Origin of the sequence: Streptomyces cylindrosporus, assembly GCF_022698165.1 — a bacterium.
Taxonomy (GTDB): Bacteria; Actinomycetota; Actinomycetes; order Streptomycetales; family Streptomycetaceae; genus Streptomyces; species Streptomyces cylindrosporus.
The window spans coordinates 1-54,146 of record NZ_JALDAY010000026.1 but is presented as its reverse complement, the minus strand read 5'-3'; the positions used below and the strand labels follow the sequence as shown (position 1 = coordinate 54,146).

Annotated in this window: 57 protein-coding genes; 29 read left to right on the top strand and 28 right to left on the bottom strand. The window is 72.4% G+C overall.

All coding sequences use genetic code 11. The features are described from left to right. Positions 1–528: ricin-type beta-trefoil lectin domain protein (locus MQP27_RS50520; protein WP_242779380.1), on the bottom strand; the 528-nt coding region annotated here is incomplete at its 3' end. Between the two features lie 158 nt (positions 529–686). On the opposite strand from MQP27_RS50520, the gene MQP27_RS50515 reads away from it, so the two are divergent. The 8 genes from MQP27_RS50515 (at position 687) to MQP27_RS50485 (ending at position 6,895) form a co-directional block, all read left to right on the top strand. Continuing rightward, positions 687–1,187, top strand: coding sequence for a winged helix-turn-helix transcriptional regulator (locus MQP27_RS50515; RefSeq protein WP_242779377.1), 501 nt, complete (start codon positions 687–689; stop codon positions 1,185–1,187). 94 nt (positions 1,188–1,281) lie between these two features. After that, positions 1,282–1,788: an SRPBCC family protein gene (locus tag MQP27_RS50510; RefSeq protein ID WP_242779374.1), complete on the top strand. Its 507-nt coding sequence runs from the start codon at positions 1,282–1,284 to the stop codon at positions 1,786–1,788. Continuing rightward, positions 1,788–2,846: an LLM class flavin-dependent oxidoreductase gene (locus tag MQP27_RS50505; protein WP_242779371.1), complete on the top strand. Its 1,059-nt coding sequence runs from the start codon at positions 1,788–1,790 to the stop codon at positions 2,844–2,846. Before MQP27_RS50510 ends, MQP27_RS50505 begins: the two co-directional genes overlap by 1 nt. Positions 2,847–2,938: 92 nt before the next feature. After that, positions 2,939–3,673, top strand: coding sequence for a YciI family protein (locus MQP27_RS50500; protein ID WP_242779368.1), 735 nt, complete (start codon positions 2,939–2,941; stop codon positions 3,671–3,673). Continuing rightward, positions 3,673–4,005, top strand: a complete 333-nt coding sequence (locus tag MQP27_RS50495; protein WP_242779366.1) for a YciI family protein — start codon at positions 3,673–3,675, stop codon at positions 4,003–4,005. Before MQP27_RS50500 ends, MQP27_RS50495 begins: the two co-directional genes overlap by 1 nt. Next, positions 4,002–5,261, top strand: coding sequence for an RNA polymerase sigma factor (locus tag MQP27_RS50490; protein ID WP_242779364.1), 1,260 nt, complete (start codon positions 4,002–4,004; stop codon positions 5,259–5,261). The genes MQP27_RS50495 and MQP27_RS50490 overlap by 4 nt, the downstream gene beginning before the upstream one ends. A gap of 48 nt (positions 5,262–5,309) precedes the next feature. After that, complete coding sequence (locus MQP27_RS51315; protein WP_278197477.1) at positions 5,310–5,438, top strand: hypothetical protein; 129 nt, start codon at positions 5,310–5,312, stop codon at positions 5,436–5,438. 2 nt (positions 5,439–5,440) lie between these two features. Beyond that, positions 5,441–6,895: an MFS transporter gene (locus MQP27_RS50485; RefSeq protein ID WP_242779361.1), complete on the top strand. Its 1,455-nt coding sequence runs from the start codon at positions 5,441–5,443 to the stop codon at positions 6,893–6,895. A gap of 167 nt (positions 6,896–7,062) precedes the next feature. Here MQP27_RS50485 and MQP27_RS50480 read toward each other — a convergent pair whose 3' ends face one another. From MQP27_RS50480 to MQP27_RS50445, 8 genes are all read right to left on the bottom strand, one after another. Continuing rightward, positions 7,063–7,833: an SDR family NAD(P)-dependent oxidoreductase gene (locus tag MQP27_RS50480; protein ID WP_242779358.1), complete on the bottom strand. Its 771-nt coding sequence runs from the start codon at positions 7,831–7,833 to the stop codon at positions 7,063–7,065. A gap of 36 nt (positions 7,834–7,869) precedes the next feature. After that, on the bottom strand, positions 7,870–8,850 hold the full coding sequence (locus MQP27_RS50475) for a LysR family transcriptional regulator (RefSeq protein WP_242779355.1): 981 nt from the start codon (positions 8,848–8,850) through the stop codon (positions 7,870–7,872). Between the two features lie 155 nt (positions 8,851–9,005). Beyond that, positions 9,006–9,962: a fumarylacetoacetate hydrolase family protein gene (locus MQP27_RS50470; protein WP_242779352.1), complete on the bottom strand. Its 957-nt coding sequence runs from the start codon at positions 9,960–9,962 to the stop codon at positions 9,006–9,008. Between the two features lie 3 nt (positions 9,963–9,965). Beyond that, complete coding sequence (locus MQP27_RS50465; RefSeq protein WP_242779349.1) at positions 9,966–11,330, bottom strand: FAD-binding oxidoreductase; 1,365 nt, start codon at positions 11,328–11,330, stop codon at positions 9,966–9,968. Between the two features lie 8 nt (positions 11,331–11,338). After that, positions 11,339–12,319, bottom strand: a complete 981-nt coding sequence (locus MQP27_RS50460; RefSeq protein ID WP_242779346.1) for a cyclase family protein — start codon at positions 12,317–12,319, stop codon at positions 11,339–11,341. Then, entirely contained in the window at positions 12,316–13,320 is a 1,005-nt protein-coding gene (locus tag MQP27_RS50455) for an amidohydrolase family protein (protein WP_242779344.1), read from the bottom strand. Before MQP27_RS50455 ends, MQP27_RS50460 begins: the two co-directional genes overlap by 4 nt. Then, complete coding sequence (locus tag MQP27_RS50450; protein ID WP_242779341.1) at positions 13,317–14,441, bottom strand: FAD-dependent monooxygenase; 1,125 nt, start codon at positions 14,439–14,441, stop codon at positions 13,317–13,319. Before MQP27_RS50450 ends, MQP27_RS50455 begins: the two co-directional genes overlap by 4 nt. A 39-nt stretch (positions 14,442–14,480) precedes the next feature. Beyond that, positions 14,481–14,786: an antibiotic biosynthesis monooxygenase family protein gene (locus MQP27_RS50445; protein ID WP_242779338.1), complete on the bottom strand. Its 306-nt coding sequence runs from the start codon at positions 14,784–14,786 to the stop codon at positions 14,481–14,483. A 255-nt stretch (positions 14,787–15,041) separates the two neighbouring features. Between MQP27_RS50445 and MQP27_RS50440 the strand changes: the two genes are divergently transcribed. The 5 genes from MQP27_RS50440 (at position 15,042) to MQP27_RS50420 (ending at position 21,229) form a co-directional block, all read left to right on the top strand. Beyond that, positions 15,042–16,007, top strand: coding sequence for a fumarylacetoacetate hydrolase family protein (locus MQP27_RS50440; RefSeq protein ID WP_242779335.1), 966 nt, complete (start codon positions 15,042–15,044; stop codon positions 16,005–16,007). Continuing rightward, on the top strand, positions 16,004–16,939 hold the full coding sequence (locus MQP27_RS50435; protein WP_242779332.1) for a VOC family protein: 936 nt from the start codon (positions 16,004–16,006) through the stop codon (positions 16,937–16,939). Before MQP27_RS50440 ends, MQP27_RS50435 begins: the two co-directional genes overlap by 4 nt. Positions 16,940–16,966: 27 nt before the next feature. After that, the gene (gene hisD / locus MQP27_RS50430; RefSeq protein ID WP_242779329.1) at positions 16,967–18,268 is read left to right on the top strand and encodes a histidinol dehydrogenase; all 1,302 of its coding nucleotides are present in this window, start codon (positions 16,967–16,969) and stop codon (positions 18,266–18,268) included. Next, positions 18,265–19,026, top strand: coding sequence for an SDR family NAD(P)-dependent oxidoreductase (locus MQP27_RS50425; protein WP_242779326.1), 762 nt, complete (start codon positions 18,265–18,267; stop codon positions 19,024–19,026). Before hisD ends, MQP27_RS50425 begins: the two co-directional genes overlap by 4 nt. Positions 19,027–19,324: 298 nt before the next feature. Next, positions 19,325–21,229: a hypothetical protein gene (locus tag MQP27_RS50420; RefSeq protein WP_242779323.1), complete on the top strand. Its 1,905-nt coding sequence runs from the start codon at positions 19,325–19,327 to the stop codon at positions 21,227–21,229. Positions 21,230–21,253: 24 nt separating this feature from the next. Here the strand turns inward: MQP27_RS50420 and MQP27_RS50415 are convergent, their stop codons facing one another. Then, positions 21,254–21,661: a nuclear transport factor 2 family protein gene (locus tag MQP27_RS50415; protein ID WP_242779320.1), complete on the bottom strand. Its 408-nt coding sequence runs from the start codon at positions 21,659–21,661 to the stop codon at positions 21,254–21,256. 83 nt (positions 21,662–21,744) lie between these two features. On the opposite strand from MQP27_RS50415, the gene MQP27_RS50410 reads away from it, so the two are divergent. Further along, entirely contained in the window at positions 21,745–22,467 is a 723-nt protein-coding gene (locus tag MQP27_RS50410; RefSeq protein WP_242779317.1) for a class I SAM-dependent methyltransferase, read from the top strand. A gap of 12 nt (positions 22,468–22,479) precedes the next feature. On the opposite strand, the gene MQP27_RS50405 is transcribed toward MQP27_RS50410, so the two are convergent. Then, on the bottom strand, positions 22,480–24,555 hold the full coding sequence (locus MQP27_RS50405) for an ATP-binding protein (RefSeq protein ID WP_242779314.1): 2,076 nt from the start codon (positions 24,553–24,555) through the stop codon (positions 22,480–22,482). Positions 24,556–24,696: 141 nt separating this feature from the next. Between MQP27_RS50405 and MQP27_RS50400 the strand changes: the two genes are divergently transcribed. Further along, entirely contained in the window at positions 24,697–25,554 is an 858-nt protein-coding gene (locus MQP27_RS50400) for an MEDS domain-containing protein (RefSeq protein WP_242779311.1), read from the top strand. A gap of 48 nt (positions 25,555–25,602) precedes the next feature. On the opposite strand, the gene MQP27_RS50395 is transcribed toward MQP27_RS50400, so the two are convergent. The 3 genes from MQP27_RS50395 to MQP27_RS50385 all read right to left on the bottom strand — a co-directional run bounded on the left by MQP27_RS50395 (position 25,603) and on the right by MQP27_RS50385 (position 28,705). Next, a complete protein-coding gene (locus MQP27_RS50395; RefSeq protein WP_242779309.1) occupies positions 25,603–26,346 on the bottom strand; it encodes a GntR family transcriptional regulator in 744 nt (247 codons plus the stop codon). Positions 26,347–26,476: 130 nt separating this feature from the next. Next, complete coding sequence (locus MQP27_RS50390; protein ID WP_242779305.1) at positions 26,477–27,643, bottom strand: serine hydrolase domain-containing protein; 1,167 nt, start codon at positions 27,641–27,643, stop codon at positions 26,477–26,479. Positions 27,644–27,736: 93 nt separating this feature from the next. Further along, complete coding sequence (locus MQP27_RS50385) at positions 27,737–28,705, bottom strand: acetylxylan esterase (protein WP_242779302.1); 969 nt, start codon at positions 28,703–28,705, stop codon at positions 27,737–27,739. A 103-nt stretch (positions 28,706–28,808) separates the two neighbouring features. On the opposite strand from MQP27_RS50385, the gene MQP27_RS50380 reads away from it, so the two are divergent. After that, positions 28,809–30,167 (top strand): 8-oxoguanine deaminase, encoded by a 1,359-nt coding sequence (locus MQP27_RS50380; protein ID WP_242779299.1) that lies wholly within the window; start codon positions 28,809–28,811, stop codon positions 30,165–30,167. A 186-nt stretch (positions 30,168–30,353) separates the two neighbouring features. On the opposite strand, the gene MQP27_RS50375 is transcribed toward MQP27_RS50380, so the two are convergent. The 3 genes from MQP27_RS50375 to MQP27_RS50365 form a co-directional block, all read right to left on the bottom strand. Further along, a complete protein-coding gene (locus MQP27_RS50375; protein WP_242779296.1) occupies positions 30,354–30,971 on the bottom strand; it encodes an Rv1733c family protein in 618 nt (205 codons plus the stop codon). A 154-nt stretch (positions 30,972–31,125) separates the two neighbouring features. Then, positions 31,126–31,881, bottom strand: coding sequence for a ferredoxin reductase (locus MQP27_RS50370; protein WP_242779293.1), 756 nt, complete (start codon positions 31,879–31,881; stop codon positions 31,126–31,128). Further along, on the bottom strand, positions 31,874–32,479 hold the full coding sequence (locus MQP27_RS50365; RefSeq protein WP_242779290.1) for a sulfite oxidase-like oxidoreductase: 606 nt from the start codon (positions 32,477–32,479) through the stop codon (positions 31,874–31,876). Before MQP27_RS50365 ends, MQP27_RS50370 begins: the two co-directional genes overlap by 8 nt. Before the next feature lie 152 nt (positions 32,480–32,631). On the opposite strand from MQP27_RS50365, the gene MQP27_RS50360 reads away from it, so the two are divergent. Together MQP27_RS50360 and MQP27_RS50355 are read left to right on the top strand one after the other, a co-directional pair. Continuing rightward, positions 32,632–33,558 (top strand): NADP-dependent oxidoreductase, encoded by a 927-nt coding sequence (locus MQP27_RS50360; protein ID WP_242779287.1) that lies wholly within the window; start codon positions 32,632–32,634, stop codon positions 33,556–33,558. Next, entirely contained in the window at positions 33,555–34,265 is a 711-nt protein-coding gene (locus MQP27_RS50355) for a GNAT family N-acetyltransferase (protein ID WP_242779284.1), read from the top strand. The genes MQP27_RS50360 and MQP27_RS50355 overlap by 4 nt, the downstream gene beginning before the upstream one ends. Here the strand turns inward: MQP27_RS50355 and MQP27_RS50350 are convergent. Next, the gene (locus tag MQP27_RS50350; RefSeq protein WP_242779281.1) at positions 34,262–34,699 is read right to left on the bottom strand and encodes a MarR family winged helix-turn-helix transcriptional regulator; all 438 of its coding nucleotides are present in this window, start codon (positions 34,697–34,699) and stop codon (positions 34,262–34,264) included. The two genes, MQP27_RS50355 and MQP27_RS50350, sit on opposite strands and share 4 nt — an antisense overlap. A 118-nt stretch (positions 34,700–34,817) precedes the next feature. Here MQP27_RS50350 and MQP27_RS50345 point away from each other — a divergent pair, with 118 nt between their 5' ends. Together MQP27_RS50345 and MQP27_RS50340 are read left to right on the top strand one after the other, a co-directional pair. Continuing rightward, on the top strand, positions 34,818–34,973 hold the full coding sequence (locus MQP27_RS50345) for a hypothetical protein (RefSeq protein ID WP_242779278.1): 156 nt from the start codon (positions 34,818–34,820) through the stop codon (positions 34,971–34,973). A 174-nt stretch (positions 34,974–35,147) separates the two neighbouring features. Continuing rightward, positions 35,148–35,945 (top strand): putative protein N(5)-glutamine methyltransferase, encoded by a 798-nt coding sequence (locus MQP27_RS50340; RefSeq protein ID WP_242779275.1) that lies wholly within the window; start codon positions 35,148–35,150, stop codon positions 35,943–35,945. A gap of 12 nt (positions 35,946–35,957) precedes the next feature. Here the strand turns inward: MQP27_RS50340 and MQP27_RS50335 are convergent, their stop codons facing one another. Together MQP27_RS50335 and MQP27_RS50330 are read right to left on the bottom strand one after the other, a co-directional pair. Further along, the gene (locus tag MQP27_RS50335; RefSeq protein ID WP_242779272.1) at positions 35,958–36,683 is read right to left on the bottom strand and encodes a hypothetical protein; all 726 of its coding nucleotides are present in this window, start codon (positions 36,681–36,683) and stop codon (positions 35,958–35,960) included. A gap of 157 nt (positions 36,684–36,840) precedes the next feature. Beyond that, positions 36,841–38,907 (bottom strand): SpoIIE family protein phosphatase, encoded by a 2,067-nt coding sequence (locus MQP27_RS50330; protein ID WP_242779269.1) that lies wholly within the window; start codon positions 38,905–38,907, stop codon positions 36,841–36,843. Positions 38,908–39,190: 283 nt separating this feature from the next. On the opposite strand from MQP27_RS50330, the gene MQP27_RS50325 reads away from it, so the two are divergent. The 4 genes from MQP27_RS50325 (at position 39,191) to MQP27_RS50310 (ending at position 43,215) form a co-directional block, all read left to right on the top strand. Continuing rightward, entirely contained in the window at positions 39,191–40,063 is an 873-nt protein-coding gene (locus MQP27_RS50325) for a hypothetical protein (protein ID WP_242779266.1), read from the top strand. A 103-nt stretch (positions 40,064–40,166) separates the two neighbouring features. Further along, entirely contained in the window at positions 40,167–40,535 is a 369-nt protein-coding gene (locus MQP27_RS50320; protein WP_242779263.1) for a hypothetical protein, read from the top strand. Positions 40,536–40,625: 90 nt separating this feature from the next. Then, a complete protein-coding gene (locus tag MQP27_RS50315; protein ID WP_242779260.1) occupies positions 40,626–42,641 on the top strand; it encodes an NADPH-dependent 2,4-dienoyl-CoA reductase in 2,016 nt (671 codons plus the stop codon). 22 nt (positions 42,642–42,663) lie between these two features. Next, positions 42,664–43,215, top strand: a complete 552-nt coding sequence (locus MQP27_RS50310) for a PadR family transcriptional regulator (RefSeq protein ID WP_242779257.1) — start codon at positions 42,664–42,666, stop codon at positions 43,213–43,215. A gap of 12 nt (positions 43,216–43,227) precedes the next feature. Here MQP27_RS50310 and MQP27_RS50305 read toward each other — a convergent pair whose 3' ends face one another. Both MQP27_RS50305 and MQP27_RS50300 read right to left on the bottom strand, forming a co-directional pair. Further along, a complete protein-coding gene (locus MQP27_RS50305) occupies positions 43,228–43,773 on the bottom strand; it encodes a hypothetical protein (RefSeq protein WP_242779254.1) in 546 nt (181 codons plus the stop codon). A 166-nt stretch (positions 43,774–43,939) separates the two neighbouring features. After that, positions 43,940–44,911 carry a fibronectin type III domain-containing protein gene (locus tag MQP27_RS50300; protein ID WP_242779251.1) on the bottom strand — a complete coding sequence of 324 codons (972 nt, stop codon included), beginning with the start codon at positions 44,909–44,911 and terminating at the stop codon, positions 43,940–43,942. 398 nt (positions 44,912–45,309) lie between these two features. On the opposite strand from MQP27_RS50300, the gene MQP27_RS50295 reads away from it, so the two are divergent. Continuing rightward, positions 45,310–46,005: a glycoside hydrolase family 75 protein gene (locus tag MQP27_RS50295; RefSeq protein ID WP_242779248.1), complete on the top strand. Its 696-nt coding sequence runs from the start codon at positions 45,310–45,312 to the stop codon at positions 46,003–46,005. 6 nt (positions 46,006–46,011) lie between these two features. Here the strand turns inward: MQP27_RS50295 and MQP27_RS50290 are convergent, their stop codons facing one another. Then, entirely contained in the window at positions 46,012–46,773 is a 762-nt protein-coding gene (locus MQP27_RS50290; RefSeq protein ID WP_242779245.1) for an SDR family NAD(P)-dependent oxidoreductase, read from the bottom strand. Between the two features lie 119 nt (positions 46,774–46,892). Here MQP27_RS50290 and MQP27_RS50285 point away from each other — a divergent pair, with 119 nt between their 5' ends. Continuing rightward, positions 46,893–47,531 (top strand): TetR/AcrR family transcriptional regulator, encoded by a 639-nt coding sequence (locus tag MQP27_RS50285; protein ID WP_242779242.1) that lies wholly within the window; start codon positions 46,893–46,895, stop codon positions 47,529–47,531. A 9-nt stretch (positions 47,532–47,540) separates the two neighbouring features. Here the strand turns inward: MQP27_RS50285 and MQP27_RS50280 are convergent, their stop codons facing one another. From MQP27_RS50280 to MQP27_RS50265, 4 genes are all read right to left on the bottom strand, one after another. Beyond that, a complete protein-coding gene (locus MQP27_RS50280; RefSeq protein WP_242779239.1) occupies positions 47,541–47,951 on the bottom strand; it encodes a PTS-dependent dihydroxyacetone kinase phosphotransferase subunit DhaM in 411 nt (136 codons plus the stop codon). After that, positions 47,944–48,552 carry a dihydroxyacetone kinase subunit DhaL gene (dhaL, locus tag MQP27_RS50275; RefSeq protein WP_242779236.1) on the bottom strand — a complete coding sequence of 203 codons (609 nt, stop codon included), beginning with the start codon at positions 48,550–48,552 and terminating at the stop codon, positions 47,944–47,946. Before dhaL ends, MQP27_RS50280 begins: the two co-directional genes overlap by 8 nt. Before the next feature lie 46 nt (positions 48,553–48,598). Beyond that, positions 48,599–49,591 carry a dihydroxyacetone kinase subunit DhaK gene (gene dhaK / locus MQP27_RS50270; protein ID WP_242779232.1) on the bottom strand — a complete coding sequence of 331 codons (993 nt, stop codon included), beginning with the start codon at positions 49,589–49,591 and terminating at the stop codon, positions 48,599–48,601. A gap of 126 nt (positions 49,592–49,717) precedes the next feature. Then, the gene (locus tag MQP27_RS50265) at positions 49,718–50,287 is read right to left on the bottom strand and encodes an Rv1733c family protein (RefSeq protein WP_242779229.1); all 570 of its coding nucleotides are present in this window, start codon (positions 50,285–50,287) and stop codon (positions 49,718–49,720) included. Between the two features lie 280 nt (positions 50,288–50,567). On the opposite strand from MQP27_RS50265, the gene MQP27_RS50260 reads away from it, so the two are divergent. Further along, complete coding sequence (locus tag MQP27_RS50260) at positions 50,568–51,569, top strand: Acg family FMN-binding oxidoreductase (protein WP_242779226.1); 1,002 nt, start codon at positions 50,568–50,570, stop codon at positions 51,567–51,569. 25 nt (positions 51,570–51,594) lie between these two features. Here MQP27_RS50260 and MQP27_RS50255 read toward each other — a convergent pair whose 3' ends face one another. Next, on the bottom strand, positions 51,595–51,987 hold the full coding sequence (locus MQP27_RS50255; protein ID WP_242779223.1) for an STAS domain-containing protein: 393 nt from the start codon (positions 51,985–51,987) through the stop codon (positions 51,595–51,597). A gap of 243 nt (positions 51,988–52,230) precedes the next feature. Here MQP27_RS50255 and MQP27_RS50250 point away from each other — a divergent pair, with 243 nt between their 5' ends. Beyond that, positions 52,231–53,061: a universal stress protein gene (locus MQP27_RS50250; protein ID WP_242779221.1), complete on the top strand. Its 831-nt coding sequence runs from the start codon at positions 52,231–52,233 to the stop codon at positions 53,059–53,061. A 170-nt stretch (positions 53,062–53,231) separates the two neighbouring features. Then, complete coding sequence (locus MQP27_RS50245) at positions 53,232–53,858, top strand: DoxX family membrane protein (RefSeq protein WP_242779216.1); 627 nt, start codon at positions 53,232–53,234, stop codon at positions 53,856–53,858. The last annotated feature ends 288 nt before the right edge of the window (positions 53,859–54,146 follow it).

The window sequence follows — 54,146 nt, the reverse complement described above, 5'->3', positions numbered from 1 at the left end:
ACTCACCACGAAGCCCGACGGGTTGCCGCCGCCTCCGCCGCTCGCGGGCGCGCTCCACTTCTGGTTCGCGGTGCCCGCGCAGGTCCAGATCTGCAGCCGCGTGCCGTTGGCGCTGTTGTTGTCGCGCACGTCCAGGCACTTGTTCGCGGCCGGGTTCACGATGTCGTTGGCCGCGGTGACCACCCACTGCTGGTTGGCGCCGCCCGAGCAGTCCCACAGCTGTACGGCGGCCCCGTCGGCGGTGCCGCGGTCCACCACGTCGAGACACTTGCCGAGCGCACGCAGGGTGCCGTCACCCGGGTTGGACCAGTTCTGGGCGCTGGTCCCGTTGCAGTCGTAGAGCTGTACGGCCGTCCCGTTGGCGCTGCTCGCGCCCGCCACGTCGACGCACTTGCCGGCCAGTCCGGTGATCCGGCCCTCCGCGGCGACGGCGGGTGTGATGTTCAACAGCGCGGTGAGCAGTGCGGCGAGAGCGGCGACGACGGCGAGGCGTCTGAGCCGGAAGGGGGTCAGGTGGGGGGTGGGCATGGTGGACCTCGCTCCTCGGGAGGCTGCGGAAGGTGGGGTGAGGTTCGAGCTGGTCCAGACCATGACAGGTCGTATCGACAACCGTCAACACTTAAGGAAAGGAATGAAGTTGATGGCCGAAACCGTGGGTCTCATGGTGGGGTGGCTACCGTGAAGGCATGAAAAGGACGTCGTTCTCGGACTGGCCGTGCTCCATCGCGAGGACCATGGATCTGCTGGGTGACGCGTGGACGCCTCTCGTACTGCGCGAGGCCTTCTACGGGATCCACCGATTCGACGATTTCCGGCGGGAGTTGGGCATCGCCCGCAACACCCTCGCCGACCGCCTGCGCCGGCTGGTCGACGAAGGCCTCCTCGACAAGCGGCTCTACCAGGACGAACCCAGGCGCTACGACTACGTGTTGACCGACAAGGGGCGGGACTTCTTCGGCGTGCTCGCCGCGATGGCCCGGTGGGGCGACCGGTGGCTGGCGGGGGAGGAGGGCGCTCCGATCGTCTTCCACCACCACTCCTGCGGCCGGGACGCCGAGGCCGAGGTCGTCTGCGGCGGCTGCCGGGAGCCGATGACGGCCGAGGGGACGACGATGCGGATGGGGCCCGGCTTTCCGGAACGGCTGCGGCAACGGCCGGACGTGCAACGCCGCTTCGGCGCGGCCTGAATGGCACCGCCTGAATCCGAAGGTCATTGACACGGCGAGTCTCATCACGCAACTCTGGAGGTCAGACTCCCCGATGGCGAGGAGGCCGGCCGGCGTGAAGTGGACGGGCGCGCGCTACACAGACAAGCCCACGGTCGAGGTGCGAACCTGGATCGACGCCCCTCCCGAGCGGGTGTGGGCGCTGGTCGCGGACATCGGGCTGATGCCGAGCATGAGCCGCGAACTCCAGTCGGTCGAGTGGCTCGACGGCGCCACCGGGCCCGTGGTCGGCGCCCGGTTCCTGGGCCGCAGCAAGCACGAGGCGTTCGGCGAGTGGGCCACCACCTCGCACGTCATCGAGTGCGAACCGGGCCGTGTCCTCGCCTGGGCGGTGGAGGACCCCGCCGACCCGACGGCGATCTGGCGCTTCAGGGTCCATGCCGGAGACGGCGGCACCGAGCTGTCGGAGTGGATGCAGATGGGCCCCGGCCGGTCCGGGCTCTCCCCGGCCATCGACCGGATGCCGGAGAAGGAACAGCAGATCGTGTTCGTACGCATGCGGGAGATCGAGCAGAACATCACCCTCACCCTCGACCGCATCAAGCAGCTGGCGGAGAGCTGATGCGCACCGCGACCACGGTCGAGGCCTCCGGCGGTGAACACTGGTCGCAGCAGACCGACTTCGTGGTCGAGGCCGAGAAGCTGGGCCTGGACGTGTGCTGGGTGGCCGAGGCCTGGGGCTCCGACGCGCCCTCCGCCCTCGGGTACTACGCGGCCCGCACCGACCGGATGCTGCTGGGCTCCGGCGTCATCCAGGTCGGCACCCGCACCCCGGTGGCCGTCGCCCAGACCGCGATCACGCTGTCGAACCTCTCCGGCGGACGCTTCCTGCTCGGCCTCGGGGCATCCGGCCCGCAGGTGATGGAGGGGCTGCACGGGGTGCCCTTCGCCCGCCCGCTGGCCCGCGTCCGGGAGACCGTCGAGATCGTGCACCGCGTCCTCGAAGGCGGCCGACTCGCCTACTCCGGAACGGAGTTCACCATCCCGCTGCCCGGCGGCGACGCCGTCCCCATGCGTCTGTCGACGCGGGCCGAGCACGACATCTCCGTCTACCTCGCCGCCCTGTCCCCGGCCATGCTGCGGCTGACCGGCGAGCTCGCCGACGGCTGGCTCGGCACCAGCTTCGTGCCCGAGGGCGCGGCCGACGCCTACTTCGCCCACCTCGACGAGGGCCTCGCCCGCCGGGGCCGCGTCCGCGCCGACCTGGACGTCTGCCAGGGCGCCGAGGTGGCCTTCGCCCCCGACGAGGAAGCACTGGGCGCCATGGTCGCCGGCCGCAAGAAGGAACTCGCCTTCAGCCTGGGCGGCATGGGCTCGGCGTCGGTCAACTTCTACAACGACGCCTACAGCCGCCAGGGCTGGGCCGAGGCTGCCGCCGAGGTGCGCGAGCGCTGGCAGGCCGGGGACCGGGACGGGGCTGCCGCCCTCGTCACCGACGAGATGGTGCTCGGCACGACGCTCATCGGCACCGAGCCGATGGTGCGCGAGCGGCTGCGCGTGTGGCGGGACGCGGGCGTGGACACCGTACGCCTGTATCCGGCCGGAGAGACCCTGGACGCCCGGCTCGCCACGCTGGCCCGGGCCATCGAGCTGGTGCGGGAGGCCGACGGCATGTCGTGAGACGGTCCGGGGCGGATTCGGTGGTGGTGTCGATTCGGGTGGGTGCCGTTCGTCGGTGGGGTGTAGGAAGCTCATGACGACCGGGAGGACCCATGAAGTACATGCTGCTCGTCTGCGGCGACGACACCGCCGACGCCTCGGACATGCCACCTGTCGAGCCCTGGGTGGAGGACCTCGGAGAACGCGGCGTCCGGTTGCACGGCCACCGGCTGGCCCTGCCCGCGGAGGCGGTCACCGTGCGGGTGCGCGACGGCGAGGTGCTGCGCACCGACGGCCCCTTCGCGGAGACCAAGGAGTACGTCGCCGGATTCGACGTCCTCGAGTGCGACAGCCTGGAGGAGGCGGTGCAGGCCGCCGCCAGGCACCCCGTGGCCACCATCGGCGCCATGGAGGTACGACCCTTCTGGCCCATGGGGGACGAGGAGGACCCCGAGACCGCGGTCCGCGCCCTCGACGCGGAGCTCACCGAGGCGGCCCGCGAGCGGGACGTCGAGCGGATGCTGGCCTGCTACGCCCTCGACGTGGAGGTCTTCGGCGGCCACCGCGCCCACCGCGGCATCGACGCCTACCGCAAGGCCGTACAGGAGATGCTCACGGACACCTCCGGACCCGTGACCCGCGAGGTGCTGGAGCTGAGCGTGCACGCCGACGAGAGCATCGCCCTCTCCCACGCCCGGGTCCGGATGCGCGCCACCCGGGCCGACGGCACCCCGCTCGACGACGTCCTGCGCGTCACCACCGGCTACCGCGACCTCGGCCTGCGCTGGGCGATCGTCCACGAGCACGTCACGCTGCTGACCGACACCGAGGACCCGGAGGAGTCGTGATGAAGTACGCCCTGCTGTTCTGCTCCCCGGTCGGCGGCGAGGAGCGCAGCCCGGCGGAGCACGCCGGCGATCCGCGGTTCGCCGCGTACTTCGCGCAGGCGGGCCGGGTGACCGGCGGGGCACGGCTGCGGCCGCCCGCCGACGCCACCACCGTGCGCGTCCGGGGCGACGAAGTGCTGCTCAGCGACGGGCCGTTCGCGGAGACCAAGGAGTACATCGCGGGGATCGACTTCATCGACGTGGCGGACCTCGACGAGGCCATCGCGCTGGCCGCCCGGCACCCGGCCGCCTCCGACGGCGGCTCGGTCGAGGTGCGGCCGGTCTGGGAGTGAGCGGCACGGACGACGTCGAGGCGGCCGTCGCCGCCGCCTTCCGCGAGGACTGGGGCCAGGTCGTCGCCACCCTGATCCGGGTGACCGGCGACTGGGACCTCGCCGAGGAGTGCGCGCAGGACGCCTTCGCCCAGGCCCTGGACCGGTGGCGGCGCGACGGCGTCCCGCGCCGCCCCGGCGCCTGGCTGACCACGACAGCCCGCAACCGCGCCCTCGACGTACTGCGCCGGGAGGCGGTGGGCGCGGCCAAACTCCGGGAGGCGGCGGTGCTGGCGCGGGACGAGGAGCCGTACGACCCGGAGTACGACGGTGACGACAGCGGCGTCGAGGACGACCGGCTGCGGCTGATCTTCACCTGCTGCCATCCCGCCCTGCCCATCGAGGCCCGGGTCGCGCTCACCCTGCGCACCCTCGCCGGACTGACCACACCGGAGATCGCCCGCGCCTTCCTGGTCCCCGAGGCGACGATGGCGCAGCGCCTGGTGCGCGCCAAGAAGAAGATCCGCAACGCGGGCATCCCGTACCGGGTGCCGCCCGCCCACCTCCTGCCCGAACGCACCACGGGCGTGCTCGGCGTCCTCTACCTCCTCTTCAACGAGGGATACGCCGCCACGACCGGCGCCGACCTCGTGCGCACCGACCTCTGCGCGGAGGCCGTCCGCCTCGCGCGCGTACTGGCCCGTCTGATGCCCGACGAGCCCGAGACGACGGGCCTGCTCGCCCTCCTGCTGCTGCACGACGCGCGCAGGCACACGCGCGTGGACGCGGCCGGCGACCTGGTCACCCTGGAGGACCAGGACCGTACGGCCTGGGACCGCGCCGAGATCGCCGAGGGCACGGCCCTGCTGGAGACCGCGTTGCGCCGCGGCCGGCCCGGGCCGTACCAGATCCAGGCCGCCATCGCCGCCTGCCATGCCACCGCCCCCACGGCGGAGGAGACGGACTGGGCCGACATCGCGGGCCTGTACGGCGAACTCGCGCGCTTCGTGCCCTCCGCCGTGGTCCGCCTCAACCGCACGGTGGCCGTCGGCATGGCCGACGGCCCGGAAGCCGGCCTCGCGCTGCTCGCCGAGCTCGAACAGGAGGGCGACCTGACCGACTACCACCTGCTGCCCGCCACCCGCGCCGACCTGCTGCGCCGCGCCGGACGCGCCGAGGAGGCGGCGAAGGCGTACGAACGGGCGCTGGAGCTGGTGGAGAACGAGGCCGAGCGGAGGTTCCTCGAAAAACGGCTCGCGGAGTGTCGATCGGCGTGACCCCCGTTCGTCGGTGGGGTGAAACGACCCACGACACGGGAGCCCGAGATGACCGCCACCACGCACCCCCGCCGCACCACCGACCTGCTCCGCAAGGCCCTCGCCGCGCTCCTGGGCGCACCCCGGATCCCCGGCACACCGGACGTCTGGCTGGCCGGCCTCCGTCTGGGAGGCTGACCGTGCCCGTCACCGACACCCGCCGCCGGTACGCCCTCGCCCTGCTCTGCGTCGCCGGATTCATGGTCATCCTGGACGCGCAGATCGTGCTGCTCGCGCTGCCGTCGATCGCGGACGGCCTGGGCCTGTCCGAGGGCGGCGCACAGTGGGTCATGAGCGCCTATCTGCTCGGCTTCGGCGGCCTGCTGCTGCTCGGCGGCCGGACCGCCGACCTGCTGGGCCGCCGCCGGGTCTTCATGTCCGGCACGCTCCTGTTCGGGCTCTCGTCGCTGCTGTGCGGTCTCGCCTGGACGGCCCCGGTGCTGATCGCGGCACGCGCCGTACAGGGCGTGTCGGCCGCGGTGATGGCGCCGAGCGCGCTGTCGCTGCTGGTGAGCACCTTCGAGGAGGGCCCGGAACGCAACAGGGCGCTGGCCGTCTGGTCCGGCAGCGGAGGCTTCGGCGCGACGGCCGCCCTGCTGATCGGCGGCCCCCTCACCGACGTCCTCGGCTGGGAGTGGGTGTTCTTCCTCAACGTCCCGGTGGCTGTGGGCCTGTTGGCCCTCACTCCGCTGCTCCTGCGAGAGAGCCGCACCGGGGAACGAGCCCGCTCCTACGACCCTCTGGGCGCCCTCACCGCCACGACGGCCCTCGTCGCCTGCGTGTACGCCGTGGTCGAGGCACCCGCCGCCGGCTGGCTGTCGACCCGCACGACCGCCCTATTGGCGGCGGCCCTCCTCCTCACCTGGCTCTTCATCCGCGTCGAGTCCCGGTCGCCAGCACCCCTGGTCCCCTTGCGTCTGCTGCGGTCCCGCTCGGTCGGCGGCGGCAACCTGGTGGTGTTCCTGCTCGGCGCGAGCGCCTTCGGCATGTCCTACACCCTCTCCCAGTACGGCCAGGGAGTCCTCGGCTACTCGCCCCTGCGGTTCGGCCTCGCGAACGTCGTGATGCCGGTGGGGGCGGTCATCGGCTCGTACGCCGGTCAGGCCCTGGTCACCCGCATCGGCGCCCGCCCGGTCGCGGCCGGCGGGCTGGCCCTGGTCGGCGCCGGCAGCCTCCTGCTGGCCCGGGTCCCGGTGGACGGCGGTTTCGTACCCGACCTCCTCCCCGGCCTGCTGCTCTTCGGCCCGGGCCTGGGGGCGTGCGCGGTCGCCGGTGCGATCGCCGCTCTGACCGGCGTGGGCGAACGGGAGTCGGGCGTCGCCTCCGGCATCAACACGGCGGCCTTCCAGATCGGCGGAGCCTTCGGGGTCGCGGTCGTCACGTCCGTCGCGATCTCCCACACTGGCGTCACGGGAGGCCCGGCTGCCCTGACGACGGGCTACCGCGCCGGCTTCACGGCATGCGTGGCACTGGCGGCGACGGGCCTGGCGTGCGCACTGGCGCTCCTGCAACGGAAGCGCCGACCACAGGCCCCTGCCGGGCAGACCACGCTCCAGTACGACGAGGCGTCGAGGGCCGGGGAACCTCGGCGGTGACGCGGGACGTTCTCGGGACCGGAGGGGCTGGAAGCGGAGGTTCAGGCCGGGCGCGACCGCGGTCGGCCGAGCCGTGTCCGGCGACGAGGTGTGGAGCGCCCACGCGCTCCGGGTCATGGCGGACGAGCCCGAGGCCCCTGCCGACACTCTTGCCGCAGGCCGAGTTCCTACCCCGCGTCCAGCGCGTTCGTGATCGCCTTCACTCCGCCGTGGGATGCGTAGCCGCCGTCCACCGTGATTTCCGCGCCGTTGACGTAGGACGCCTCGTCGGAGAGGAGGTAGACGACCAGGGGGGCCACCTCGTCGGGCGTGCCGCCGCGGCCCTGGGGGGTCATCGCGATGTGGGTCTGGACGAAGACCGGGTTGGCGGAGGCCATCAGGGGGGTCTCGATGTAGCCGGGGTGGATGATGTTGGTGCGGATGCCGCGAGGGGCCAGTTCCAGTGCGGCCACCTTCGAGAGGCCTCGTAGCGCCCATTTGCTGGCTGTGTACGCCACCGCATGGTGCGCCGTGAGGCCGGCCACCGAGCCGACGTTCACGATGGCCGAACCCGGCGGCATCAGCGGGGTCAGGGCCTGGATGCCGAGCAGGGCACCGGTCGTGTTGACCGCGAACGCCCGGTTCCAGTCGGCGAGGTCGACCGAGCCCAGGCGGGCCCGCATCGGAATGCCGGCGTTGTTCACCAGACCGTGGACGACGTCGAGGGACGCGGCGAGCGACGCCCAGTCCTGCGGCGACGACACGTCCAGGTGCCGGTAGGTGACGTCCAGGCCGTCGGCGCGCAGGGCGGCGGCCAGCTTCTCGCCCGCCTCGTCCAGCACGTCGGTCGCGATCACCGTCGCGCCCTCCCGGGCGGCAGCCGCCACCTCGGCGGCCCCCTGCCCCTGCGCGGCTCCGGTGACGACGACGGTGCGGCCCGCCAGACGCGTACGGCTCACGGCTCCTCCAGTGCTACGGGATGTCTCCCGTCCACGCTAGGAAGCCACGGTCAGCTCCGGAAACGCGTGTTCGTCATGGCTGTCATCCATGTCCGCGATCTCCTGGGCCGAGGACTCACCCAGCGCTGCCCCGACCCGGCGCACGGTCTCGCGCAGCCACCGGTGCGCCGGGTCCGAGTGCCGGTTGTGATGCCAGTACATCGCCTCCACCAGCGGCACGTCCGGGAACGGCGTCGGTACGACGGCACAGCGCGCGAACGACTCGTAGCGCCTGGCGAGCCGCTCCGGCACCAGGGTGACCAGGTCCGTACCGCCCACCAGGAACGGCAGCACGTTGAAGCCGGGCGTGCTGACCTGCACCCTCGGCGTGATGCCCAGCGTCTCCAGCTGGCGCTCGACGGGCGTCAGCTTGCCGATGGCGCACTTGGCGTGCGGCATCTCCGCCAGGTCCTGAAGGGTGAGCCGCCCGTCCACGAGCCGCGGGCTGTCGGGGTCGACCAGACACACGAACCGGTCGTGCATCACCGTCTCGCTGACTCCGGGCAGCTGGTAGCCGAGCGGCACGATCATCAGGTCGTGACAGCGCAGATGGGTCTCGTTCTCCAGCTGCCCCTCGACGATGGGGTGGAAGTCGATGCGCACCCCGGGCGCCTCCTCGGCGATCACCCGCAGCAGTGGTTCCACGAACACGGTCATCACGTAGTCGGACATCACGACCGAGAACCGCTGCCGGCTGCGGGACGGATCGAAATGCCTGGTCAGCGACAGGGCCTCCTCCGCCTTGTGCAGCGAGGCCTGTACGACGGGAAGCAGCCGCTCGGCGAGCGGTGTCAGTTCGTACTCGCGGCCCACCCGCACCAGCAGCTCGTCATTGAAGTGCCGCCGCAGCCGGGCCAGCGAGCCGCTCATCGCGGACTGGCTGGTGGACAGCCGCACACCCGCGTGCGTGACGTTCTTCTCCTCCAGGAGGGCTTCCAGCGCCACCAGAAGATTCAGGTCGATTGCTCCGAGACCCATGGGGTGTTTCCTTCCGGCCGCGTCGTTGAAGCTCGGTGAAATCGGAGCGTAACGATGGGTTTCGCGCCGAGGAAGGGGCTCGGAGGCAACTCACAGGGATCCGATAACAGCCATCGGATCCCTGGATGTATGCAGGTCAGAGCCGGTTGGCGGGGTTACGGCCGCGGGGTGCGGCCCCGTTTGCGGGCGCGCGGGAGGTACATGTCACCGCGGCCGGGAACCACGCGGTTGGAGAGGCTGCCGAGGCGTTCCACGGTGAGCGTGACCTCGTCACCCGGAGTGAGCGGCGGCGGGGTGCGCTCACCGAGCCGGCCCCAGAACTCCGCGAGCGCGCCCCATCCGCAGGTGCCCGAGCCGAGGATGTCCCCGGGCCGCACCCAGGTGTCCCGGGCCGCGTAGGCGACCATCTCCTCGAAGGTCCAGGAGCAGTTGGCGAGGGTGTCCCGGCCGATCAGCTCGCCGTTGAGGGTGACCGTCATCTCCAGGTCGAGGAAGCCGTCGGCGTCCCGCCGGTCCTCCACCTCGTCGGCGGTGACGAGATACGGGCCGAGCGTGTTGGCGAAGTCCTTGCCCTTGGAGAAACCGAGACCGAGGTTCTTCTCGGGCTTCTGGAGGTCGCGCGCCGACCAGTCGTTGAAGACGGTGTAGCCGACGATGTGCTCCCTGGCCCGCTCGGGCGTGAGATCGCGTCCGCTGCGGCCGATGACCGCGCCGACCTCCAGCTCGAAGTCGAGCACCGAGCAGCCGGCCGGTACCGGAACGTCGTCGTGGGCGCCGTAGGCCGCGTGCGGGTTGGTGAAGTAGAAGTTGGGCGCCCGGTACCACTCCTCGGGTACGTGCTCCAGCCCGTCCAGGGACTTCGACACGCCCTCGATGTGCGCCTCGAAGCCCACGAAGTCCCGGATGGACGGCGGCTTCAGCGGCGGCAGCAGCCGTACCTGATCCACCGTCAAGTCACTTGTGGTCTGCAGGGCTTCGACTCCCGCGGCGTGCAGCACCCCCTGCTCGACGAGCGTGAGGACCGTGACCCCCTCGGGCAGCGGATGGATCACTCCGTCCCGCACCGCACCGACGCGCTCCTCGCCCTGGAACTCGTATGTCGCGAAACGCATGCCTCACTGCTCCCAGTGGTTGGTGTTGGTCACGGCCCCCGTGCTGAGATAGCCCGCGAACAGGCCCTTCGGGTCGCGGGCCGCGCGGATCTCCTTCAGTCGCCACCACTGCTCCTCGCCCATGAACCGCAGTTGGCGGACGGTGAAGTCGGAGTCCCCGAGGTACTGGCCCGCGGTCACCGGCTGCATCGCCGCCATCGCGCCGTCCAGCCAGGCGCGCAGTTCGGCGTCGCGCTCGGGCTCGTCGTGGACGACGTAAGTGGCGCAGTAGATCTCGGACTGCAACGAGAAGGCCATGTCCGGCAGTTGGCGCAGTGGCGCCATGGAGAACCAGATGGTGAAGGTCTGCCGGGTGGGGTGCTCGGTGAACGCCTTGCGGATCGCCGGTACGACCTCCTCGGCGGGGCCGGTCAGCCAGGCGTTGTCGACGAGGTAGCGGTGGCCCTCGGGGTTGGCGGCGCGCTGGCCCGCCAACTGCTCGGCCAGCGTGGTCGGTCGGGCCTCGACGCGGAACAGGGCCCGGTCCGCGTACGGGTTGGCGTGCAGCGGGGCCAGTGCCTCGGCGGCCTGTTCCGGGGTGTCGGTCATCGACACGCCCGTGACCAGCAGCACCGGTTCGTCGAGGTCGGGCGGTGTCTGGGTGAGCGCGACGATCTCGACCAGGTCGGAGACCGTGTGGTGCATGCCGTGCAGCCAGGTCATGACCTCGTCGAAGAGGTCGAGCGGGTAGGCGTGCACGGTGTGGGCCAGGTGCCCCGGCAGTGGGCGGGTGCGCAGGTGGAAGCGGGTGACGACACCGAAGAAGCCGGGGCCCGCGCCGCGCGCCGCCCAGAACAGGTCGCTGTTGTGTGTCTCGTCCGCCCGGACCAGCTCGCCCTCGGCGGTGACGACGTCGATCGCCACGATGTTCTCCGCCGCCCAGCCCCAGCCGCGCGCGTTCCAGCCCTGCCCGCCCTGGAGGAGGAAGCCGCCGATGCCGACGGAGGGACAGTGCCCGCCGTTGAAGAAGCGGCCGAACTCGCCGAGGTACGGGTTGAGTTCGTCGCCGCCCTTGACGGAGGGCGTCGCTGTGACGATCCCGGTCGAAGCGTCGTACGCCATCTCCCGGAAGTCCCCGAGGTCGATCAGCAGCGCGTCCGAGCGCACCGACCAGGCGGCCCAGCTGTGCCCGCCGGAGCGGACGGCGACCTGCCAGCCGCGCTCCAGGGCGAGCCGCACACCCTCGACGACGTCCTGCTCGGTGCGCGCCTTGAGCACGGCCGCCGGTGAACGGTCCGACGGGCGGCGGGCGTTGAAGACCCGGCCGAAGCAGGCCTGCGCGAAGTCCTCGTCGCCGGGGAAGTGGAGGGTGCCGGAGAATCTGTTCATGGCGGTGCTCACTTGATCGCGATCGGGTTGACGGGGGCGCCCACCGCGCCGGTGACCGGAAGCGGGGCCGCGACCAGCAGGAACTCGTAGACGCCGTCGGCCGCGCAGTCCTCGGCCAGCGCCTCCAGGTCCCACATCTCGCCCAGCGGCAGGCCCATGTTGGGGATGGCGATCTGGTGCAGCGGGGACATCGCGGGCTCGGCGAACTCGTACGGGCGTACCTCCAGCCCCCAGGTGTCGGAGGCGATCGCCGCGATCTCGGTGCGGTGCAGCCAGCCGAGGGTGGTGAAGGAGAGCCCGGGCGCGTCGCCGGCGGCGTAGGTGCCCCAGCTGCCGAGCCGCCGTACCCTGCCGATCTGCCCGGTCCGTACGAGCACCAGGTCGCCGCGGCGGACCGTCGAGGTCGCGCCCTGTGCCTCGATCGTGGCCCGCAGATGTTCCTCCAGGACGGGGAATCCGTCGGGGAGTTCGCCCAGTTCGTCGCCGACCGCGCGGCCCACGTCGAGCAGGACCCCGCGGCCGGTGAACGCGTCCCGCATGTGCTCGATGCCGGTGACCGAGTCCCCGTCGCCGCCCACGATGGTGCACGGACGGCCGTTCCAGGCCTGCTTGTTGTCGTAGATGTGGCCGAGCCCGTCCCACTGGGTGGAGGCCTGCAGGGGCATCACGACGTGGTCGTCCGCGCCGCCGAATCCGTGCGGGAAGCCCTGGGTGCCGGCCGCCGCGTCGGAGCCGGTGTCCTTCATGTAGTGGACGGGGTTGATCCGGCCGCGGAAACCGCGCTGCGGGCCGTCCTCGTTGAACTCCAGCGACAGGGAGAAGGACCGGCCGCGCCGCACCACTCCGGCGGCGTGGGCCCGTATCGCGTCGTCGATGAAGTTCAGCGTGCCCAGCACGTCGTCCGCGCCCCAGCGGCCCCAGTTGCGGTACGCGGCGCGGGCCTTGGCGAGTTCTTCCTCGATCGGGCCGAGGGGGGTGTGGGGGGTCATCGGGTACGTCCTTTCAGCAGCAGGTCGAGGGCGTTGCCCCCGGCGATCGCGGCACGGTCGGCGGGGGCCAGCCCGGCGGCGTCCAGGCGGGCCACCGGGTCGTCGACGCCCATGTCGAAGGGGTGGTCCGTGCCGAGCACGACCCGGTCGGCGCCCACCTCCTCGACCAGGTGGCGCAGGGCGCGCGGGGTGTAGACGAGCGCGTCGAACCACAGCCGCCGCAGATAGCTGCTCGGCGGTTCGGCGCAGCCGCGCGCGTCCTCGCGCACCCGCCAGGCGTGGTCGGAGCGTCCGATGTACGTCGGCAGATAGCCGCCGCCGTGCGCGGCCACCAGCTTCAGCCGCGGGTAGCGGTCGAGGACCCCGGTGAAGATCAGGTGCGAGAGCGCGACCGTCGTCTCGACCGGCTGGCCGATCGTGTTGCCGAGGTAGTTCGCGGCGAGCCGTTCGCCGAGCGAGCAGCCCCACGGGTGGACGAAGACGACGGCGCCCAACTCCTCGGCCTTCTGCCAGAGTTCGTCGTGGAGCGGGTCGGCCAGCTCCCGTCCGTCGACCGTCGTCGAGACGCTGATGCCGTACAGCCCGAGTTCGGTGACCGCCCGGTCCAGCAGGGCCACCGCGAGGTCCGGGTGCTGGAGCGGGACCGTGCCCAGGCCGTACAGCCGCTCGGGCGCCCGCGCGCAGTGCTCGGCCACCGCCTGGTTGACGGTGCGGGCGAGGCGGACGGCGAGGTCGGGATCGGCCCAGTAGTGGTGCATCGGCATCGGGCCGACCACCTGGATGTCGACGCCCATCGCGTCCAGGTCGGCGAGGCGCTCGGAGACATCCGTCAACTTCCCGGTCAGCCGCTGCAGTTGGGCCCGGTTCACGGCCAGCGAGGCGGGGGAGTGGGCGCGCTGCTCCGCCGCCAGCTCGGCGGCGAAGCCCGGAGTGCCGGCCACCAGGGCGTCGGCCGCGGGCACGGCGAGATGGCCGTGGAAGTCGACGACCGGCGTGCTCATGCGGCCGCCGTCAGCGACTGGAGGGTCTCCGACATGATGCGGGCCGGGTCGGCGCCCGGCGTGCCGGGGTGGATCTCCCACTCGGCCAGCTGGAGCGAGTTGCGCAGCACCATCCCCACCCGGGGCAGCCGGCGGGACATGAAGTGGTCGAGGGCCTTCTCCAGCGGCTCCTCCCCGGTCACCAGCTCGGCCAGGAGCACCGCGTCCTCCATGCACATCGCGGCACCCTGCGCGATCAGCGGCGGACAGGCGTGCGCGGCGTCGCCGACGACCATCGCCCGGCCGCGGTGCCACGGCTCGTCCACCAGCACCGCCTCGATCCAGCGGTAGTCGACGGCGGTGTCGTCCGGCAGCGAGGCGACGACCTTCCCCCAGGTGCCGCCGTACCCGGCACCCCGCTCCCGCATCAGCGCCAGCGAGGCCCGGGGGCCGATCAGCGAGGCGTCGAGGTTCTCGTCGAGGAGGTAGGCGTAACAGCGGTCGGCGGAGATGGGGCTGTAGCCCGCCTTGAAGCGGGGGCCGCCGTAGTACACCTCCGCGCAGTCCATCTCCGCGGGGCGCTCGGCGACCACCCGGAAGATCGACATGCCCACCGGGCGCGGTCGCTCCTGGATGCCGATCAGCCCGCGCATCGCCGAGTTGATGCCGTCGGCGCCGACGACGAGGTCGTAGCGGCCGGTGGTGCCGTCGGTGAAGGTCACGTCCACGTGCCCGGGGGACTGGTCGAGCCGCTCGACGGTCAGCCCGAGCCGGACCTGGACGCCGTGCGCGTACACCGCCGCGCACAACGCGTCCTGAAGGTCGGAGCGCAGGGCGCCCGCGGTGGAGGGCAGGTCCGGGCCGCCGGTGTGCGGGGTCGGCAGCTCGGTGATCAGCCCGCCGTCCGCCCGCCGCAGCCGCAGGATGTCGAACGGCACCGCCCGGGCCAGCACCCGCTCCAGCACGCCCACCGAACGCAGCGCCTTCAGCGCGTTGCCCTGGATGGTGATGCCGTGCCCCACCCCGAACCACTGGGGGGAGATCTCGACGAGGTCGACGTCGGCGCCGCGCTGGGCCAGCGCGAGCGACAGCACGCTTCCGGTGATGCCGCCGCCGACGACGAGCACCTTCTGTACGGGCATGGGCGATCCTTGCGAACGTAGAAGAAGAAAAAGGAGAGGTCAGCCGAAGAAGCGCGGTCCCAGCTCGTGGTAGTGCGCCACGGCAGGCGGCTCGGCGAAGAACGGGCCGACCAGGGCCCGCCAGCGCCCGAAGCGCTCCGACTCCCGGAAACCGGTCATGTGTGCCTCGACCGACTCCCAGCCGACCAGCAGCAGGAAGGTCCGCGGCCGCTCCTCGCAGCGCAGCAGTTCGGCCCAGCGGAAGCCGTCGGCCTCGGCGAGCACCTCGCGGGCCTTGCCGAAGACCTCCTCGAAGTCCTCTTCCCGGCCGGCCGCCACGGTCAGCTCGGCATGCTCGACTACCACGTCGTTCTCCTCGGAGTGGGGTGCTCCGAGCCTGATCGGCGGTCCGTGCAGGGTCAACGGATCGAGGCATCGGCAAGGGGGACGTCATCCATCCCGTACGGCGATGGAGGCACCGCGCGGCCGAGCCCCGGATCGACGAGGTCAGTGCGGAGACGGGCCGCCGATGGCAGCCATCGCCAACGGCCATTTCCGCCGCCCCGCGCCGCTGCCTAGCGTCGACGGTGAGCACCCGCATCCGTACGAGGAGAGCCGCCCGTGCCCGACCCACTCCCCACCCACGCCGGACCGTTCGCGCTCGGCACCTTCAGCAGCGGTACCGACGCCTTCCCCGGCCTGGTCACCGGCGCCCGTGTGCGCGACCTGTCCGACCAAGTGCCGTCCGTGCGCGCCCTGTTCGACGACTGGGACACCCGGCTGCCCCGCCTGCACGAGCTCGCCGCCTCCGCCGACGGCACCTGGCACGAGCTCGCCGGGCTGCGCGTACTGGCCCCGGTCGAGCCGGGCCAGATCCTGCAGAGCGGCGCCAACTACCGCAAGCACGTGGTGGATCTGGTCGCCGCCGAGAAGGAGAGCGTGCACGGCGCCACCCCCGAGGAGGCCCGCGCCGACGCCGAGAAGATGATGGACGAGCGGATCCGCAGCGGGGTCCCGTACGTCTTCCTGGGCTCACCGCGCGCCATGTGCGGTCCGTACGACGACATCGTGCTCCCCGAACTCGGCGAGCAGCACGACTGGGAACTCGAACTCGCCCTCGTCATCGGGAAGTCGGGCCGGAACGTCCCGGCCGAGGAGGCGATGAGCCATGTCGCCGCCTACACGATCTGCAACGACCTCACCACCCGCGACCGCCTCTACCGCCCCGACCTGAAGGCCATCGGCACCGACTGGTTCACCGCCAAGAACGCCGACACCTTCCTGCCGACCGGCCCCTTCCTCGTCCCGGCGGACTTCGTCGGCGACCCGAACGACCTGCGGATCACCCTGCGCCACAACGGAGTCGTCCGCCAGGACGAGTCCACCAAGGACATGATCTTCGACATCCCGCGGCTCATCGCGTACGTCTCCACGACCACCACCCTGCGCCCCGGCGACCTGCTGCTCACCGGCTCCCCGGCCGGCAACGGCGCGCACTGGGGCGTCTTCCTCAAGGCCGGGGACGTCGTGGAGGCGGAGATCACCGGTCTGGGCCACCAGCGCAACACCGTCAGGAGCCAGGCATGAGCTTCCAGCCCATCACCCATCTGCGCCATGTCGACCTGGCCGTACCGGACTTCGACACCCAGCGCGCTTTCTACGGCACCACCTGGGGGCTGACCGAGGTGGCCAACGACAGCGGCATCGCCTTCTTCGCCGCCGAGGGCAGCCCGGAGCAGTACATCGTGCGGATCCGCAAGGACGAGCGGAAGCGGATGGACCTGCTCGCCTTCGGGGCCGTCTCGCCGGCGGCCGTGGACGAGCTGGCGCTGCGACTGGGGCGGGCCGGGATCCAACTCGTCCATGAACCCCGGGCGTTGGACACACCCGGCGGCGGCTACGGGTTCCGCTTCTTCGATCCGGACGGACGGGTCGTCGAGGTGTCCGCCGACGTCGGGACCCGCACCCACCGCAAGATCGAGGAACGCGAGGCGATCCCGGTACGGCTGTCGCACTGCGTGGTCAACTCCCAGGACCCGGAAGGCCTGCGGGACTTCTACGTCGAGCACCTGGGCTTCCGGCTCACCGACACCCTGTTCTCCACGCACATGGGCGACCTCATGTACTTCCTGCGGTGCAGCCCGCTGCACCACTCCTTCGCCATCGCCCGCGGACCCCATGTCTCCCTGCACCACGCCTCGTTCGAGATGCGCGGCGTCGAGGAGTACATGCGCGGTACGGGGCGTGCGCTGCGCGCCGGGACCCGGCTCACCTGGGGGCCCGGACGGCACCTGGCGGGCGACAACACCTTCTCGTACTTCCACGACCCGCACGGCAACACCGTCGAGTACACGACCGAACTCGCCGTCCTCGAAGAGGACCTGTGGCACCCCGGCAGGCACGACGTCGACGACCCGGTCACCCAGGACCAGTGGGGCACCGCCGACCCGATGAGCGAGTCGGTCGCCAAGGAGCAGTTCAACGACCCCGACGTGCTCTTCGAAGCGCCGCCCGTCTGAGCAACCACCCGCAGAAAGGCCGCAGTTGTGGCAGAGATCCTGAAGCACGCCGTACCCGGGGCGGAGGTCACCGCCTCCCTCGGACAGGTGCGCGAGACCGTCGCCGGTGTCATCGCGGACATCCGTGAGCGCGGTGACCTGGCCGTGCGCGAGTACTCCGAGAAGTTCGACAAGTGGAGCCCGGACTCCTTCCGGCTGAGCGAGGAGGAGGTCGAGAAGATCGTGGCGTCGGTGCCGCAGCAGGTCATCGACGACATCCGGTTCGTGCAGGAGCAGGTGCGCACCTTCGCCCGCCGACAGCTCGACTCCCTGGGCGAGTTCGAGGTGGAGACACTGCCCGGCGTGCGGCTCGGGCAGAAGCACATCCCCGTGCAGGCCGCCGGCGCCTACATCCCCGGCGGCCGGTACCCGCTCACCGCCTCCGCCCACATGACCATCGTCACCGCGAAGGTGGCGGGAGTACCGCGGGTGGTCGCCTGCACACCGCCGATCCACGGCGAGATACCGGCCGCCACCGTCGCCGCCATGCACCTCGCGGGCGCCGACGAGATCTGGCTGCTCGGCGGCGTCCAGGCCGTCGCCGCGATGGCCGTCGGCACCGACACCATGCGGCCCGTGAACCTGATCGCCGGGCCCGGCAACGCCTACGTCGCCGAGGCCAAGCGGCAGCTCTTCGGCGAGATCGGCATCGACCTGTTCGCCGGCCCGACCGAGATCCTCGTCCTCGCCGACGAGCATGCCGACCCCTTCGTGTGCGCGGTCGACCTGCTCTCCCAGGCCGAGCACGGCCCCGACTCCCCGGCCGTCCTCGTCACCACCTCCCGCGAGGTCGCCGAGAAGACCATCGCCGAGGTCGAGCGGATCCTGCCCGGCATGCCGACCCGCGACTACGCCGAGCCCGCCTGGCGCGACCACGGCCAGGTGCACGTCGTCGACACGATCGACGAACTGTACGCACTCGCCGACGAGTTCGCCTTCGAGCACGTCGAGGTGCTGACCGCCGAACCCCGCCTCGCCCTGGAGAGGATGAGCCAGTACGGCGCCCTGTTCCTCGGCGAGGGCACCTGCGTGTCCTTTGGCGACAAGGTGATCGGCACGAACCATGTGCTGCCGACCCGCGGAGCCGCCCGCTACACCGGCGGCCTGTGGGTGGGGAAGTACCTCAAGACGGTGACGTACCAGGAGGTCAGCGACCCCGCCTCGCAGGCCCTGCTCGGCCGGCTGTGCGGACGCGCCTCCCGCGTCGAGCTGTTCGAGGGCCACGCCCGCTCCGGCGACGTCCGGGCCGCCAGGGCCGCCGGCGACGAGCTGCCCTGGAACACCGCGTGAGGCTGGACGGGCGTACGGCGCTCGTCACCGGCGGGGGAGGGCCGCTCGGCCGGGCCTTCGCACTGGCCCTCGCGGACGCCGGCGCCCGGGTGGTCCTGGTCGGCCGCAACGAACAGGCCCTCGCCCAGGCGGCGGCCAAGGTGGGCGACGCGGCCCGAACAGCCGTGTGCGACGCCTCCGACCCGGCCTCCGTGCGGGCCCTCGCCGCCGAACTCGCCGACGAGGACGTGTCGTTGCTCGTCAACAACGCGGGCGTCGCGGGCCCGGTGCGGCCACTGGTCGACGTCGAACCGGACGAGTGGGACGAGGTGTTCGCCGTCAACGTCCGCGGTGTCTACCTGATGTGCCGGGCCTTCCTGCCGCCGATGATCGCGGCCCGACGCGGCGACGTCGTCAACGTCGCCTCGGTCAGCGGCAAGCGGCCCCTGCTCAACCGCACCCCCTACACGGCCTCCAAGATGGCCCTGCTCGGCCTCACCCGGACCCTCGCGGGCGAGGTCGGCCCGCACGGCGTCTCGGTCAACTCCCTTTCCCCGGGCCCGGTCCGGGGCCCGCGCATGGACCGCAACTTCCGCCTCACGGCCGAACTCACCGGCTGCACGGTAGAGGAGGCCGAACGCGACTTCGCCTCCCGGGCCGCCCTCGGCCGGCTCGTCGAGGAGGACGAGGTGGCCCGCGCGCTGGTCGCGATGCTCGCGATGCCCGGTCTGTGCGGGGCCGACATCGACCTGTCGGCGGGGATGATCGCACCGGCGTAGGCGGACAACACATCGCGAACGGCGAGGTGGACGGCGTGACAGCCGCCCGCCTCGCCCTCGTGCGTGCGCCGCCGAGCGGCCTATGGCCACTCTGTGTGATCGCCATGGAACCGGCCGCCCGATCCGAGGCATCGGGTTCCGGGATGCGTGTGCGAAGTGCCTGTTCCCTGTTCCCCAGGGCTGCTTCACTCCCTCGTGCGCACCTCAGGTGCCCTGGTCCGAGCCGTCGCCGCCGCGCATCAGACGGCCGGTTCGTCACGCTGCGCAGCGGCGCACTCGATCCCTGGGAAGGCATGCAATGACGCTGATCACCCGACGCTCCCTACTGATCGCCGGCACGGCCGCCACGGCCGGAGCCCTGCTCGTCCCGGCCGGCTCCGCCACGGCCGCGCCGACGGCGACCGGCAAGCAGATCACGGTCGGCTCCGGCGAGACGTACGAGCTCTCCGCGACCACCCGGGTGAGCCGGCTGACCATCGCGGAGGGCGGCAGGATCACCGCCCCCGACGGCTACAGCCTCTCCCTCACCGTGGACGGCGTGGAGACCGGGCAACTGCTGACCGAGACCGGAGGCACGGCGACCCTCATCCAGGCCGGCACCTACCGGGGTGACGTGGTCCTCACGGTGGCCACCGCGAACGAGGTGACGTACGAGACGCTCACCTTCCCCTTCCGCCAGGCCCTCTACGTCGGCGCGGACGGCGTCGACCGCGACAGGTCCGTCCTCGCGGCCGTGCTCGGCGGCAGGCTCACCGACACCCTCGCCCGCAACGTGTCGGTCACCTCGACCGGCGAGTGCTTCGACGGCGTCTTCGTCCAGGACGCCACCTACACGCTGGAGCGGCCCACCATCTCCCTGACCGGGAACGGCCGTTGCGACTTCGCGGGCTACGGCGCCGCGGTCGTCGGCGACGGCTCCGCCACCAAGCTGGTCGTGGACGGCGCCCGCATCAGCAACAAGGGCGTCGTCCGCACCGGCGTCATCTCCAACGACGGCGCCAACGTCGTCGTGAAGAACTCCACCGTCCGCTGCCGCAACGGCGTCCTGCCCTCCGACTACCAGGCCACCGTCGAGACCCCGTACATGGAGTCCGTGCCCTGGATGCTCGGTCTCGACGGCAATGTCCGCGCCACGAACCTCATAGGCAAGAACAGCCGGGCCACCTACCTCAACTCCACCGTGTTCTCGGAAACGTGGGGCGCCCTGTCGGTCGAGGGCGGCAGCGGGCTCAAGCTGACCGCGGTCAACAGCCACGTCGGCAACACCGGGGCGTACGGGTACGGCACCTACGCCATCGGCGACGCCACCGTCCGCGTCCTCGGCTCCCGCTTCGACGTGGGCAGCTACGCGACCATCATCGCCGGGCCGGCCGCGGTCGTGCACTACGGCGACAGCACCAAGGACGCCGTGGCCGCGCTCAGCACCGAGCTGGAACTGGGGCTGACCGCCGCCGAGTTGGCGGCAATCCCGGCGCGCAGCACGGTCGTGAACTCGGGCCACTTCGGCTACATGTTCTTCGGCGCGGGCCAGTTGACCCTCGACGGAGGCACCGTCGTCAACTCGGAGCGGGCCACGTTCCTCAACAAGGGCCAGCAGACGACCATTTCGGTCGACGGCTCCCAGGGTGCCCGCCTCAATCCGCGCGACGGGATCATCCTGCAGATGATCGAGCTGGACGACCCGGGTCCGGTCAACGTCAACGGCAAGATGATGAACGTGGGCGTCTACACCGAGCCCACCACCGACCCGGCCAAGGACTCCACCTTCGACACCACGGCCGTCCACACCACCGACGGAGCCGCCACCTTCACCTCGATCGCGGTCAGAGGCGACTTCTACAACGGCATGCGCACGGGCAAGAACATGGTCCTCACCTTCGAGGACTCGACCGTCGAGGGCGTCATCTCCGCCACGAAGGCCAAGCACCGGGTCGCCACCATCGACTCGTCCACCTACTACGAGCTCGGCATCGTCACCAACACCGTCCAGGCCGCCGTCAACAACGGCGCGATCGTGCGGCTGAACAGCGGCTCGACCTGGACGGTCACCGGCACCTCCCATCTCACCTCCCTCACCCTCGCCGCCGACGCAGCCGTGACGGCGCCGCGCGGCAGGACGGTGAAGCTGACGGTGGACGGCACCGAGACCGCGCTCGCCGCAGGCCAGAGCTACACCGGCGACCTCGTCCTCACCGTGGCGTGACGTCGGCAGGCGTGAGCGGATGAGTCAGGAGGCGGAGGCCGACCGTGCCTCCGCCTCCTTGGCGATCTCGTCGAAGCGCGCGCCCATCGCCTCCGCCAGGGCCTGGGCGCCCGACAACGGCCGCACCATGACCATGAATTCGTCGATCAGGCCGTCCTCGTCCAGATGGATGAAGTCGCAGCCGGTCAGCGTCCGGTCGCCCACCCGCGCGGTGAACACCAGCGCGTGGTCGCGGCCGTCGGCGCCGGCGAGCTCACGCTCGTAACGGAAGTCCTCGAAGACCTGCGACACCGCGCGCAGGATCGCCGCAGTGATCGCCTTGCCGGGGTACGGCTTGAAGACGACGGGGCTGGTGAAGACGACGTCCTCGGCCAGCAGGGCCTCTACGGCGTCCATGTCCCGGGCCTCGACCGCCTCGCGGAACGCTCGCATCACACCACCTCATAATCAATTTGTTGACTAGGTGTGGATGAGGGTAATCAGTCGCGGTGGCGGTGTCCACTAACCTGATGCGGATGTTCAGCCCCGAAGGCCCCAGCCTGCGTGAACTCGCCGTCCAGGCGTTGTCGTCCGTCGAGCACGGCTACGACCTGCTCGCGCCGAAGTTCGACCACACGCCCTTCCGTACGCCCGCCTCGGTGCTGGACGCCGTAGCCGCCGCGCTGGCCCGCTCCGGGCCCTGCGACACTGGGCTCGACCTGTGCTGCGGCACCGGCGCGGGCGTCGAGGTGCTGGCGCGGGTGTGCCGGCGGAGTGTCACCGGGGTCGACTTCAGTGCGGGCATGCTCGCGGTGGCGCGGGAGCGGGTGCGGCCGGCGGGGCCGGAGGTGTCCTGGGTCCGGGCGGATGCCCGCGCGCTGCCGTTCCGGGCGGGCTTCGACCTCGTCGTGAGCTTCGGGGCGTTCGGCCACTTCCTGCCGCAAGAGCTGCCGGGGCTGTTCGGGCAGGTCCACTCGGTGCTGCGGCCCGGCGGCCGCTTCGCCTTCCCGGTGCTGGCGCCACCCCGGCCGACGTCCCCCGCGTACTGGATGCTGCTCGGCTTCGACGCCGTGATGCGGGTGCGGAACGCCGTGTGGCGGCCGCCATTCGTCATGTACTACCGGGCCTTCCGGCTCGGGGAGGTGCAGCGGGAGCTGGAACTCGCCGGGTTCCGGGTCGAGTTGGAGGCGCTGCCGGAGTTCGGGCGGCGGGATGACGGCAGCCCTCGGGTGCGGCTGGTGACCGCAGTCAGGACCTGAGCCCCGCCGGGGTCACGGGTCGGACGCGTCGAGCGCGCCGCCCAGCGCCAGTGCGATCGCCGCTTCCGGGTCCAACGCCCGTCCGTCGCCCGCCACTTCACTGAAGCGGGCGTCGCCGAGGGAGGCCCGCAGCCGGCGCTCGTACTCCCGGTGGAAGACCGTGCGGTCCGGTCTGCCGAGCTGCGGCAGGCCCGCCGCGTACCAGAGGCGGCGGCTGACGCCGAGGAGCCGGGCGGCGAGTTCGTCCTCGCCGCGCGCGGCCTGCGCGGCGACCAGCAGGTCGGCGACCGCGGCGGCGCCCAGCCGGTCGTGCACCCGCCACTTGGCGGCCAGTGCCGCACGCGCGTGCCGCACCGCCTCCTCCGCGCGCCCCAGGCCGATCCCGGAAAGGGCCACGAAGAAGTCGCCCCAGGCCCGCATCCACAGCTCCCCGCGCTCGGCGCACTCCGCCCGCAGCCGCTCGGCGACCGCCGCGCACCGCTCGAACGCGGCCTGGCCGGCCAGCAGATACGCCTGCAGAGCAAGGGTCAGCAACTGGAAGAACTCGGCCCCACCGTGCCCGGCCGGCGCCTGCCCGACGCTGCCGTACAGCACCGCCGACCGCGCCGACTCACCCCGCACCGCCAGGCTGGCCCCCGTCAACGGCAGCGCGGGGACGGGGAGGTGCCGCTCCTCGGCGAGCCACACATAGGCGGCGCTGACCGACTCGGCGGCCTCCAGGTCGTCCGGTACGACGGTGACGAGGCGATGCGCCCACACCGCGAGGGTGTGCTCGGGCCCGCCCTCCTTCGGCGCCCGGCGCAGGGCCCGCTCCAGGTAGGCGCGGCCCTCCTCGGTAAAGCCGCAGGCGAACCAGAAGTACCAGAGGGAGCCGGTGAGTTCGAGCGCGGTCTCGGGCTCCGGCGCCGTCAGGCACTCATCCACGGCGAGCCGCAGATTGGCGTGCTCGGCGCTCAGCCGCTCCGCCCACATGCGCTGCCCGGGCCCCAGCCACTCCGTCTCGCCCTGGCGGGCGATCCACCGGAAGTAGTCCCGGTGCCGGCGCCGTACCGCCTCCTGTTCGCCCAGCCCGGTCAGCCACTCGGCGCCGAACGAGCGGACCGTGTCCAGCATCCGGTAGCGCACCGGCGACTCCTGGCCGTCCCGGGCGACGATCGACTTCTCGGTCAGCGAGGCCAGCAGCGCCAGGATCTCCTCCGCGTCCAGCGGGCCGCCGTGGCAGACGAACTCGGCCGCCTCGACGTCCCAGCCGCCCGCGAACACCGACAGCCGGGCCCACAGCAGCCGCTCCAGGGGCGTGCACAGCTCGTGGCTCCAGCCGATCGCGGTGCGCAGCGTCTGATGCCGGGCCGGCCGCGGCCGGGCGGGGGAGACCAGCAGGTCGAAGCGGGAGCCGAGGCCCTCCAGGAGCCGGTCCGACGGGAAGCCGCGCAGCCGCACCGCGGCCAGCTCCAGCGCCAGCGGTATGCCGTCCAGACGGGCGCACACCGCGGCCACGTGCGCCCGGTTGGCGTCGGTCAGCGCGAACGACGGCACCGTCGCCGTGGCCCGGGCCGCGAACAGCGCCACCGCGTCGTCCCGTTCGCCCAGCGGCAGCGGGGCCACGGTCAGCAGCTGCTCGCCCGGCACCCCGAGCGGCTGCCTGCTGGTGGTCAGCACCCGCAACTGCGGGACGTTCGCGAGGAGTTCCTGCACCACCCGGGCGCACTCGTCCAGCACGTGCTCGCAGGTGTCCAGCACCAGCAGCACCGGCGCCCCCTCCAGGTGTTCGCACACCGCCTGCAGCAGCGGGCGCAGCGTCTGCTCCGCCAGCCGGGTCGCCTGCGCCACCGCGTTCGTGAGCAGGTCCGGGTTCCGCAGTTCCGACAGCTCCACGAGCCACGCGCCGCCGGGGAGACCGACTCGCGCGGCGTGGGCCGCCCGCAGCGCCAGCCGCGACTTGCCCACACCTCCCGGCCCCGTCAGCGTCACCAGCCGCTCGGTCCCCAACAGCCCGGCGATGACGGCGAGTTCGGCGCGCCGGCCGATGAAGGAGTTCGCCTCCGCGGGAAGGTTGCCGGTCCTGCCGCCCTGCACCGAGGCCGCCATCGTCCGCCCCCTCACCGGAACCGATGGCGGTCACCATAACCCCTCACGGGAGCCTGGTCGCGGGCGTACCGTGGAAGCGGTCCGCACACACAGGGAGGTGCGGGGATGCCCGTCGTACCCACCCGGAAAACCGTGGGACAGATGCGACACGGGGACCATCTGCTGCTCGGCTACGACACCGACGAGGAGCGCGAGACCGTACTCGCCGCCTTCCTGCTGGACGGCCTCGCCAGTGGACACCGCGGGCTCCTGCTGCCGCCCGCCGACATGCCGGCGGGACTCGCCCTCTCCTTCCTGGAAACGCACGGCTGCCGGGTCGACGACGAGATCGCGGCCGGCCGGCTGCGCGTCGACCCGCATCTGGCCGGGCCCGACGGGCTGTGGGACCTGGACGAGGTGATCCGCCGGGAGGCGCGCCTCGCGGTCGGCGACGGCTTCCTCGGCCTGCGCGTGTGCACGGAGATCCTGCGCGCCCGGGCCGGCAGCGGCCTCAAGTCCCTGCACGACACCGAGCTGCTGCTCGACCCCGTGTTCGCCTCGCTGCCGGTGCTCGGCATCTGCCAGTACGACCGCCGGGTCTTCGACGAGACGGAACTCGCCCCGCTCACCGGGCTCCACCACGGCCGGGTCGGCGCCGACGACGTCTGGCGCGACGACCTCCTCGCCATCACCCGCACCTTCGCACCCCCGGGCCTCGCGCTCGCCGGCGAGGTCGACGACACGAATGTCACCGCCGTGGCCCGCGCCCTGCACGCCGAGACCGTCCGCGCCCACGCCCGTACCGCGAACGGCTTCCGCACCCGCCTCGACCTGCACGAACTGAGCTTCATCGACGTGGGCGCCCTGCGTCTGCTGGTGTTCACCGCCCTCGGCCTGTCCGCGGCCGGCGGCACCCTCGAACTCTCGGGCGTCGCCCCGCACATCCAGCGGGTGATGCGCGTGACGGGCTGGGACCGGGTCCCGGGCCTGCGGATCGCGCCGGAGGGGAAGGGGCCGTGACCGTCCTCGTCGACGCCGACGACCGGCGTGACCGGCCGCCGCCGTCCCTCACCCGGCCGCGGGCAAGGTGAACTCGTAGACCAGCGCGTCCTGTTGGGCGTCCACGACCAGGTCGGTGATCTCCAGCGGGCGTGCGTACTGGTCGTGCACGCGCCGCCGCACCCGCACCGAGGGCGCGTCCGCGAGCGGGGTGATGGAGTCGCGGTGGTACAGGGTCAGGCCCGCCCGGCGCATCCAGTCGTAGGCGCGGCGCAGCTGTGCCGAGGCGGCGCCGTCCGCGCGGTCGCGGTAGCGGGCCAGCTCCTCGACCTCCGACAGGGCCACGGCCGAGAAGGACGTCACGGCCGTACGGCGGCCACGGCCGTCAGCGCCCGCGGACTCGTACCGGTGCACCAGCGTAGGCCGGTGCGGGGCGAGCCCGAGCGCCTCGGCATGCTCCGGCGGGGGAGTCTCCCAGGTGACCGTGGACCGGTCGGCCGAGGCGGGGTCCGCGGTCCGGGCGCCGAGCGGGAAGGCCGGCGCGGACGGGGTCTGCACCGGAAGGCCGGGCAGCGTGGCGTGGCTGCCGCGCCGGTCGGTGGCGACCAGGCCCTCCCGGCGCAGCACCTCCAGCGCCTGCCGTACGGTCTCTCTGCTGACCCCGAAGTGCTCGGCCAACTGCCGCTCGCCCGGCAGCCGTTCGCCGGGCGGGACGGTCCCGTCGCGCAGTTCGCCGAGCAACTGCGCGGCGACGTGCCGGTACAGCGGCCGCCCCTCGGCGGGGGCGTGATCGTGCGGGGTGGTGCGGGCCATGCCGCGCCTCCTGTTGGTGACGTGCCGTAGCCGTGCGGGCTGATTGCGTCACCAGATCTAGCATTGGTCTAAACCAACAAGGAAGACCGACCCGGTGGTTCGGCCGAAACCGCACCACTTGCAGTGGCGCCTACAGCGCGCCGTAGAGGGCCTCGATCAGCGCCATCTTCCGTGGGTCGTTGGCGATATGAGGCCCCATGCGGTTCATGACGTACCCCAGCGAGACGTCGGCCTCCGGGTCGGCCAGTCCGCAGGAGCCGCCGAAGCCGTCGTGTCCGAAAGCCTTCGGGTTGGGTCCGTACGATCCGTTCTCCCCGCTCAGCCACAGGCCGAGCCCGAGCTCCGTCTCGCCGTCGAGCCCGGCACCGAGCACCAGGTCCCGGCAACTGCCCTGCCCCTCGCGAACCCGCTCCGCCGCCGCCTCGGACAGGACGCGGTGGCCGTCGTACGACCCCCGCCCCGCGAAGATCGCGTACAGCGCGGCGACGGCGCGCGCGGTGCCGTGCCCGTTCGCGGCGGGGATCTCCGCGGCCCGCCACGCGGTGGTGTTGGCCTCGTCGGCGCCGACGACCGGATTGGTCAGCGCGGCGAGGGCCGCGGGCGTCAACTGGCTGAAGATGGCGGCCTGTTCGCTGCTCGACGCGGCGGGCGGATGCACCAGCTCCGCCGCCCGGCCGGCCTCCGTCTCCGGCAGCCCGACAGTGAAGTCGATCCCGAGCGGCCCGGTCACCTCACGCTCCAGGAACGCCCCCGGCCGCAGCCCGGAGACCCGCCGCACGACCTCCCTGACCAGGAAGCCGTACGTGAACGCGTGATACCCGGACGCCGTCCCCGGCTCCCACCAGGGCTCGGTCGCCGCGAGCCGCTCCGTCGTGAACTCCCAGTCGTAGAGCTGCTCCAGCGAGTGCGGCTCCCGTAGCCCGGACAGTCCGGCCCGGTGCGACAGCAGATGCCGTACGAGTACCTTCTCCTTGCCGGCCGCGGCGAACTCCGGCCAGTACCGGGCCACGGGCGCGTCGAAGTCGAGCAGCCCCCGATCGGCGAGGATGTGCGCGCACAGGGCGACGGGCCCCTTGGTCGTCGACCACACGTTGACGAGCGTGTCCCGCTCCCAGGCCCGGGTGCGCGCGGCGTCGGCCCACCCGCCCCACAGGTCCACCACGGTCTCACCGCCGACCCTCACGGTGACGGCGGCGCCGAGCTCCCCCCGCTGCCGGAAGTTCTCCTCGAACGCCTCCCGCACCGCCGCGAACCGTTCGTCGCAGTGACCGTCCACGTGTGGCTCGCGCTCCGCCATGGGATCCTCCGCCGTCCGCCGGAAACCCGGACCGCGACACTGCGGCCCGGGCATCCAGAACATACCGACTGGTCGGACTGGAGGGAAGGCCTCTCAGACGTACGACTTCAGCCAGCGCAGCTTGGTCGCCTCCTGGTAGGGGCCGCCGCCCTCGTGGTCGTTGAAGTCGTACACCTCGATCCGCTTGTCCTCGTGGGCCCAGGCGTTGAAGGCCGCGAAGACCGTCGAGGGCGGGCAGGTCTGGTCCTCCAGCGCCGCCGAGAAGAGCGCGGGGGTGCGGGCGCGGGCGGCGAAGTGGACGCCGTCGAAGTAGGCGAGGGTGCGCAGGGCGTCCGCGGACCGGCCGCGGTGGGTCTTGAGGAACAGGCCGATCTCGCGGTACGGGTGACGGTCCGTCAGGGTGGCCGCGCGCGGGTAGTCGCACAGGAAGGGGACGTCCGGGGCCGCCGCGACGACGTCCGGGACCAGGCCCGCGACGGCGATCGTGATGCCGCCGCCCTGGCTCGCGCCGAGGACGGCCGTACGGGAGGCGTCGGTCAGCGGATGGGAGCGGGCCGCCTCGACGGCGCGCACGGCATCCGTGAAGACGCGGCGGTAGTAGTAGTTCTCCGGCGCGTCGATGCCGCGCGTCATGAAACCGGGGTACGCGGGCGCCCCGCCCACCGGGTCCGCGGTGCCACCGCCGCCGCCCCACGCGCTGCCCTGGCCGCGCGTGTCCATCACGAAGTGCGCCCGCCCGGTCGACGCCCACAGCAGGTGCTCGTGGGGAAGGCCGCGTCCGCCGCCGTAACCGATGAACTCCACGACCAGCGGCAGCGGTTCGGCCGCCGCGGCGGGCAGCGTCAGCCAGCCCTTCACCGGGTGCCCGCCGAATCCCGCGAACGTCACGTCGTACACCCGCACCGTCGCCAGACCCGTGTCGACCGGCTCGAAGCGGGCGTCCAGGTCGTGCTCGTGGGCTTCCTGCAGCGTCTTGGACCAGAACGCGTCGAAGTCGTCGGGCTCGTCGGACGCGCTGCGGTACTCGTGGAGCTCGTCGAGGGGGAGGTCGAACAGGGCCATGTAGGACCGCCTTCGGGTAGGGACGTGCCGGATGATCACACCGTACGTGCGAGGTCGGACGACTCGCCAGGTCTCTCCCGGACCACGCCTCTACGATGACGCCATGTCGTCAGTCGTGGATCTGCTGGTCAAGGATGCCGGACTGCTGGTCGTCGACGGGGATCGGGAGATCCCCGGCGGCTGGCTGGCCGTGACGAACGGCCGGGTCGCGGCGGTGGGTCCGCCCGGGCGCGAGCCGGAGGCGCGTACGACCGTCTCCGCAGGTGGGCGGCTCGTAACCCCCGGACTGATCAACACGCACCACCACATCTACCAGAACCTCACCCGCTCCTACGCCCCCGCCGTGAACGGCACGCTCTTCGACTGGCTGACCACCCTCTACCCGCTGTGGTCCGCCCTCGACGAGGAGGCCGCCTACGTCTCGGCGTACGTCGGCATGGCCGAGCTGCTGATGGGCGGCTGCACCACGTCCTCCGACCACCTGTACGTCCACCCCCGCCCGAACCTCGTCGACGCCGAGATCCGCGCCGCCCGCGACATCGGCTTCCGCTTCCACGCCACGCGCGGTTCGATGACCCGGTCCGTCGAGGACGGCGGGCTGCCGCCGCGGAGCGTCACCCAGACCACGGACGAGGTCCTCGCCGACAGCGAGCGGCTGATCAAGGCGCATCACGACCCGGAGCCGGGCGCGCTGATCCGGGTCGCGCTCGCGCCCTGCTCGCCGTTCTCGGTGACCAAGGAGGTCATGACGGCCACCGCGGAACTCGCCGAGCGGTACGACGTACGCCTGCACACGCACCTCGCCGAGGACCACGACGAGGACGCGTACTGCCTTGAGACGTACGGCTGTCGGCCCGTCGAGTACTTCGAGGACTGCGGCTGGATGAGCGAGCGGACCTGGGTCGCCCACTGCATCTACCCCAACGACGACGAACTGCGCCGGCTCGCGGACGCGGGCGTCGGGGTGGCGCACTGCCCCAGCTCCAACATGCTGATCGGCGGCGGTACGGCCCGGGTGAAGGAGATGCGCGAGCTCGGGCTGCCCGTCGGCATCGGCTGCGACGGCTCCGCCTCCACCGACCACGCCTCGCTCTGGATGGAGACGCGGGGCGCCCTGCTGCTGGGCCGCTACCGCGGCGGCCCCGGCGCCATGACCGCCCGTGACGCCCTCGACCTCGCGACCCGCGGCTCGGCCCGCTGCCTCGGCCGCGCCGACGAACTGGGCCACCTGCGCCCCGGCGCCTGTGCCGACCTGGTCGTCTGGGACCTCCACGAGGTCGCCCTGGCGGGCGCACTCACCGACCCGGTCGAGTCCTGGCTCCGCTGCGGCCCGGCCCGCGCCTGGACGACGGTGGTGGGCGGCCGGGTACTGGTGGACCGAGCGGAACCGGTCCTGCCGGGACTGGCGGACGCGCTGCGGGACCATGGGCGGATCGCTCGGCGGATGCAGGGGGCCGAGTAGCGGGAGGGATCGACGGGACTGTCGGCGAACCGCGCTCACCGGACCGCGGTCGGACCGCGCTCGCCGGGACTGCTGTCGGACGTTGCTCGCGGGATCACCGGCAGGCTGTGCTCGGTGGCTCGGTGGCTCGGTGGCTCGGTGGCTCGGTGGCCCCGTCGTGGCTCCGCTCTGTCCGCCCGGTCGTCGTCACACCGTCCCCGCCGGCCCGCTGTCGGGCCCTCCCGCCTGCCTGCGTGTCCACAGGGGTTCTGTGCGGGTCCATTCCGTTTCCCACTCGGTCAGGCGGTGGCCGAGGGTGACGCGGTGGACGACGGCGTTGGCCAGAAGGACCACCGCCACCGTGCCGCCCGCCGCGCACGTGCCGATCGTGACCGCGTGCTGCCAGATCTGAGTCTGGCTTGGAGGTGGGGTGACCGTCCGGCCCTGGGCGTCGAGCCAGATGTCGACCGTGTCGCCGTGCCCGGTGCCCGCTGGGACACGTGCCCGGGTGGTGTGCGTGCCGGTGACCGGGTCCTTCCAGCGCACGTCCACCCGGAACGAGTGCTCACGTCCGCCCTGCACCGAGGGCAGCTGGTCGGGAGTCGTACCGATCACCTGGGCCCGCACCCGGTGCCTCTCGGCCCGTTCCGAGGCTGCGACGGCCCGTGCCTCGTCGTGCGCCCACCAGCCGACGAGCGCACCCACCAGGGGAGCACCCACGAACAGCAGGACGGCGGCGACCAGTGCCGTCCACGCCTCGACGACGTCCGACCGGCGCCGCAGCGGATTGCGCCGCCAGCGCCAGCCGCGCACCCGGGTTCGCATCTCGACCTCCTCGCCGTCACCGGAGCCGGAGGGGGCGTACCTTGTCAGGTCCGTATTGTCTCTCCGCACCGCGTTTGCGCGCGAGTGCCCGCAACAACCGGATACCCCACCCGCCGGAGATCGTTCACCGTGTTCCCGTGGTGGCACCGGAAAGTCAGCCGAAGCGCTCGATCCGGATCCGGTCCACGGGCTGCCCGGCGGCGACCAGCAGCCGCGACGCGTGCTCGGCGAAGGAGTTCGAGCCGCACACATAGGCCTCCCACCCACCCGGAGGCTGCTCGGCCAGGAGCGGCGCCACAAGTGCCGCGGTCATACGTCCCACCACCACACCCTCCGGCGCGCTCCGCGTGAACACGGGGGTCGTCTCCGCCCCGAACTCCCGCGCGTAGATGAGCTCCTCGGGACCGCGCGCCGACACCAGCAGACGCAGCGGTACGTCGAGCCCGCGCGCCCGGTGGTGCCGCACCATCGACATCAGCGGTACGACCCCGGAGCCCGCGCCGATCAGCAGCGCCGGCCGGTCGCCCGGCCAGGCGAAGAAGCCGCTCAGCGGACCGCGCACCTCGACCTCGTCACCGGGCCTGGCCACCGTATGGAACCACCCCGACACCTCACCGCCCTCGACATGGTCCAGGGTCAGCTCGATGTGCCCGGCGTCCTCGGGCGGGGACGCGATGGAGTAGTGCCGCTGGGCCGCGTAGCCGTCCGCGGCGGTCAGCCGCAGCATCAGATGCTGGCCCGGCAGATGCCCCGCCCAGTCGGGCACCGCGAACCGGAACGTCGAGGCGTGCGGCGTCTCGCGGCGGATCTCGGTGAGCCTGGCGGTCTGCCACACGGCTGCGGCCTGCTCGCTCACCGCGATCCGGCCGGGCACGGCGAAGCGGGTCGGGGGAGTGAAGGTCTCAGTCACCGGAGTACCGCTGCTCCTCCCACGGGTTGCCCCGCGCGTGATAGCCGTTCTGCTCCCAGAACCCCGGCTCGTCGTGGTCCAGCAGCCGGATGCCCGCGATCCACTTGGCGCTCTTCCAGAAGTACAGATGCGGCACCAGCAGCCGCGCCGGGCCACCGTGCTCGGGGTCCAGCGGCTTCCCCTCGTACTCGAACGCGATCCAGGCGCGCCCCCCGGTGAGATCGGCGAGCGGGAGGTTCGTGGTGTAGCCGGTGTGCGAGTAAGCGACGGCATGGGTGGCCGACACATGTGGCCGCACCACATTGAAGAACGCGTCCAACGACACGCCCCCGAACCGCACCCCGAACTTCGACCAGCTCGTCACACAGTGGATGTCGCCCCGGTACTCCGACACCGGCAGCGCGTGCGCCTGCTCCCAGTCCCAGCTGCGCGGCCGCTCCACGAGCCCGTCGACGCGGAAGCTCCAGTCGGCCGGCGTCAGCTCGGGAGTGACCTCCGCGGACAGGACGGGCCAGTCCTCGCCCGCGTCGTACTGGCCGGGCGGCAGCCCCGGGTCGTGGCCGCGGGTGCGCCCGGTGAAGCCTCGGGTGACGTTCATGCTTCAACCGTACGCTGCCGTCATCGGTGCTCCGTCCCTGGTCAGCACGGCGATCATTGCGGCCGTATGAACACTCTCACCCGTGGGGAATAGCCGATCGCCGATCTTCCTTGCCGACTGATGCCAGGCGTCAGCGAAGGAGAGTGGGAGCAATGCCGAAGGCCTACGTCTTCACCCGGTACGGCGGACCGGAGACCGAGGAACTCGTCGAGGTGGACCGGCCGGTGCCCGGCCCGGGCCAGGTGCTCGTCGAGGTGCGTGCCGCCGGAGTGAACCCGGTCGACTGGAAGCAGCGCACCGGCTACCGGCGGCCCGGCGAGAGCGGCGAGCGCGAGTTCCCGGTGGTGCTGGGCAACGAGGTCTCCGGAGTCGTCGTCGAGACCGGTGCCGACGTCGACGGGATCGCGGTCGGGGACGAGGTCTTCGGGAACACGCTGACCGGCGGCTACGCCGAGTACACCCTGCTGCCGACCGCCGTCACGGCCCGCAAGCCGTCCGCGCTCTCCTTCCGGGACGCCGCCACCCTCCCGGTCGCCGCGGCCACCGCCTACGACGGCATCCGCCAGCTCGACCTGCCCGCCGGCGCCACGGTCCTGGTCACCGGCGCGGGCGGCGGGGTCGGGATCGCGGCCGTGCAGATCGCCCGCGCCTTCGGGCTGCGCGTCGTGGGCGTCGCGAGCGAGGCCAAGAAGGACTTCGTCGAGCAGTACGGCGCGATCCACGTCCCGTCCGGCCCGGACCTCGCCGAGCGGGTGCGCGCGGCCGTCCCCGACGGTGTCGACGCCGTGTACGACCTGGTCGGCGGCGAGGTGCTCACCGAGGCCGCGAGCCTCCTCGACGACCGTACGAAACTGATCGCCGCCGGAGCGCCGGCCGAGGTCGTCGAGGAGCTCGGCGGGGCTCGGGTCGCCCGGGCCCGGACCGCCGCCGTGCTCGACGCGGTCGCCGAGCTGGTGGTGAAGGGTGATCTGGACCCGCATGTCACCCGGACCTTCCCGCTGGAGCGGGCCGGCGAGGCGCTGCGCACGGTCGAGGAGGGCCACGCCCGCGGCAAGATCGTGATCGAGGTCGCCGGATGAGCGGCATACTCGACAACCCCGCCCTGGCCTCCCTCACCGGCCCGCACGCGCACTTCGCGGAGCGCCGCGGCCGGGTGCTGCGCTACCCCGTCGACGTCTCGCCCTGGCTGGCGTTGCCCGACGAGCCGGACGCGGAGGACTGGGCGGACCTCGCGGCGCTCTGGGGCCCCGGCGCCGAGGTGCCGCTGCCCGGCTTCCGGGGCCGGGTCCCGGACGGCTGGGAGATCACCATGAAGATCGACGGCGTGCAGCTCGTCGACGACGGACTGGACGCCGCACCGGACCCGGAGGCCGTCCGCTTGGGCCCCGCGGACGTGCCCGAGATGCTGGACCTGGTCGCCCGCACCCGCCCCGGCCCGTTCGAGGCGCGCACCATCGAGCTCGGCACCTACCTGGGCATCCGCCGGGACGGCGCGCTGATCGCCATGGCGGGGGAGCGGCTGCACCCGCCCGGGTGGACCGAGATCAGCGCCGTCTGCACCGACTCCGCCTACCGCGGGGAGGGCCTCGCGACCCGGCTGATCCTGGCCGTCGCACACGGCATCCGGGAGCGCGGCGAGACGCCGTTCCTGCACACCGGCGCCGCCAACACCACCGCCATCCGCCTGTACGAGTCCCTCGGCTTCGCCCTGCGCCGCACCACCGTGTTCGGGGCGGCCCGGGCGCCCCAACACCTCCCGGACGGGAGGGCGTTGGCCGTCTCCTAGCCGTCGTCCTGCTGGGGCGTCCACGAGTTGTAGCGCACGAGGTAGTCGGCGAACCGTTCCAGATCGTCCTCGGCCCAGCCCGCGAGCCGCTCCCGGAAGGCCGCGCGCCGGCTGTCGGTCACCTGGGCGAGGATCCGGCGGCCCGGCTCGGTCAGATGCAGGACCTGGACGCGGTGGTCGTCCGGGTCCAGCCGCCGCTCGACCAGCCGGGCCCGCTCCAGCGCGGCCACCTGGCGGCTGACCGTCGACTTGTCGAGCGCGTAGTGCGCGGCCAGGTCGGTGGCCCGGCAGCCGCCGCTCTCCTCCAGGTGCCCGAGCAGGGTGTACGACACCAGGGACAGCTCGGGGTGCATGCGTCCCGCCGAGGCCCGGGCCCGGCGGGCGAAGACCGTCATCTCGCGCTGAATCGCCTCCACGGCCTCGTCCGCGTCCACCGGCACCTCCGTCGCTTGCTTGGTTGTACAGTACAACTTGAAGCGAGAGTTGTATAAGCCACCCATTGGGAGCTGCTGCTGTGCCTGGGCATGGGTCGGCTCCGGGCCCGCGCCCAAGGTGTTCACGCAGCCGGTCACGGACGACCCCACCGGACAGGGCCTGTTCTTCCCGCTGATCGCGCTGAGCACCGGCTCCTACGCCTCCGCACCGCGTGGAACGGCGCCGGTCGTCCGCGATGTGGCGGAGGCCGAGAAGGAGGCCGTCGGTGTCTGAGCGTTGGGGTAATGTGACCGGCGGCCGTGGATCGACCCGGTCGCCGGAGACCGAGGAGGTGAGACCCATTACCGCTGTGGCAGGTCGGGTGCTCTCACCTCGGATCGACGCGGATCACCGCCGGTAGGCGACCGCGAGAGCGCCCTTCGACTCCCCGAAAGGCTCTCGGCTTCCATGCCCCCATTCTCGCCCCCGTTCTCCCCGTCCGTACGTGACTCGGTCGTCGCCGCGCTGCGCGCCGCCGGCTGCGTCTTCGCCGAGGACGAGGCCGGGTTGATCCTGGCCGCCGCCCGCACCCCGCAGGAACTGTCCGGCCTGGTCGACCGCCGGGTCTCCGGCCTCCCGCTCGAACTCGTCCTCGGCTGGGCCGAGTTCCGCGGCCTGCGGATCACGGTGGAACCCGGCGTCTTCGTCCCCCGCCGCCGTACCGAGTTCCTCGTCGAACAGGCCCTCGCCCAGGCCCCGCGGGCGTCCGTCGTGGTCGACCTGTGCTGCGGCTCGGGCGCCGTCGGCACCGCTCTCGCCACCGCGCTCGGCGACGTCGAGCTGCACGCCGCCGACATCGACCCGGCCGCGGTGCGCTGCGCCCGCCGCAATGTCGCCGGCGTCGGCGGCCACGTCCACGCGGGCGACCTGTACGAGGCCCTGCCGGCCGACCTGCGCGGCCGTATCGACATCCTGGCGGCCAATGTGCCCTACGTCCCCACCGGCGAGGTCGCCCTGCTGCCGGCCGAGGCCCGCGACCACGAGCCGCTCGTCGCCCTCGACGGCGGCGGCGACGGTCTCGACGTCCTGCGCCGAGTCGCGGTAGAGGCGCCGCGCTGGCTGGCGCCGGGAGGCTGTCTGCTGGTCGAGACGAGCGCGGCGCAGGCCCCGGCGGCCGTCGAGGCCTTCACCGGCAGTGGTCTGACGGCGCGTCTCGCGACCGACGACGAGCGGTACGCGAACGTGGTGATCGGCGTCAGGCCGTAACGCGCCCGGCCCTCACGTCGTCGCGCCGCTCCCCGAAGGGCTCGGCGACAGGCTGGCCGGCGGTGAGGGCATCCGCCAGTCCCGCGGGCCGTGGCCCGGGAAGCCGCCGCCCGGGCCCCTGTCGCCCTGACCCTTGCCGTCGAGGGTCCCGGAGAGCACCCGGGTCGCCGTCCTTGTGCCGCTGTCCGAGCGGGTGCCGACCAGGAAGACGGTCTCGTCCTTCTTCAGGTCACCGGAGCCGGTGCTCTTCGTGCCGTCCTGCAGCACGGCCGTGTCGGAGTTCACGGTCCATGTCCACTCGGCGCCGTCCTCGCTCTTGACCGTGACCTGGTCGCCGGACACCTTCTCGACGGTGCCGCGCTGCCAGACCCGTACCACCCACTTGCCGGTGTCCTGGTCCTTGACGGTCGACTCGCCGTGCACGCCCATGCCGCCGAAGTCGAACCACCGTCCGCCGTGCCCGCCCTCGGGCCCGCTCGGGGACGGCGACGCCGACCCGGACGCGGAGGGCGTGGCGCCGGTGGCCGAACCGGTGCTGGTCGCGGCGTAGGCGACCGTGCCGCCCAGTGCCAGCACGGCGACCGTGGCCGCCGCGATGACCGCCCGCGACCGCGCGGAGCGTTTCCGCCACACCCTGTCCCAGGCGGGCTCCTGCGCCCGCTCGGGGCCGCCCGGACCGGTCATCACTTCCCAGTCCGGCGTGGTCTCGCCATGTACCTGGTCCGGCTCGTCCGTCACGGCTCGCTCCCATCGGCCACAGCACCCGGCATCGCATCCCCATGCCATGCCTTGCTGTGATTGTGCGATGGCGGGAATAAGGGGCAGGTAATCAATACCTGTGAGAACCGGGCCTGCGGGCCCGGTCGTTGGGGAACCTCACGGTCGTTGGGGAATCTCAACCCGCCTTCTGCACGCGGGCGATGAGCAGCGCCACGTCGTCGGAGTTGTCCGGCTGGTGCAGGGTGCGCAGCAGCAGGTCGCAGACCTCCTCCAGCGGCCGGTCGGGGCCGTCCAGCAGGGCGAGCAGCGCGTCCAGGCGTTCGTCGAGCGGGTGCTGGCGGGTCTCCACCAGACCGTCGGTGTAGAAGACCAGGCGGTCGCCGGGTTCCAGGTCGACCGTGGTGGTGGAGAAGGCGACGCCGCCGACGCCCAGCGGGGCTCCCGTGGGCAGTTCGAGCAGCTCCGGCGGGTGCCCGGCGCGCAGCCGGGCCGGCGGCAGATGGCCGGCGTTGGCGATCCTGCACTGCCACAGCTCGGGGTCGTGGACGGCGTACACACAGGTCGCGATGGAGTGGTCCAGGCCCTCGGTGATGCGGTCCAGGTGCTCCAGGAGCCGCGCCGGGTCGAGGTCGAGGGAGGCCAGCGTGTTCGTCGCGGTGCGCAGCCGGCCCATCGTGGCGGCCGCGTTGATGCCGCTGCCCATCACGTCGCCCACCACCAGCGCCGTCTTGCCGTCGTCCAGCGGGATCACGTCGAACCAGTCGCCGCCGACCTCGCTGGTTGCGCCCGCCGGCTGATAGCGGGAGGCGACCTCCAGACCGCCGGTGACCGGCGGATGGCTGGGCAGCAGGCTGCGCTGGAGGGTGAGGGCGGTGTCGCGGGCGTTCTGGTACCAGCGGGCGTTGTCGATCTGCACCGCCGCCCGGGCCGCCAGTTCCCGGGCGAGCAGCAGGTCGTCCTCGCCGAAGGGCAGCGGGTTGCGGATGCGCTTGAGATCGAGGGCGCCCAGCACCTCGCCGCGCGCGATCAGGGGTACGGCCAGATAGGAGTGGACGCCCGCCTCGGCCAGCAGCTCGGCCGCCTCCGGGGAGCGGGCGATGCGGGGCAGGTCGGCGGGCCGGACCTCGGCCACCATGACCGGCCGGCCCGTGCGCACGCACTCGGTGACCAGGCGGTCCGGGCCGTACCGGGCCACCTGCCCGGGCGGATCGGCCGCGCGCAGCGCCTCCGGGGCGTCGTCGGCCTCGACGGCCAGGGCCCGGATCACCGCCGACTCGGAGGGGCCCAGGCTGCTGCGTCTGCCTTCCACCACGGCTTCCAGGAGGTCCACGGCGGCGATGTCGGCGAGCTCCGGCACGGCCACGTCGGCCAGTTCGCGGGCGGTGCGGTCCAGCTCCAGCGTGGTGCCTATCCGGGCCGAGGCGTCCGCGATCAGCGCCAGCCGCCGGCGCGCGGCCTCGGCCTCTATGCCCGCCCGGTGCTGCTCGGTGACGTCGACGACCGAGCCCGCGAGGCCCAGGACGGTTCCGGTGGCGTCCTCCAGCCGGTACAGCGAGATCAGCCAGGCGCGCTCGTCCTCCGGGGCGGCCGGCGTCCACCCGACCGTCTTGTGGTCGACGACGGGCCGGCCGGTCTCCAGCACTCGGCGCATGGCCGTCTCGATGGCGTCGACGTCGAGGAGCGGCAGGACCTCGCGGACGGAGCGGCCGATGTGCTCGGCGGCGGGCACCCCGTTGAGCCGCTCCAGTGCCGGATTGACCGACACGTACCGCAGTTCGGTGTCGAAGACGGCGAGGCCGACCGGGGACTGCGTGATGACCTGCGTGGACAGCGCCACGTCCCGCTCCAGCCGCCGTACCGTCGAACGGTCGGCGCACAGCCCCAGCGCGTACACGTCGCCGTGGTCGTCCAGCAGCCGCATGTTGCGGAACTCCACCAGGCGCGTGCTGCCGTCCTTGCGCCGGATGGGGAAGGCCCCGGCCCAGCTCTGGCCGGTGAGCATGACGTCGGCGAAGAGTTTGACCACCAGGTCCAGGTGTTCCTCGTGGACCATGATCCGGGCCGCGTACTGGCCGAGCGCCTCCTGCGCCGGATAGCCGAACAGCTCCTCGGCCTGCGGGCTCCACAGCACGACGTGCCCACGGGCGTCCAGGACCACCGAGGCCACCCCCAGCACGTCGAGCAGTCCGCTCGGCCGCACCGACTCCGGGCCCTCGTCCACCGGAAACCCAGGTGCACTCATTCCACGCACCGCCTTCGCCCGTTCGCGCGGCACGCCGTCCCCCGTGCCGACTCCCCATGTTCTACCGCGTTCAACCGTCCCTGTGACGCCCCCGTCGCCCACCTCCACCATCCCTCAACACACGCGGGAGCGTCCCCTTCGGCGGGGACGACAGTACCCGGCACCGACCGTCGCCGAGCCGAAAGCCCCCGTTAGCCTGTTGGTCTGTACATGACCACGCTGGCGGGCCAGACTGTCCGCCGAGCACGCCCCGCGCCCACCCCCGCCATGGAGGAGCCCTCCCATGCCCCTGCGCGCCCGGCAACGTTGTCAGGCAGCTCTCACGGCTGCCCTCGCCCTCGCCGCCGCCGCGGTCCTGTCGGCCGCCCCGCCCGCCTCCGCGGCCGACACCTGGACCGAGGTCGGCTCCGACCGCGCCGACCCGCTGACCGAGAGCCAGGGTCTGACCTCGGTCGAGGTACCGGCGAACAGCGCCAACCGGTACACCGGCATCGGCACCATCCCGGTCAGTGTCTCCAGCCGCGGCTGGAACCACGTCGGCGACCCCGACGAGTCCTACGACGGCTATTACGTCGAGCCGTACCAGGCGGACTCCGGCACCGCCAAGATGTACCGGGCCCAGGCCCCCGACGGCACCTGGTCGGAGTACGTCCACACGCTCGCCTCCGGCGAGGCCCTCAACAACTCCTGGGACGCGATCTCGCCCGACAGCCAGTACATGCTCTCCGGCGAGTACGGCACGATGACCCGCTTCCTGGTCTTCCCGACGCCGGGTGCCAACAAGAGCACCTCGCCGTCCGCGAACCTCCCGCTGGCCTCCGTCGTCAACCTGGACCACGCCGTGCGCGACGTCCAGGGCTGCGACTTCACCAGCGCGACCACGCTGCTGTGCTCCTCGGACGACCCGGACGGCAGCCTCTTCGGCTACACCAAGCCGCTGCTCCAGATCGACCTGTCCGCCCAGCCCGGCACCGCGAACGTCACCGGGCATGTCACCGCGCTGCGCCAGCTCCCGCTGCGCAGTTCCTGCTCGGGCACCTTCGAGGCGGAGGGCATCGACTACGACCGCCGTACCGGCACCCTGCGCGTGATCGTGGTCTCGCCCGGCTTCTGCGTGCTGACGGACAGCAAGACGTACCGCTTCACCAAGAGCTGAGCTCTCGCTGGTCCCGGACGGACTGTGGTGCTTTTCTGGGGATGTGGCGCGGTTCGCGGGGAACCCGCACGGCTGCGCCCACCCCAGGAGAGGAGCGATCACGATGGACCGTGAGCGACTGCACGACGAGTCCGTCTCCCTCGAGATCAGCGGATGCAGCAAGGAGGACGCGCGGATCGTGTTCGACACGCTGTGCGCGTGCTTCGAGTCCGACCGCGGTGCCGACGAGGTGCCGCAACAGCTTCATGAGACACGGCCGATGGTGTGGCTCGGCACGTTCGAGGTGACCGACGCGCACAGCTGCCCGGCGCCGGCCCGCCTGTCGTCCTCGGTGGAGGCCGACGCGCAGGGCGGTTACTGGGCGATCGAACGGCTGCGCGCGACCCTGGACTCGATGTTCACGGTGCGTGACCTTTCGTCGGCGTCCGGAGACCAGGAGCGGGAGCTGCACGTGGTCCTCGAGAGTCGCTGATCACAGAGTCGGGCCCTCGTTGTGCAACTAGTTGCATAAAACGTTCGCGGTCCTCTACAACAGAGGCACGACACCGCGACGGAGGGCCCGATGAGCCGCTACCCCCATCTGCTGAACCCGCTCGACCTGGGCTTCACCACGCTGCCCAACCGCGTCCTCATGGGCTCGATGCACGTGGGCCTGGAGGAGGCCGAGCGCGGCTTCGAGCGCATGGCGGAGTTCTACGCCGCCCGGGCGCGCGGCGGAGTGGGCCTGATCGTCACCGGCGGCATCGCCCCCAACGAGGCGGGACGGCCGTACGACGGCGGTGCGAAGCTGACCACCGACGCCGAGGCCGAGCAGCACGCGGTGATCACCGAGGCGGTGCACCGCGCGGGCGGACGCATAGCCATGCAGATCCTGCACTTCGGGCGGTACGCCTACCACCAGGAGCTGGTCGCGCCGAGCCCGCTGCAGGCGCCGATCAGCCCCTTCCCGCCGCGCGAACTCACCGACGACGAGGTCGAGCGGACCATCGACGACTACGCCCGCGCCGCCCGCCTCGCCCGGCAGGCCGGCTACGACGGTGTGGAGATCATGGGCTCCGAGGGCTACCTCATCAACGAGTTCATCGCCGCGCAGACCAACCGGCGCACCGACCGCTGGGGCGGATCGTACGAGAATCGGATGCGCTTCCCCGTCGAGATCGTGCGGCGGGTGCGCGAGGCCGTCGGCGAGGACTTCATCATCATCTACCGGCTGTCCATGCTGGACCTGGTCCCGGGCGGTTCCACCCTCGACGAGGTGATCACGCTCGCCAAGGCCGTCGAGGCGGCCGGTGCCACCATCATCAACACCGGCATCGGCTGGCACGAGGCCCGCATCCCCACCATCGCCACCTCCGTGCCGCGCGGCGCCTACACCTGGGTGACGAAACGACTCATGGGCGAGGTGTCGGTCCCGCTCGTCACCACCAACCGCATCAACACCCCCGAACTGGCCGAGGAGTTGCTCGCCGAGGGGTACGCGGACATGGTCTCCATGGCCCGCCCGATGCTCGCCGACCCCGACTTCGTCGCCAAGGCCGCTGACGGGAGGCCCGAGGCCATCAACACCTGCATCGGCTGCAACCAGGCCTGCCTCGACCACACCTTCAGCGGGAAGATCACCTCCTGCCTGGTCAACCCGCGCGCCTGCCACGAGACCGAACTCGTGCTCTCCGCGACCCGGTTGAAGAAGCGCGTCGCCGTCGTCGGCGCCGGACCGGCCGGCCTCGCCTGCGCCGTGACGGCCGCCGAACGCGGCCACGAGGTGACCCTCTTCGACGCCGCGAGCGAGATCGGCGGCCAGCTCAACGTCGCCCGCAAGGTCCCGGGCAAGCAGGAGTTCGACGAGACGCTCCGCTACTTCCGCCACCAGCTCACCGCCCACGGCGTCGACGTACGCCTCAACACCCCTGTCGAGGCAGGTGACTTGGCGGACTTCGACGAGGTGGTCGTCGCCACCGGCGTCACCCCCCGCACCCCCGACATCCCCGGCGTCGACCACCCGAGCGTCGTCGGCTACCTGGACGTGCTGCGCGACAACGCCCCCGTCGGCGACCGCGTGGCCGTCCTCGGCGCGGGCGGCATCGGCTTCGACGTCGCCGAGTTCCTCACCGACGGCGGCGACAAGGCGAGCGAGGACCCGGCGACGTACTTCCGGCAGTGGGGCGTCGACATGGACTACGCGGCGCCGGGCGGACTCGCCACGCCCGAGCGGACCGCCCCGCCGCGCACCGTCCACCTGCTCCAGCGCAAGACCAGCAAGGTCGGCGCCGGCCTCGGCAAGACCACGGGCTGGATCCACCGCACCGAGCTCAAGCACCGCGGCGTCACCATGGTCCCGGGCGTCCGCTACGACCTCATCGACGACGCCGGGCTGCACGTCACGGTCGGCGAGGAGTCCATGGTCCTGCCCGTCGACACGATCGTGCTGTGCACCGGGCAGGAGCCGCGCCGCGACCTGTACGAGGAACTGCTCGCCGCCGGCCGCAGCGCGCACCTGATCGGCGGCGCCGACGTGGCCGCCGAACTGGACGCCAAGCGGGCCATCAAGCAGGGCACCGAGGTCGCGGCGGCCCTCTAGGGGCGCTCCCTAGGATGACTCCATGTCACTCCCGCACGCGATCCTGACCGCCCTGCTCGAAAAGCCGTCCTCGGGGCTGGAGCTGACCCGCCGGTTCGACAGGTCGATCGGCTACTTCTGGTCGGCGACGCATCAGCAGATCTATCGCGAGCTGGGAAAACTGGAGGCCGAGGGGCACATCCGGGCGCTGCCGAGCGAGCAGCCGGCCCGCGGGCAGAAGAAGAGCTACGAGGTCCTGCCCGCGGGCCGCGCCGAACTGGCCCGCTGGACCGCCGCGTCCCAGGACCCCAAGCCGCACCGCGACCCCCTGCTGCTGCGGATGCGCGCCTCGGCCGTCGTGGGCACCGACGGCATCGAGGCCGACCTGCGCCGTCATCTCGCCCTGCACCGTGAGCAGTTGGCGGAGTACGAGGAGATCGAGAAGCGCGACTTCCCGCCCGGCAGGGACACTCCCCAGGACCGGCTGAGGCACCTCGTGCTGCGGGCCGGCATCGATCTGGAGACCTTCTGGACGCAGTGGCTCACGCACGCGCTGGAGGAGTTCGGCGAACTCCCCGACACCGGTCCGGCGTGAGTCCCGCGGTGGTCAGAGCCGGTACGGCTTGGCGCGGCGGCGCAGGTACCAGCCCGTCGCGATGACGCCCGTACCGACCAGGGCGCTGCCCACCGCCAGGGTGAGCGGACCGTAGTCCCGTACGGCGCCGCCGAGACCGCCCATGACGCCGAGCGAAGGCGAGGAGGTCGCGGAGATCGTCGGGGTGGAGGCGGCCGAGACGATGACCGACTGGCTGCCCGCGGTGGTGTTGTTGGAGGCGCACATGACCACGACGGTGTAGGTGCCGGGGCTCACGCCCTGCCAGGCGGCCGTCTGGAGACTGGTCGTCCCCGACAGGGCGACCTGCCGGCCCTGGGCGAAGTTCGCCTGACTGCTGCCCAGCAGTGAGGCGGTGCCCCACATGCCGCTGGAGCTGGTCTGGTTGCACACCGTGGTGGTCACCGACACGGTCGAGCCACTGGTGCTGACGGAGATCCCCGTGCCCAGGGCCGCGGCGGGGGTGGCTGCCAGGGCGACCGGAAGCGCGGCGGCCGCCACGGCCAGGCCGGAGCGGAGGAGAAGCGGTGAGTTGCGCATGGGACTGCCCTCCGGCGGCACGGTCGGCGGTACATCCCTAGCGCCGCCGAGGATCGGGAGACGCCCGTGCTGCCTCAGGGGAAGCCAACGTGCCCCCGGCCCGCCGCGCATGCGGGCGACGGCCGGGCAGGTGACGGATTACTTCGTCCGGCCCACAGGAGCGCGCTCAGCCCGTGGTCACCGTCCGCTCGGCGGTGAAGCCGCCCCAGGTCCCGTCGGGCAGCTTCGCCCGGATCCGCACCCGGTGGGTCTCACCCGCTTCCCGGCCGACGTAGAAGGAGTACGTCGCCCGGTCGCGCGGCGCGTTCCCGCCGTACACCAGCGAGGTGGCCGGCTGCCCGTCCAGGCGGATCTGGTACTCGGCGATCACGCCGTCCGCGCGGGGCGGGATCCAGGCGAGGTCGAGGTAGTAGGCCCCGTCGGCGCGGTGGGTCGTCGCACGGAAGCCGGTGGGCGCGGTGGCGCGGCCGTCGTCGGTGCCGGGGGTGGTGAGCCGGACGGTGGCGCCGGGCGGCGAGACGTTGTCGGCGGCGTCGCGGGCCCGGACGGTGAAGGCGTAGCGGGTGCCCGGCCGCAGCCTGGTCACCACGGTCGCCGTCTGGGCCCCGCCCACGCTGTGGATCTTCGAGCCGCCCTGGTAGACGTCGTACGACACCACGCCCGTGTCGTCGGTCGCGGCGGACCAGGACAGCTGCACCGCCCGGCTGCCGACCACCCGGCCCCGGGCCCCGCCCGGCACGGTCGGCGCCCGGCCGTCCGCCGCGACGGCCGCGGGTGTCGTCGCGCGCACCTCGCGGCCGGGCGGGCCGAGCCGCCCGGCGGTGTCCCGCGCCCGCACGGTGAAGACGTACCCGGTGGACGGCCTGAGCCTGCTGACGTCCACCATGTGCTCGGAAGCGGGCACGTCCTCGACCTTCGTACGGCCGCGGTACACCTCGTACACCTCGACGGGCGGCTCGGCCGTCACGGCGTTCCACATCACGTGCACGCTGGTGGAACTGCCCGCGGCGGCCGTGACGCCCGCGGGCGCGGCCGGCACGCGGCCCTCGTCGGCCTCGCTCCGCCCGCAGGCCCCGAGCAGGGCCACGGCCGTGCACAGCGCGAGGGATCGGTGCAGGAGAACGGCGGCACGGCGCACGGCTCTGCCTCCCCGGACGGCGCGATGCAATGGTCCGGACCAATATGGCGCGGTCGGCGGGACCGCATCAAGAGGGCGGCCGGGACCGGAGGCCGTTGGTGACCGCGCGCGGGAGTTACGTATGCTGAAGCTCCTCACGGCCGAACTCTCCATGAGGGCTCGGGAGTTCATGCCGGTGGCGCGGGCCGCTGTCGTCGCTGTTCCCGCGCCGTGACGCGGGCGGCCGGGCGGCCGGAGCCGACACCGGCTCAGGTCCCCGGCCCCTGCGCGCAGTTCGGACGGACCCCTCCGAGGCGCGGGCGTGCACCGTCCGGACCCCCTGCGGTGGCCGCATGATCGAAACGACACCAGATTGGGCTGAGTGTCCGTCAGTGTCCCCCAGGAGAGGGTCCCTTATCGTGCGTGTCCCGTCGCTGACGCTGGCCGTGGCCTGCGCCGCCCTGCTCGCCCCCGCCCTGCTGCCCGCCGCCGACTTCCGCTTCGACGAGGAGCCCGTGGCCTGGCGCGAGGGCGACGTCCGTGCCGCCGACCTGCTGGCCAAGGTGCGTGACTGCGTCCAGATCTCCCGCGGCCGCTACCGCAGCGACGACGGGAAGCCCGCGAACATCCCGGTCTGCGGCACCCGGGACGCCGTCTTCTGGAAGGCCGACCTGGACATCGACTGCGACGGGCAGACGGGCCCGCGCTGTAACCGCCGCAGCGACCCGCTGTTCTCCCCGCTCACCGCCTACCAGCAGACCGACGGCCGCTATCTGAGCGCCGAACGCCTGCCGTACATCGTCGTGCCGGCCGCGAGCGGCATCTGGAACCACCGCGCCCACGGCGTGCACGGCGGCGCGGTCGCCGCGGTCGTCTACCGGGACCGGGTGCAGTACGCGGTCGTCGGCGACATCGGCCCGCACGACATCATCGGCGAGGCGTCCTACGCCACCGCCAAGGGCCTGGGCATCACCCCGGACCCGCGCGGCGGCGGCACGCCCTCCGGTGTCACCTACATCGTCTTCAGGGACTCGCAGGTCAAGCCGATCGAGGACCACGCAGCCGCCGTCGCGACCGGACAGCGGCTGGCGCGGATGTTCGTGAACGGCAAGTAGGGCGCCTCAGACCGCCGACCAGCCGTCGTCGACGGCCAGGACCACGCCGTTGATGTTGCTCGCCGCGTCCGAGGCGAGGAACAGGATGGCGGCGGCCTGCTCCTCGGGCTGGGCGAGGCGGCCCACGTTGACGAAGTGCGGGCCCAGGGCGGCCGGGCCGTGCGCGCCCTGGTCGGCGTCCACGGTGATGTTGGTCGCGGTGCCGCCGGGGGCGATGGCGTTCGCGCGGATGCCCTGCTTGCGGTACATCACGGCCAGGTTCTTGGTCAGCCCCACCACGCCGTGCTTCGAGGCCGTGTAGGCGGCACCCGCCGCGCTTCCCCGCAGGCCGGCCTCGGAGGCGGTGTTCACGATGGCGCCCCGGCCCGCCTCCAGCATGTGCGGCAGCACCGCCCGGGTGAGCAGGAACGGGGCGGTGAGGTTGACCCGTATCACCCGCTCCCACTCGTCGTCGGCCACGTCCGCCAGCGCCGACATGCGGTCCATGATCCCGGCGTTGTTCACCAGCACGTCGACGCCGCCGAAGGTGTCCACGGCGGTGCGCACCACCGCGTCCACCACGGCCTGCTCGCTCAGGTCGCCGACGGCCGCGACCGCCGTGCCGCCCGCCTGCTCGATCTCGGCGACGACTTTCTCGGCGCCCTCCGCGTTCAGGTCCGCGATCACGACCCGGGCGCCCTGGGCGGCGAAGGCCAGTGCGGCGGCGCGGCCGATGCCCGAGCCCGCTCCGGTGACGATCACGCTGCGTCCGTCGAATCCGCCGGCCATGTGGTGCTCCTGTTCCTGTGGTTCCTGTTCGATCACCACCCTACGACTTAATGTCTCCTAGTGACATAAAGTCTTGGTGGAGAATTCCGGAGGAGTGATCACCCGAGCCGGAGGACCGCATGACCGCCGCCCGCGGACGCACTGGACGACCGCCCCTGACCGACGAACGCAAGGCCGAGATCCGGCTGGACATCGCCCGGGCCGCGGTGGACCTGTTCGTCACCCAGGGCGTCGCGGCGACCACAGGTGAGCAGATCGGACAGGCGGTCGGGGTCTCGGCCCGGACCGTGTGGCGCTACTTTCCCAGCAAGGAGGCGTGTGTACGGCCGCTGTTCACGGCCGGCATCGACCTGCTCGCCGCGCGGCTGCGGGAGTGGCGGCAGGGGCAGCCGCTGGAGGAGGCCTTCGAGGGGGAGATCACGTCGGACCTGCGGATCGTCGCCGGCCCCGACCGGGCCACCGTCGGGGCCCTGGTCCGCCTGACCCGCACGGAACCAGGCCTGCGCGCCATCTGGCTCCAGACGTACGACGAGGCCGAGCCGGCCTTCGCCCGCGCCCTCGCCGAGCGCGCCGGACTCCCCGCCGACGACCTGCGGCCCGCCATCCAGGCGGCGATGTTCAACGCGGCCCTGCGCGCGGCCGTCGAGCACTACGCCTGGAGCAGCGCCGACACGGACCTGGACCGCACGGCGGCGGAGGCCGAGCTGACACGGACGATGCGCGCGGCCTTCGCCGCCGTGGCAGCCGGCCTCGGCTGAAAGCCCGGCTCACACCTTCCGGTACGTGTACGCCTCCGCTGCCGCCGCTTCCACCGCCGCGAGGTCGGCGCCCGTCGACGCCGTGACGACCGCGGCCACCGCGCCCTCCACGAACGGCGCGTCCACCAGACGTGTGCCCGCGGGGAGTTCGTCGCCCTCCGCGAGCAGGGCCTTCACCGTGAGGACGGCGCTGCCGAGGTCGGTGAGGACGGCGACACCCGCGCCCCGGTCCACGGACGCGGCAGCCGCGGCGATCAGCTCCGCACTGGTGCCGAGCTCGCCGCCCTCGGTGCCGCCCGCAGGCGCGACGGGCACGGCGGTGCCGCCGCCCGCCAGGCCCTTCGCCAACTCGGCGACGGACGCGGCCACTTCGGCGCTGTGCGAGACCAGGACGATGCCGACCAGCTTGTCGTCACTCACCGCTCGCTCCGCTCGCTTCCCGGAGCCCCGCGATGAGCAGCGCCGACGAGGTGGCGCCCGGGTCCTGGTGACCGATGCTCCGCTCACCCAGATAGCTCGCCCGCCCCTTGCGGGCCTGCAGCGGGGTCGTCGCGAGCGCACCCTCCTCCGCGGCGGAGCCGGCCGCGGCGAAACCGTCGCCGAGCGCGTCCACGGCCGGTACCAGCGCGTCGATCATCGTCTTGTCGCCCGGCGCCGCACCCCCGAGCGCCATGACCGCGTCCACCCCGGCCCGCAGCGCCCCGGCGAACTCCTCCTCGCTCACCTCGGCGGCGTCCCCGAGCGCCTTGCCGGTCCGGCGCAGCAGCGTGCCGTACAGCGGCCCCGACGCGCCGCCGACCGTCGAGATCAGCTGCCGTCCGGCCAGCGTCAGCACCGCGCCCGGGGTGTCCGGTGCCTCCTTCTCCAGCGCCGCGGCCACCGCCCGGAACCCGCGCTGCAGATTGCTGCCGTGATCGGCGTCCCCGATGGGGGAGTCGAGGGCGGTGAGCCGTTCCGCCTCACGGTCGACGGACGCGGCGGTGGCCGTCATCCAACGGCGGAAGAAGTCGGCGTCGAGCACTGGATCTCCTTGCGTGGTAGGTACGTTGACACGCTTGCCCGCTGTCCTACATCCCCCAGCGCAGGCCCGGCGTCTTCACCGGCGCGTCCCACAGCCTGAGCAGCTCCTCGTCGATCTGGCACAGGGTGACCGAGGCGCCCGCCATGTCGAGCGAGGTGACGTAGTTGCCGACCAGGGTGCGGGCGACGGCGACCCCGCGGGCGGTGAGCACGCGCTGCACCTCGGCGTTGAACCCGTACAGCTCAAGCAGCGGTGTCGCGCCCATCCCGTTGACCAGGACCAGGACCGGGTTGCGCGGCGGCATGTCCTCCAGGATCGCGTTCACCGCGAACTCGGCGATCTCGCCCGAGGTCATCATCGCGCGCCGCTCCCGGCCGGGCTCGCCGTGGATGCCGATGCCCAACTCCAGCTCGCCGGGCGGCAGATCGAAGGTGGGGCTGCCCTTGGCGGGGGTGGTGCAGGCGCTGAGGGCGACGCCGAAGCTGCGGGAGTTCTCGTTGACCTGCCGGGCGACCGACTGGACCCGCTCCAGCGGCTGCCCCTCGTCCGCCGCCGCGCCGGCGATCTTCTCCACGAACAGCGTCGCCCCGGTGCCACGCCGGCCGGCCGTGTACAGGCTGTCCGTGACCGCCACGTCGTCGTTGACCAGCACCTTGGCGACCTGGATGCCCTCGTCCTCGGCGAGCTCGGCCGCCATGTCGAAGTTCAGCACGTCACCCGTGTAGTTCTTCACGATGAACAGCACACCGGCCCCGCTGTCCACGGCCGCCGCGGCCCGCACCATCTGGTCGGGGACCGGCGAGGTGAAGACCTCGCCCGGGCAGGCCGCCGAGAGCATGCCGGGGCCCACGAATCCGCCGTGCAGGGGCTCGTGCCCGGAGCCGCCGCCGGAGACCAGGGCGACCTTTCCGGCCACGGGGGCGTCCCGTCGTACGACCACCCGGTTGTCCACGTCGACGGTCAGCTCGGGATGGGCGGCCGCCATGCCGCGCAGCGCGTCGGTGACCACGGTTTCCGGAACGTTGATCAACATCTTCATGGGTTCCTCCTGGTGAGACGCGCGTCCGGTCCGGGCCCGTATACCCCGGCCACAGTCGGCAGTATCCGCGTTCGGGCGGCGCAGGTCACGTGTCCGGAGGATCCCGGGCGTGCTACGGCGACGCGTTCAGCTGGTCTTGTGCCCCCATCGCGGGCCGACCGTGTCCCATTCCCGGCCCCACCGGTCCTCCCGGCGCCGGTCCAGCCTCCAGCGTGCCGCGGCGCCCGCCCCGGCCGCCAGACCGGTCGCGGCGAGCGCGGCGCTCGCGCCCAGGAACGCCGCTTCGAGGGCCGCCCCCGCCGGGCTCGGCGGCGCGGTGGTCAGCTCGCCCTTCGCGTTGGTCCAGACCTCCATCCGCGCTCCGGCCTTCGGTGAGGCGCTCACCACGGTCGTGTCGGTACGGGCCGATCCGTCGGGCCGCGTCCAGCGGACGGTCACCAGGGACCGGTAGCCGCGCGCCGCGGACTGCGCGGCATCGGAGACGACGACGGCCTGTACGGGCGTCCGCTCGGCGCGCTGCTGCGTGAAGACGTCGTCGGCGGCACGGGCCGTCACCGCGCCGGCGAGCGTCCCGCCCACCGCGACGACCGCCCACACGGCCAGTACGAGCCACGCCTCGAGAACGTCGTCGCGGCGGCGCAGCGGATTGGCCCGCCACCGCCACAGCCATTGCTTGGTCCGCCTGCCAGTACGCATGGGTCCGCTCCGTCTCGTAGTCACTGCGACCAACGTGACGGCTGCGGCTGCGCGGGGGCATGGGCCGGACAGGGGGAGCCGTGGGGCCGACCGGGACCAAGTCGGGGCCGAGCATGGGCCGTTCAACCCCCTCGGCCGGGCGGCGCGCGTCCCGGTCGTGCGCGGTGTGCCTGACCGGCCGCCCATGAGGGACCATCGGCCCCTCTCCAGGCCGTCCGAGCGGGCCCACGCTCGAAGGCATCCGTACCCGTTCCGAAACCAGTGCGGGAGGGAGGGCACCATGCGATCCACGCCTCTCGACGCCGAGACCCTGGAAAGCTGCGTCGCCGCCGCCGTGGCCGCGCCGTCGTTCTTCAACACCCAGCCGTGGCGCTTCCGGCTGAACCCCGAGGACGTCGAGTTCGAGGTGCGTGCGGACCCGGAGCGGAGCCTGCGCCACGCGGATCCCGTCGGCCGCGCCCTGCACCTGTCGGTGGGCGCGTCCGTCTTCAACCTCCGCGTCGCGGTGGTCCACTTCGGCTGGACGCCCGTCGTACGGCTGCTTCCGCGCCCCGGGGAGCCGGGGCTGCTCGCCACCCTGCGGCTGACCGGATCCGCCGGCCGGCACACCGCGCAGCACCGCGGCGACCTGTATCCGGCGCTCTGGCGCCGACACAGCAGCAGGTTCCCGTTCTCCGACCGGCCGGTCGCGTCACCGGCACGTGCCGAACTCGCCGAGGCCGCGCACGCGGAAGGTGCCACGCTCGGTTTCCTGGACGGGGCCGAGACCGCTCGTCTGCTCCGGCTCACCGCGGAAGCCGAGCATCGCAACCGCGTCGACTCCGACCGCGGCACGGAGAGCCGCCGCTGGGTGCACCGGGACGCGGACGACACGCACGACGTGGGCCTGCCGTGGACCGCACTCGGCCCGCAGGACGCGCGGGAACGCATTCCCATGCGGGACTTCACCGCCGCGCGCCACGCGGAGCGGCTGTCGGCCCAGGACTTCGAGACCACCCCGGTCATCGCGCTGCTCCGGACCGAGCACGACCGCCGTACGGACTGGCTGCGCGCGGGAGAGGCGCTCGAACACGTCCTGCTGGTGGCCACGGCCCTCGGTCTGCGCGCGTCCCTGCTGCACCAGCCGATGGAGTGGCCCGACCTGCGCCGAGACGTGAGCCCGGACCCCGAGCACACCGGCCATGCCCAGATGCTGATCCGCCTGGGTTACGGCCCCGAGGGCCCCGTCACCCCACGGCGCGCGGCCGGTTCCCTGCTCGACGCGGAGGCGCAGCGGCGCTGACCGGAACCGTCCCCGGCGGGTCCGGTCAGCCGGCCGCGACACCGACGGCGTCCTGCCGGCGGGCACCGAAGAGATCGGCGGGCAGATCCGGGTGGATCTCGAAGACGCCGGCGAGGCGGGCGGGCCGCAGGACGCGCATGAGGCGATCACGGTCGGCGACCAGCCGGAGCCTGCCCTGCCGGCCCCGCACGCGGTTGTGCGCCTGGCACAGCAGCCGCAGACCGCTGCAGTCGATGAAGGTCACGGGACGCAGATCCAGCACCAGATCGGGACACGCCCCCGCGGTGAGGGCGTCGATGCGCACGGACAACGGCAACGCCGTGAGGATGTCGATCTCGCCGCGCAGTTCCACGACGGTTGCATCTCCGACGGTGCGTTCCGTGTGGCAGGACGCGGTCGTGGTGCGGTTCTCGGCCATACGCAGATCAAAACCCGGCGCCGGACCCGGTGGAAGGGCCGGTCGGCCCTGCGCCGGGGACCGGGCGGGGCCGGGCGGCCCGCTGCGGGCACGGACACCGCCCCGAGGGGTCACTCTCCGGCGGGGCGGGACCCATGGCCCCGTTCCCCGGCCGGCTTTCCGCCGGAGCCTGAAAGGTGGGCTCTTTGCGGGCTCGGCCCCGTCCGGACACGACCGGAGGGAAACACAGGAGGGACCATCGCCATGACTTCCCAGCACGTGGCCGTCGGAGTGGACGGCTCGCTCATCTCCGTACGGGCCCTCGACTGGGCGGCGCAGGAGGCCGAGCGCCGCGGTGCCGCCCTGCGGATCGTCCACGCCGTCTCCGACCTGGACGAGGCCGGCCCGGTGCTGGCCTCGGCCGTCGCGCGGACCGGCGCCCGGCACCCCGGTCTGCCCGTCGAGAGCGCGGCCGTCGCGGGCGGTGCGGTGGAGGCCCTGGCGCACGAGAGCGAGGACGCGGTCCTCACCGTCGTGGGCAACCGCGGCCTCGGCGGGGTCACCGGAACGCTGTTCGGGTCGGTGAGCCTGCGGCTGGCCGCGCACACGCACGGTCCGCTGCTCGTCGTGCGCGGCGACCACCACTGCGACAAGGGCCGCGAGGTGGTGCTGGGCCTGGAGAGCGACACCGACGCGGACGCGGCGGCCTACGCCTTCCAGGAGGCGGAGCGGCGCGAGGCCAAGCTGCGTGTCCTGCACTCCTGGGCCCACCGCCACGTCGGCCCCGAGCTGCCGTCGATGCTTCCCGCGACCAGCCCCGGTCAGCGGGAACTCGCCCAGCGCGACGCCACCGAGTCGGCCGTGCCGCGCTTCGCCATGGCCGAGCTGCGCGAGCGGCATCCCCTGGTCGGGGTCGAGTCGCGCACGGTGCGGACCTCGCCGGCGCACGCGCTGCTGGAGGCCACCCGTGAGGCCGGCGTCGTCGTCATCGGCGTCCACCGCCGCACGGACGGACACGGCCTGCGCCCGGGCTCGGTCGTGCACGCCCTGCTGCACCGCTCGCACTGCCCGGTGATCCTCGTGCCGGCCGTCTGACAGGGGACTCGACCCGCCGCCCCGACGGCTGAACAGGCCCTTGCGGCAGGGACGTTCGGCCCAGCACGGCGGGCCGCGCAGCCCCTGCGACCGGCGCCGCCGGAGCGGGACATTGAAACCACAACGAGAGTCGTCAACCCGCGCATCACCCCTAGAGAGGGATGAGCACCATGGCAGTCCACGACCAGCCGCACCGTCACGTGCGGTTCCACCTTCCGTCCCTGCACCGGTCCGAGACGGCCCGGCACTCCGGGGACGAGGCCGGCACGCTGACCCTCACGGCCACCAGCGCCCACGTCCTCGCCGGGCTCCGGGTGCTGACCGGGTTCGTCTTCCTGTGGGCCTTCCTCGACAAGACCTTCGGCTTCGGCTACGCCACCCCGTCCGGCAAGGGCTGGATCGACGGCGGTTCGCCCACCAAGGGCTTCCTCGGCTCGGTGGCCGCCGGCCCCATGGAGTCCACCTTCCACGACTGGGCCGGGGCCGGCTGGGCGGACTGGCTGTTCATGCTCGGCCTGCTCGGCATCGGCGTCGCCCTGATCGCGGGCATCGGCCTGCGGATCGCGGCCGTCGCGGGCACCGCGATGATGGCGCTGATGTGGATCGCCGAGTGGCCGCCCGCCAAGCACCTGTCCGACGGCTCGCTGAGCATGTCGACCAACCCGTTCACCGACTACCACGTCATCTACGCCGTCGTCCTCATCGCCCTCGCGGCCGCGGGCGCCGGCGCCACCTGGGGCCTGGGCAAGGCCTGGGCGCGACTGCCCTTCGTCAGCCGCAACCGCTGGCTCCTCTGACCTCGGCAGTCCCGAACGTCCCGCACAGGGGCACCGCTTCGGCGGTGCCCCTCCTTTTGCGCGCCGCTCGGATATACCCCGGTGGGTACCCGGGCAGGGACCATCGACCCCTGACCTCTCGTCACCACACGCACGACAGTGGCTTTATGAGCAAACACATCGTGGTTCTCGGGGGCGGAACGGCCGGTACCGTGACGGCCAACCGCCTGTGTCGCCGGTACGGCGAGGACGCGTACCGGATCACGGTCGTCGACCAGGACGACGATCACCTCTACCAGCCGGGCCTGC

Coding starts and splice junctions, on each gene's coding strand:
- MQP27_RS50515 (WP_242779377.1), top strand. CDS start 687: ATGAAAAGGACGTCGTTCTCGGACTGGCCGTGCTCCATCGCGAGGACC.
- MQP27_RS50505 (WP_242779371.1), top strand. CDS start 1,788: ATGCGCACCGCGACCACGGTCGAGGCCTCCGGCGGTGAACACTGGTCG.
- MQP27_RS50500 (WP_242779368.1), top strand. CDS start 2,939: ATGAAGTACATGCTGCTCGTCTGCGGCGACGACACCGCCGACGCCTCG.
- MQP27_RS50495 (WP_242779366.1), top strand. CDS start 3,673: ATGAAGTACGCCCTGCTGTTCTGCTCCCCGGTCGGCGGCGAGGAGCGC.
- MQP27_RS51315 (WP_278197477.1), top strand. CDS start 5,310: ATGACCGCCACCACGCACCCCCGCCGCACCACCGACCTGCTCCGCAAG.
- MQP27_RS50475 (WP_242779355.1), bottom strand. CDS start 8,850: ATGGGTCTCGGAGCAATCGACCTGAATCTTCTGGTGGCGCTGGAAGCC.
- MQP27_RS50470 (WP_242779352.1), bottom strand. CDS start 9,962: ATGCGTTTCGCGACATACGAGTTCCAGGGCGAGGAGCGCGTCGGTGCG.
- MQP27_RS50465 (WP_242779349.1), bottom strand. CDS start 11,330: ATGAACAGATTCTCCGGCACCCTCCACTTCCCCGGCGACGAGGACTTC.
- MQP27_RS50460 (WP_242779346.1), bottom strand. CDS start 12,319: ATGACCCCCCACACCCCCCTCGGCCCGATCGAGGAAGAACTCGCCAAG.
- MQP27_RS50455 (WP_242779344.1), bottom strand. CDS start 13,320: ATGAGCACGCCGGTCGTCGACTTCCACGGCCATCTCGCCGTGCCCGCG.
- MQP27_RS50450 (WP_242779341.1), bottom strand. CDS start 14,441: ATGCCCGTACAGAAGGTGCTCGTCGTCGGCGGCGGCATCACCGGAAGC.
- MQP27_RS50435 (WP_242779332.1), top strand. CDS start 16,004: ATGAGCTTCCAGCCCATCACCCATCTGCGCCATGTCGACCTGGCCGTA.
- MQP27_RS50420 (WP_242779323.1), top strand. CDS start 19,325: ATGACGCTGATCACCCGACGCTCCCTACTGATCGCCGGCACGGCCGCC.
- MQP27_RS50415 (WP_242779320.1), bottom strand. CDS start 21,661: ATGCGAGCGTTCCGCGAGGCGGTCGAGGCCCGGGACATGGACGCCGTA.
- MQP27_RS50410 (WP_242779317.1), top strand. CDS start 21,745: ATGTTCAGCCCCGAAGGCCCCAGCCTGCGTGAACTCGCCGTCCAGGCG.
- MQP27_RS50405 (WP_242779314.1), bottom strand. CDS start 24,555: ATGGCGGCCTCGGTGCAGGGCGGCAGGACCGGCAACCTTCCCGCGGAG.
- MQP27_RS50400 (WP_242779311.1), top strand. CDS start 24,697: ATGCGACACGGGGACCATCTGCTGCTCGGCTACGACACCGACGAGGAG.
- MQP27_RS50395 (WP_242779309.1), bottom strand. CDS start 26,346: ATGGCCCGCACCACCCCGCACGATCACGCCCCCGCCGAGGGGCGGCCG.
- MQP27_RS50390 (WP_242779305.1), bottom strand. CDS start 27,643: ATGGCGGAGCGCGAGCCACACGTGGACGGTCACTGCGACGAACGGTTC.
- MQP27_RS50385 (WP_242779302.1), bottom strand. CDS start 28,705: ATGGCCCTGTTCGACCTCCCCCTCGACGAGCTCCACGAGTACCGCAGC.
- MQP27_RS50380 (WP_242779299.1), top strand. CDS start 28,809: ATGTCGTCAGTCGTGGATCTGCTGGTCAAGGATGCCGGACTGCTGGTC.
- MQP27_RS50375 (WP_242779296.1), bottom strand. CDS start 30,971: ATGCGAACCCGGGTGCGCGGCTGGCGCTGGCGGCGCAATCCGCTGCGG.
- MQP27_RS50365 (WP_242779290.1), bottom strand. CDS start 32,479: ATGAACGTCACCCGAGGCTTCACCGGGCGCACCCGCGGCCACGACCCG.
- MQP27_RS50360 (WP_242779287.1), top strand. CDS start 32,632: ATGCCGAAGGCCTACGTCTTCACCCGGTACGGCGGACCGGAGACCGAG.
- MQP27_RS50355 (WP_242779284.1), top strand. CDS start 33,555: ATGAGCGGCATACTCGACAACCCCGCCCTGGCCTCCCTCACCGGCCCG.
- MQP27_RS50340 (WP_242779275.1), top strand. CDS start 35,148: ATGCCCCCATTCTCGCCCCCGTTCTCCCCGTCCGTACGTGACTCGGTC.
- MQP27_RS50330 (WP_242779269.1), bottom strand. CDS start 38,907: ATGAGTGCACCTGGGTTTCCGGTGGACGAGGGCCCGGAGTCGGTGCGG.
- MQP27_RS50325 (WP_242779266.1), top strand. CDS start 39,191: ATGCCCCTGCGCGCCCGGCAACGTTGTCAGGCAGCTCTCACGGCTGCC.
- MQP27_RS50320 (WP_242779263.1), top strand. CDS start 40,167: ATGGACCGTGAGCGACTGCACGACGAGTCCGTCTCCCTCGAGATCAGC.
- MQP27_RS50315 (WP_242779260.1), top strand. CDS start 40,626: ATGAGCCGCTACCCCCATCTGCTGAACCCGCTCGACCTGGGCTTCACC.
- MQP27_RS50310 (WP_242779257.1), top strand. CDS start 42,664: ATGTCACTCCCGCACGCGATCCTGACCGCCCTGCTCGAAAAGCCGTCC.
- MQP27_RS50305 (WP_242779254.1), bottom strand. CDS start 43,773: ATGCGCAACTCACCGCTTCTCCTCCGCTCCGGCCTGGCCGTGGCGGCC.
- MQP27_RS50290 (WP_242779245.1), bottom strand. CDS start 46,773: ATGGCCGGCGGATTCGACGGACGCAGCGTGATCGTCACCGGAGCGGGC.
- MQP27_RS50285 (WP_242779242.1), top strand. CDS start 46,893: ATGACCGCCGCCCGCGGACGCACTGGACGACCGCCCCTGACCGACGAA.
- dhaK (WP_242779232.1), bottom strand. CDS start 49,591: ATGAAGATGTTGATCAACGTTCCGGAAACCGTGGTCACCGACGCGCTG.
- MQP27_RS50265 (WP_242779229.1), bottom strand. CDS start 50,287: ATGCGTACTGGCAGGCGGACCAAGCAATGGCTGTGGCGGTGGCGGGCC.
- MQP27_RS50260 (WP_242779226.1), top strand. CDS start 50,568: ATGCGATCCACGCCTCTCGACGCCGAGACCCTGGAAAGCTGCGTCGCC.
- MQP27_RS50255 (WP_242779223.1), bottom strand. CDS start 51,987: ATGGCCGAGAACCGCACCACGACCGCGTCCTGCCACACGGAACGCACC.
- MQP27_RS50250 (WP_242779221.1), top strand. CDS start 52,231: ATGACTTCCCAGCACGTGGCCGTCGGAGTGGACGGCTCGCTCATCTCC.
- MQP27_RS50245 (WP_242779216.1), top strand. CDS start 53,232: ATGGCAGTCCACGACCAGCCGCACCGTCACGTGCGGTTCCACCTTCCG.